We start from the raw sequence: 57,671 nt of genomic DNA on the forward strand, positions 1-57,671 counted from the left end.
CTCGCTCCTGCATGGCTGCGCTGCACCAGGCGGCCCCAGAGGTCGTACTGCATGCTGACAGCGGCTGCGGTGGTGCTGGGCACTACCGGCGTATTGCCATCGCCCGCCTGTCCGCCTCGCTCTTGAACGCGCCCCGCTTTGACCTCCACGACCTGGCCTTGGGCGTCGTATGCATAGTGCTCCGTGCTGCCATCGGGGTAGTGCACCGCCTGCAGCTGGTCTTGCGCGTTGTAGAGGTAGCGCACCCGCTCGGCCAAGGCGTTGCTAACGGCCAGGGTCTGGCCCCAGCGGTTGTATTCGTAGCGCGTGCTGTGGCCCGAGCAGTCGGTGTAGCTGGCCGTTTGTCCTGTGCGGGTGTAGGTAAGGTGTTTGTCGCCTCCCTTGGCATCGGTGATGCGATGGGGCTTGTCTGCGTTAAGGCGTGTGGCGAGGTCTGCCTGGGCGCCGCTCGCATCTGTGATGGCCGGGTAGTGGTAGTGCTCGGTGCTGCCATCGGCCATGGTCACCTGCGTCATGCGGCCGTAGTGGTCGTAGGCGTAGTGGGTGGTGCGGCCCGCCGCATCGGTGCTGCTTTGCAGCCGGCCAGTGGCGTCATCAAAGCGCTGGCTGCTGCGTGCCCCGCCCGGGCCTTGGGTGGACAGGAGCTGGCCCAGGGGGCTCACCTGCATGCTGACTCTGCGGCCCAGCGGGTCGGTCACACTGGTCAGGTGGCCAAACTGGTTGTAGCTGCGCTGCACCGTGCTGCCATCAGCCCTTTGGTGTTCTACGAGCCGCGCCAGGCCCGCCTCGCCTTGGAAGATGTAGCTGTCAACGCGGCCCAGGCTGTCGGTGACCACGCAGGCCCTGCGCGGCTGGCCGTTCGCTTCGGGCAGGGTTTGGTAGGCAAACTGGTAGTCCAGGCCCTCCTGGTTGCGCTGGGCAATGGCCTGGCCGCCCGGTTCATAGCGGTCGTAGGCGTAGTGGTGCTCGGGGCCGCTGCGCTCTTGGTGGAAGACCATCAAATGGTTGCGCCAGGCAAAGCGGCGCGTGACCTGGCCGTGGCGGTCTTGCACCTCAAGCAAGTCACCCTGGGCGCTGTAGCTGTAGTGCACCAGGGTGATGGGTTCCGTTTGATCGGTGACAGCGGGGTCGCGTGCGAGGCGGATGCGGGTCAGGCGCACGCCGCTGTCGGCTTGCCAGAAGAAGTGGCTGTCTTGTGCGCCCTCTTTGTGCCTGTAATGCTGGGCATCCTGCGCGGCAATCGCCTGCGTGTAGTGCAGTTCGTAGTGGCGGCCTACACCATCATCAATGCCGGTGATGCGTTCCTGGCCCAGCACCGTTGACCAGTGGTAGCGCTGTTTGCGGTCCAGGCGGTCTATCTTGCCCAGCAGGATCCAGTTCAGGTCTGGCTCGGGCTCGGAGGTGTGAGTGCTCAGGGGTGTGCCAGCAGTTTGCTGCGCCTGCCTAGCCGCACGTGCTGCCTCGATCTGCTGCCAGTTGGCCGGCGCAAATACCCAGACGGTGTCGCCATTGCCTGTCGATGCAAAGACCAGCAGATCGCTGCAAGCCATATCGCGCCCAATCCAAGCAAAGCGGCCTTGCCACCACAGCGGGGCTTGGCCTGGGAGCTGCTTTGCGTTTGCGTTTGCGCTGTGCGGTGCCTCTGCACTGAATCTTGCAGCCCCCGTCATCGCTGCCAACTCCTGCGAGAGCCCACCGGCGTGCATGCCTGAGCGCAGCAGCCAGATATCTTCGCTCGCGCTGTAGATCGACTCGCCCGGCGCCAGCGCATCAAAGGTGATGGTGCGGCCCTGGCTGTCGTGCAGCAAGGTGGCGCTTGCCTGCATGGAGAGGCGCAGCTCCATCGGCAGGCCCCAGCCGTAACCGAGCATGCCGCAGTAGCCGCCTTGCTCGGCATTGACGTAGCTGCTGTACTGGCGCTGCCAGACGAGAGCCATGGCGCCGGGCAGCGCAAAGTCGAGGTCAGAAACACCAGACAGGACCTTAGCGCCTAGCTGCGGGTTGACGGGGTTGCCCACTGCTGTGCCACTTGGGCATACCGAGCAAGCCACCCCGCCTTGGGTGCCGATCAGGACCGTGCGCGAGCCCGTGACGATGCGTGCGTATTTGACTTTATCGTCTATGCGGGCTGCGGGTTTTCCTGTCATGCAAGTTCCAATCGAAAAGTGATAGTAAATAGTTTAAATCTACCATAAGCACGTTTCGATAGCGGCAACAGTAGTTGCCTAAGTCAGGAAGTGGCTACGTCAATTTATTCAAGCTGCTGTTAAAACCCATGCCCGATTTCCCGCCAAGGCTGGGTCGGCAGGCCCGCCACACCGACGCGCATTGCAAACACGCAGCCCGACAGCGGCAGCTGGGCCAGCTCGTCGCGGCTGCGGCCGTGGCGGGCGGAGGTGACGTACAAGGTGCGGCCATCGCTGCCACCAAAGCAGGGCATCGTGGGGCAGAGCGCCGGCGTGTAGTGGCTGGCGAGGATGCGGCCCTGGGGGGAGATTTGCAGCACGCGGCCGCCTTCGTACATCGCGCACCAGTAGTTGCCTTCAACGTCCACAGCGGCGCCATCGGGCCGGCCGCCATAGCCGGGCTCGCCCGGGGTCCAGCCCTCGGGCTTGGCATCAAAGCGCATGAAGACTTCGCCCTCGCCTTGCGGATAGCCGCTCACGTCGCAGGCGAATTTCTTGATCGTGTGGCTGGGGGTATCGGCCCAGTACATGGTGCGCCGGTCGGGCGACCAGGCCAGGCCATTGGCGTTGGAGACGCCATCTTGCACCTTGCGCACCGTCGTGGTGCCCGTCAGCCCATCGATGCAGTAGAGCGCGGCCACCGGCTGGCGCGGGCCGCTGGCGGGCTCGTGGATGGTGCCCACCCAGAAGCGGCCCTGGGCATCGCAGCGGCCGTCGTTGCCGCGCTCGGTGGCGGGGTCGATCGGCAGGCGGGCGATCTCGTGCAGGGTACCGCCCCAGTGGGTGGCGCGGCAGATGCGGTCGCGCAGCACGACGATCCAGCCGTCCAACGCGCCGCCGCTGCGGGCCGGCGCAATACAGCCGGGCTCGGCGGGCATGTCCCAGCGGTCCATATAGCCCGATCCGGGCATCGTGCGCCACAGCTGTTTGCCAGCGACATCGACGCCATAGAGAACACCACCGCTGGCTTGCCAGAAAGGAGACTCCCCCAACGCAAAGGGCTGGCTGACCACGGTATGCCAGATCATGGCGTTCCTTTAGAAATAAATTGCATGGAAAACCCTAAGCATTATCTGTGCCACCTGGGTTGCAGCGAGGCGGGCTTATGGAATATAGGACAGCGGCAAGGCGGTGGTGAACTTCAGCTCTTCCATTGCAAAGCTGGACGACACATCGAGCAACTGGGTATCGGCGATCAGGCGTTTGTAGACCTTGTCGTAGGCGGCAATGTCGGGCACCACCACGCGCAGCAGGTAGTCCACCTCGCCGCTCATGCGGTAGAACTCCACCACCTCGGCAATGGCCGCCACTGCCGCGCGAAAGCGCTCAAACCACTCCTGGCTGTGCGTGCTGGTGCGCACCGCCACAAAAACCGTCACGCCCACATTGACCTTGTCGCGGTCCACCAGCGCCACCTGGCGCTTGATGACCCCGGCCTCCTTGAGCCGCTGGATACGGCGCCAACAGGGCGTGGCCGACAGCCCGACCTGGGCCGCCAGATCGGCCACCTGGGTCTCCGCATCGGCCTGCAGCAACTCCAGCAGTTTGCGGTCAATAGAATCCAATTTCATTTTTTTCCTATTTTTTGGAATGAAACTCCAATATTGTGCAGTAGCTGGCGAATTTTGCGACTGTATTCCCCGGCCCGGGCTGGACAATTTGGGCATGGAAATCTACCTCGACGCCAACGCCACCACCCCCGTCCTTCCCCAAGCCCGCGCCGCCGCCCTGGCGGTGATGGCCGATGCCTATGGCAACCCCAGCAGCATCCATGGCAGCGGCCTCAAGGCCCGCGCGCTGCTGGACGAAGCACGTGCTGCCGCGCGCCAGGTGCTGGGCGTGCCCAGCGGCCAGCTGCTGTTCACCAGCGGTGCGACCGAGGGCATCCAGACCGCCGTGCTGTCCGCGCTGAGCGCCCTGCGCCAGCGCCGCGAGGGCGGCGATAGCAGCCCCATGCAGCTGCTCTACGGCGCCACCGAACACAAGGCCGTGCCCGAAGCCCTCAAGCACTGGAACGCCGTGCTCGGCCTGCAGCTGCCGATCGCCGCCATCCCCGTGGGCCGCGATGGCCGACATGACCTGGCCTGGCTGCGCGCGCAGGCGCCAACGGCCGGCCTGGTCTGCACGATGGCCGCCAACAACGAGACCGGCGTCATCAGCGACCTGGACGGCATTGCCGATGCGCTGCGCGGCAGCCCGGCGCTGTGGCTGGTCGATGGCGTGCAGGCGCTGGGCAAGCTGGCGCTCAAGCCGGTAGAGCGCGGCATCGACTACGCGCCGTTCTCCGGCCACAAACTCTATGCGCCCAAGGGCGTGGGCATGCTCTATGTGCGCGAGGGCGCGCCCTTTACCCCGCTGCTGGCTGGCGGCGGGCAGGAAGGCGCACTGCGCGCCGGCACCGAAAACATGGCCGGCATTGCCGCGCTGGGCGCCGTGCTGCGCGCGCTGCAGGACGGCAGCAGCTTTGCCAGCGCCACCACGATGGCGGGCCACCGCAGCCAGCTCGAAGCCGCACTGCGCGAGGCCTTTGCCGGCCTGGTGTTCAATGCGCCCCCGGCGCTGTGCCTGCCCACCACGTTGAATTTTGCCGTGCCGGGCCTCAGCGCCAAGCTGCTGCTCGATCTGTTTGATGCTGCCGGCCTGCGGGTGAGCGGCGGCTCGGCCTGCAGCGCCAGCAAGGCCCAGCCCAGCTATGTGCTCGAGGCCATGGGCCTGCCCGCCTGGCAGACGGCTGCTGCGGTGCGCATGTCCTTTGGCGCGGCCGATTCGGCCGAGATGATTGCCGAGGCCTGCCAGCGCATCCGCGCCTGCGGCGCGGCACTGCGCGCGAACTGTCTGGTGGAAGCGCCCGAAGACACCGCCCATGGCACAGCCCCGCTGCTGACGCGCTTTGTCGTCGACGGCGCCTGCTGCTACCTGCTGGCCGATGCCGCCAGCCAGCGCTGCGTGGTGGTCGATCCGCTGCCCGAGCTGGTCGAGCGCCTGGCGCAATGGCTGCGCTGCCGGGGCTTTACCCTGGCCGCCGTGCTCGATACCCACAGCCATGGCGACCATGCCTCATCGGCGGCCGAGCTGCGCGCTGCCGTGCCCGCTGCGCTGCAGGCCACGGGCGCGGTCGATACGCTGGGCTGGCCCCAAGGCGCCACGCAGATCGCGCTGGGTGCCTACCGCTTGAGCCGCCTGGCGCTGCCCGGCCACACCGAAGATTCCACCGCCTACCTGCTGCACGAAGGTGCGCAGCTGCAGCTGGCCCTGGTGGGCGATACCGTGCTGCCCGGCGCGCTGGGCCGCAGCGATTTTGCGCAGAGCGCGCCGCTGGCCTATGCGGACAGCCTGCGCCTGTTGGCCCAGACCGTGGGCCCGCAGACCCTGCTGCTGCCCGGCCATGACTATGACAACCGCTTTGCCTGCACCTTGGCCGTTGAAGCTGCTGCCCAGCCGCTGCTGGCCGGCGTGCTGCAGGGCCAGCTCGATGCCGCGGCCTTTGCCGCTGCCAAGGCCGTGCTGGAGCAGAACCTGGCCCCCACCGCCTACCAGACCATGGCCTGCGGCGCCCGCGTCGATGCCGCCACGCCCGCCGTGTGTGTGGAGCTGCCGGTGGCCCGTGCCCAGGCGCTGCAGCAGGCCGGCAGCGCCGCGCTGCTGGTCGATGTGCGCGAGCCCTATGAGCAGCAGCTGGGCCAGGCACCTGGCATGGACGATGGCGCCAGCAGCCAGGCCGTGCCGCTGTCGGGCCTGCTCAATGCGCTGCCGCAGTGGCTGGCCTTGCCGGCCGATACCCCCGTGGTGTTTTACTGCCGCAGCGGCAACCGCAGCGCCCAGGCCGCCCATGCATTGCGCCGGCTGGGCCACCAGCAGGCCTTCAGCGTGGCCGGCGGCCTGGCGCTGTGGCCAGAGCGCGCCACGGCACCCGTCTAAGCTTTGTCTTCAGCGCCAGTTCGGCGCATAAAAAAAGGCCGGCCGGGTTGTGCACCCGTCCGGCCCCCCAAGGAGTATCCGCAAGAATCAACGTCCGTAGGCCGCTTCGCCGTGGGAGGTGATGTCCAGGCCTTCGCGTTCGGCTTCTTCCGTCACACGCAGACCACCGGTCAGCAAACCTGCCACCTTGTACGAGATCCAGGCCACCACACCCGACCACACGATGGTGATCAGCACGCCCTTGGTTTGCACCCAGATCTGGTGGGCCATGTTGTAGCCTTCTGGCTCGACACCGCCGAGGCTGGAGGCGCAGAACACACCGGTCAGGATGGCACCCAGGATACCGCCCACGCCGTGCACACCGAAGACGTCGCAGGTGTCATCGACCTTGAGCAGGCGCTTGAGACCGGACACACCCCACAGGCACAGAGCACCGGCGAGCAGACCCATGACGATGGCACCCATGGGGCCGACAAAACCAGCGGCTGGGGTGATGACCACCAGACCACCGACGGCACCCGAAGCGGCACCCAGCATCGAGGGCTTGCCCTTGTGCAGCGTCTCGCAAACCAACCAGCTCACGCAGGCTGCGCCGGTGGCCACGATGGTGTTAATGAAGGCCAGGCCCGCAATACCGTTGGCAGCACCTGCCGAGCCGGCGTTGAAGCCGAACCAGCCCACCCACAGCAGCGATGCGCCCACCATAGTCAGAGTCAGGTTGTGCGGAGCCAGCGCTTCGCGGCCAAAGCCCAGGCGCTTGCCCAGCACATAGGAGCCCACCAGACCGGCCACACCGGCGTTGATGTGCACAACGGTGCCACCGGCAAAGTCCAGCGCGCCATCCTTGCCCAGCAGACCACCGCCCCAGACCATGTGGGCAATCGGCAGGTAGCTGAAGGTGAACCACAGCACGGCGAAGATCATCACGGCCGCAAACTTGATGCGCTCGGCAAAGGCACCGACGATCAGCGCCACGGTGATGGCGGCGAACGTGGCCTGGAACGAGACGAACACATACTCCGGCACGGTGGCCATCGCACCCGACAAGGTATCGGGCGTGATGCCCATCAGGAACACCTTGCCGAAGTCGCCAAAGAAGTTGCCTTCACCGGAGAAGGTCAGCGAGTAGCCGTAGATGGTCCACAGCACGGTGATCAGCGAGAAGATCGTGAACACCTGGGCCAGCACCGACAGCATGTTCTTGCTGCGCACCAGACCGCCATAGAACAGCGCCAGACCCGGGATGACCATCAGGATCACTAGCATGGTCGAGGTCATGATCCAGGCGGTATCGCCTGCATTCAGAACGGGAGCTGCCGCATCGGCCGCAGCCGCGTTGCCCGCAGTGGCCAGTGCCACTGCCGCCAGCCCTGCCAAGGAAAGAAGTCGTCTCATGTTGTTCACACCTTCAAGATAAATTGGCTTGTTGCGCGCGCCTTGCCAGCGCGGAGCGCTGTTTTTTAGATCGCGTTCGGGCCGGTTTCGCCGGTACGGATACGCACCACCTGCTCCAGCGGCGAGACAAAGATCTTGCCGTCGCCGATCTTGCCGGTGCGCGCTGCGTTCTCGATGGCCTCGATCACCCGGTCCACCAGGTCCTCGGCCACCGCGATCTCCAGCTTCACCTTGGGCAGGAAGTCCACCACGTACTCGGCGCCGCGGTACAGCTCGGTATGGCCCTTCTGACGGCCAAAGCCCTTGACCTCGCTCACCGTGATGCCTTGCACCCCAATATCGGACAGCGCCTCACGCACTTCATCGAGCTTGAAGGGCTTGATCACCGCCACTACCAGTTTCATGTTCATAGTCTCTCCTGTCGTCACTTATTGCAGCGGCGCTGCATCAAAAAGCCTTGGTCAGCGACACGATCGCGCGACCCTTGTTCACAAAGCCAAAGGCACCGGTCTTGTTGGCGCCCACCCAGGCGGCGCTCAGCGAGAAGCCGTCACCCAGGTCGTAGGCACCACCCACGCTGTAGTCCACATAGTTGGGCACGCCCAGGTCCTTGATGTCGCTGGAAAAGCGCGTGTAGCCCACGGCCAGCTTCAAGGTCGTCTTGGGCGCCACTTCCTGGGCGAATGCCACATTCAGGTAACCGGTGTTGCGGCCCTTGTACGTGCTGTCGTACTTGGTGCCGGCCCAGCCAAAGTAATCCTTTGACACGGTGTGCGAGTACTTCACGGTCACGGGACCCAAGGTGCCCGAGCCATACAGTTCGGTGGTGTTGCCCAGCGTGTTGCCGGGGTAGACATAGGTCAGCAGACCCACATCCCAGTCCACATCGGCGGCCTTGAACTTGTAGCCACCGTAGAAATCCATCTCCAGCTTGTTGTTGTCGAGCCAGTCGACGGTGGAGTTCCAGTTCCCCACATAAAAGCCGCTGTCGCCAAAGGCGTAGTCGACCCCTCCCTGGAGTGCGGGCTTGACCCATTGGGCACTAGAGGACTTCTGGTCCTGACCGCGGAACTTGTAGTTCGTGGTCACGCTCACATTGGCGGTCAGCTGCGCGCTTGCCACCATCGGCAGCGCCAGGAACGCTGCACCCGCCACCACCATCCAGCCTCTGTTGCTCATTGCCATTGCCACACTCCTTGTTGATGAATTCGACCCATCCGTTTGTGGCAAGCACAATGCACAGAGCGTGCCAAACCCAGCGCCACCCGCTGCGTTGCGCGCACCAGACAAGCGCAGCGCGCTATATTTTTTTGCAAATGCTTACGTTCTGAGCCGCCACGGGGCGGCCGGGGGCGCGGAATGGCAGGCCGACGCCGCCGCCACGCCGGCCCCGGGCTGTCGCCACTTGTTGCTGCCAGCGACTTTTGCGATGCTGGTGGCAGCCGTGCCTCCAAGAGGTGCTTCGTAATGCACCAAAAAGGTGCAAAACCACAAGGAAGCCCGCCCATGAGTCTCGCCGTGGTGCACAGCCGGGCCCTGGTCGGGCTCACCGGCCATCCCGTCAGCGTCGAAGTCCATCTGGCCAATGGCCTGCCCAGCTTCACCCTGGTCGGCCTGGCCGATCTGGAAGTGAAGGAAGCGCGCGAGCGTGTGCGCTCGGCGCTGCAAAACAGCGGGCTGGAGTTTCCGCACAACAAGCGCATCACCGTCAACCTGGCACCGGCCGATCTGCCCAAGGAGTCGGGCCGCTACGACCTGGCCATTGCGGTCGGCATTCTGGCGGCCAGTGGCGCCATCGATGCAGACCGGCTCAAGGACTATGAATTTGCCGGTGAGCTGTCGCTGTCGGGTGCATTGCGCCCGGTGCGCGGCGCGCTGGCCGCCAGCATGGACCTGCACCAGCGCGGCCAGCAGGTGCGCCAGGTGCTGCCCCCGGGCAGTGCAGAGGATGCCGCCCTGGTGCCCGATGCCGAGGTCTACCGCGCCAGCCACCTGCTGGATGTGGTGCAGCACTTTGCGCCCCAGGCCGCCAGCGCCGAGCCCGATGCAGCGCCCAGCCAGTGGCAGCGCATGCCCGCCCAGCCCCGCCCGCCCGAGGCCCCCTGCGCCGACATGGCCGATGTCAAAGGCCAGGCGGCCAGCAAGCGGGTGCTGGAGATCGCTGCCGCAGGCGGCCACAACCTGCTGATGCTGGGCGCACCGGGCGCCGGCAAATCGATGCTGGCCCAGCGCTTTGCCGGCCTGCTGCCGCCCTTGAGCGTGGCCGAGGCGCTGGAGAACGCCGCCGTACACAGCCTGGTCGGCAGCTTTGATGCCCAGCGCTGGGGCCAGCGCAGCACCATGGCGCCGCACCACACCGCCAGCGCCGTGGCCCTGGTGGGCGGCGGCAGCCCGCCCCGGCCCGGCGCGATATCGCTGGCCCATTGCGGCGTGCTGTTTTTGGACGAACTGCCCGAGTTCCCGCGCAGCGCGCTCGAAGCACTGCGCGAGCCGCTGGAGACCGGCCAGATCAGCATCGCCCGCGCGGCGCAGCAGGCCACCTTTCCTGCCCGTTTTCAGCTCATTGCCGCGATGAACCCCTGCCCCTGCGGCTTTCGGGGCTCGCGCCAGCGCGCCTGCCGCTGCTCGCCCGACCAGGTCAGCCGCTACCAGGCCCGCATCAGCGGCCCCCTGCTCGATCGCATTGACCTGCACCTGGAAGTCAGCCCCCTGCCCGCCGATGAGCTGCTCACCTCCCCGGCCGGCGAATCGACTGCCACCATCCGCGAGCGGGTGACCGCCGCCCGTGCCCGGTCACTCCAGCGCCAGGGCATGCTCAACCAACAGCTGCAAGGCCAGGCGCTCGACGATTACTGCCAGGCCGAGCCCGCCGCGCTGCAACTGCTGCAAACCGCCGCCGCCCAGCTGGCCTGGTCGGCACGCGGCATCCACCGCAGCTTGCGCGTAGCCCGCTCGATTGCGGATCTCGCGCAGTCGGAGACCATCAGCCCGGCCCATGTGGCCGAGGCGGTGCAGTACCGGCGGGCGCTGCTGGGTACGAGCGGCATGTAGCCAGCGCTGCTGAACGCTCACCCTTATGCAGAAAACGCGTTTACTAAGTCAGAAAAATTAGTTCCTCCCGCAACGCTGACTTCGCACAATCCCCCTTTTGCGCCGCGCAGCCCTGCTGCGAACGGCGGTTTTTTGAAAGCGGATATGGGCGTGAGCAAATGGGGCCAGTGGCGAGTCTTGGGCGTGGCGGCGGCGTCGCTGTGTGTGGTGGCCGGTGCCAGTGCGGCAGGCGCAGCCAGCGCCCCTAGCGGCGCCCCCATCCGTATTGGCCTGCTGGCCCCGCTGACCGGATCGGGCGGCGCCTATGGCAAGGAAGAGGAAACAGCGGCCAAGGCCGCCGCTGCCCATATCAATGCCCATGGCGGTGTGCTGGGCCGGCCGCTGGAGATTGTGGTGGCCGATGACGAGACCACGCCCACAGCCGGCGTGTCGGCCGCGCGCAAGCTGATCGATGTGGATGGTGTGGTGGCGATCACCGGCGTCTGGAGCAGCGCGGTGGCACTGGCCGTGCGCCCGGTGGCACTCGAGAAGAATGTTGCGCTGCTGCCCGTGGGCTCGGCCGATGAGCTGACCGAGGGCGACAACAAGGGCCTGGTCTGGCGCTTCCAGACCAATGGCAAGAACTGGGGCCAGGCCTTTGCCAATGTGGCCTACAAGGATGGCGCGAAGACCGCCTCCATCCTGGTGCTGCAAACGCCCTTCACGCTCAGCACCGTCAAGCCCTTTGCCGAGCGCTTTGCGCAGCAGGGCGGCAAGGTGCTCGACACCCTCTACTTCAACCCCAACCAGCCCTCGTACCGGGCCGAAGTGGAGAAGATCTTCAGCAAAAAGCCCGATGCGGTCTTCCTGCCCAGCTATATCCCCGAGTTCAGCGCCATCGTGCGCGAGATCTACCGCAGCGGCTACGAAAGCAAGCTCTACACTTTCAGCCATGCGGCCGACAGCGGCGGCAAGTTTGTGCAGAACGTGGGCAAGGCCGCCGCCGAAGGCGTGAACCATGTGCAGGCCACGCCGGTGGGCAACAACGCCAGCTACCAGCTCTACCTGAAGCAAACGCAGCAGCCCGAAGGCACCATCGTCGCCTTTGGCGCCAATGTGTTTGACGAGATCAATGTGCTGGCGCTCGCGATCGAAAAGGCCAAGAGCGCCAAGGCGGCCGACTTCAGCAAGGAGATCGCCAACGTGGTCAACGCCAAGGGACCCGATGTACACGACCCCGTGCAGGGCCTGCAGCTGATTCGCGCGGGCAAGCCTTTCCGCTACTCCGGCGCGACAGCGGACTTCCGCTTTGCGCCCAATGGCGACCAGGTGGACCTGGACTACGGCCACTACCGCGTGCTCAACGGCGTGAGCAAGCTGGTGGGCACCACCAAATGAGCCTGCAGACAGACGATCTGCTCAGGGTTCAGGATGTTCATGTAGGTTTTGGCGAGTTCACCGCGCTGGACGGTGCCCACCTACGCATTGCGCGCGGCGGCATCACCGGCATGGTGGGGCCCAATGGTGCGGGCAAGTCCACCTTGTTCAATGTGCTGGGCGGCCAGCAGGCCCACCAGGGCGGCCGGGTGCTGTTCGACGGCCAGGACATCACGCACTGGTCCGTGCACCGCCGCGCCCAGGCCGGGCTCACCCGCACTTTTCAAATCTCGCGCGAGATGGGCGCGCTCACGGTGCTGGAGAACCTGCTGCTCGCCGCTCCCCAGCAGCCCGGCGAAAAGCTCTGGCATGCGCTGCTGAACACGGCGGCCGCGCGCCAGCATGAAGCCCAGGCGATGGCGCAGGCGCAGTCCCTGCTTGAGCGCGTGGGCCTGTGGCGCCTGGCGCATGACCGGGCCGACAGCCTCTCGGGCGGCCAGAAGAAACTGCTGGAGCTCTGCCGCGCGCTGATGCTCAAGCCCCGGCTGGTGCTGCTCGATGAGCCGGCGGCCGGCGTCAATCCGGTGCTGGTCGGCGAGATTGCCGACTTCATCCGCAGCCTGCAAGCTGAAGGCATGAGCTTTGCCATTGTGGAACACAACATGGACATGATTGCCGCGCTGTGCGACCCGGTGTATGTGCTGGCCCAGGGCAAGGTGCTGACCCAGGGCAGCTTTGCACAGGTGTCTGCCAACGCGCAGGTGGTCGAGGCCTACCTCGGAGGTGTGGCATGAGCGCCGAACTGCGTCTGGACAGCGTCGTGGCCGGCTACGGCGCGCGCGCCGTGCTGCACGGCGTGAGCCTGGATGTGGCACCCGGCTCCAGCCTGGTGGTCGTCGGCCCCAATGGCTCGGGCAAATCCACCTTGATGCGCGTCGTGACCGGGCTGATCCGCCCGCAGTCGGGCCGCGTCATCTGGAATGGCCGCGACATCACCGCCCTCGATGCACCGGGCCGCGCACGCCTGGGGCTGGGCTATGTGCCGCAAGAGGCCAATGTGTTCCGCAACCTCTCGGTGCTGGACAACCTCAAGCTCGGCCATGAGTTCATCGCCAGCGGTGGCGCCAGGGCCTTGCGCGAGCGGCTCGATGCGGTGCTGGCGCTGTTTCCCGAGATCGTTCCCAAGCTGAACGTAGCCGCTGGCTTGCTCAGCGGCGGCCAGCGGCAGATGGTGGCCATGGGCGCGGCGCTGATGCCCTCGCCCCGGCTGCTGGCGCTCGATGAGCCCTCGGCGGGTCTGTCGCCCTTGAATGCATCGCGCCTGTTTGAGGTGGTGCAGCGCGTGGCGCAAACCGGCGTCACCTTGTTCATGATCGAGCAGAACACCCGCCTGGGCCTGGCCGCTGCCGACCAGGGCCTGGTGCTGGTCGCCGGCCAGGTGCGGGCGCGCGCGCCCAGCCAGGAGCTACTGGCCAACGGCCAACTTCAAAGTCTTTATCTGGGGGCGCACTGATGCTGGCGCAGCTCATCTTCAACGGCCTGGTCTCGGGCCTGCTCATTGCGTTGCCGGCGCTGTCGCTGGCCTTGGTTTTCAGCGTGCTGCGCTTTGCCAACTACGCCATTGGTGCGATGGTGACCACCGGCGCGTATCTGGTCTATGCCTTCAACGGCCCGCTGGGCTGGCCCTTGCCGCTGGCAGTGGCCGCCGGCATGGCGCTCAGCGTTGCGTTGGCGCTGCTGCTGGACCGGCTGGTGTTTGCGCCGCTGCGTGGGCGCTCGGGCGTCACCTTGCTGGTGGCCTCGATCGGCCTGGGCCTGGTGCTGGAGAACCTGGTGCGCCTGGTCGCCGGCAATGCGCCGCGCGGCTATGGTGTCGAGATTGCCCGGCCCGCGCGCCTGCTCGGCCTGCGCGTCAACCAGGAGCAGCTCATCACCCTGGTCTGCGTGCTGGTGGCGCTGGCGCTCGTGTGGCTGGTGTTCCGCTTCACGCGCCTGGGCCGCGCCATGCAGGCTGTGGCCGACAACCCCGATCTGGCGGATGTGCGCGGCATATCGCGCAAAAAGGTGACGGCCACGGTCTGGGCGCTGGCCGCCGCAATGGCGACCTTGTCGGGCGTGCTGATCGGGCTCGACTCGAATGTGGATCCGCAAATGGGTTGGAACTACCTGCTGCCGGTATTTACCGCAGCCATCCTGGGCGGCATCGGCAGCCCGATGGCGGCGGTGGCGGGCGCGATGCTGCTGGGCGTGACCGAAGAGCTGGCCACCCTGTTGCTGCCGCCCCACTACCGCACGGTGGTGGCCTTTGGGGTCATGGCCTTGCTGCTGCTGCTGCGCCCGCACGGTCTGTTTGGTGCCAAGTGGGTGCGCAAATGACAAGCTATCTGATTGCAACCCTGGTGCTGGTGGTGATCGCCACCTTGTCGGGCCTGGCGCTGAACCTGCAATGGGGCCTGGGTGGCCTCGTTAATTTTGGCCTGTTCGGCTTTTACATGCTGGGCGCCTATGCCTGCAGCCTGCTGCAGATGCAGGGCCTGCCGCCGCTCGCTGCCATGCTGCTGGCGCTGCTGCTGACGGCAGCGGCCAGTGCGCTGGTCAGCTTGATATCGGTACGGCTGAGCGAAGACTACCTGGCCATCGTCACCTTGGGCTTTGCCGAATCGCTGCGGCTCTTTATCAGCTACGAGGAATGGCTGACCCGGGGCACCCTGGGCATCCCCAACATCGTGCGGCCCTTTGCCGAGCTGGTGCCCGGCGCCTGGCGCGATCTGTTCTTTCTGGGCTTTTGCCTAGTCTGGCTGGCGCTGGTGTTTGTGGTGCTGCAGCGCCTGGCGCGCTCGCCCTTTGGCCGCCTGCTGCGCGCCACGCGCGAGGACGCGGGCGTGGCCGAGGCGCTGGGCAAGAACGTGCTCTGGGTGCGGGCGCGCAGCTTTGCGCTGGGCGGCGCCATCCTGGGCATTGCCGGCAGCCTGCACGCCTTCTACTACACCTATATCGACCCGACCCAGTTCAGCACCATCCTGACGGCCTATGCCTTCATGGCCGTGATCCTGGGTGGGCGCGGCAGCCATGCCGGCGTGCTGGTCGCCGGCTTCACAGTGATTCTGCTGCTGGAGGGCAGCCGCATGCTGGCCGGCGTCGTGCCCTGGCTCGATGGCACGCAGCTGGCCGCCATCCGCCTGTCGCTGGTCGGCGTGCTGCTGCTGGCGATGCTGATCTTCAAACCCAACGGCCTGCTGCCGGAATACCGGCTGGGCCCCCGCTCTCAAGGAAAATAGCCATGACCCGAATCACCCGCAAATCCCGCGAAGACCTGCCCGCCGCAGAGCAGCCGCTGTGGGACCGCATGCTGGCCGCCGGCGACTTTGCCGACCAGGCCGGCGTCATGGCGCAGCGCCTGCCGATCTTCTCGCAGACCTGGGCGCTGCTGCTGCAGCTGGGCCAGGAAGCGGTGCTGCCCAAGCGCTACACCGAGCTGGCCATTGTCACCGTCTCGCTGCTCAATGAATGCGAGTACTGCATCGACCACCATGGGCCCAAGCTGCTGGTCGAAGGCCTGTCGGCCGAAGGCGTGCGGACCTTGCTGGACTACGCCAGCCACCCCGAGCTGAACGAGGTGGACCGCCTGGTGGTGGAGTACGCGATCGCCGTGACCCGCAACTGGAGCCAGACGCGCGACGAGATCTTTGGGCGCCTGCACCAGCACTTCAGCGAAGCGCAGATTGTGGAGCTGACCTGGCGCACCGCGCTGTGCGGCGCCTTCAACCGCTTCAACGACATCCTGCAGGTGCAGACCGCGCCACTGGCCACCCCGGCAGCCAGCGAGGCGGCGGCGCAGGTCTAAGGGCAGAGGCTCCGTGATGGATTTATGGGAATGAGCCGACAGCCCCCGCGTGAACTGCGCCTCAACACTTTTCAGATGGCTGCGCCCTCCCACAACTGGGCGGGCCTGTGGAAGCACCCGCGCGATAACCAGGCGCAGTACCACCAGTTGCGCTACTGGGCGGACATGGCCCGCACGGCAGAGCGCGGCCTGCTCGACGGCATCTTTATCGCCGATGTGTTTGGCATCTACGACGTCTACGCAGGCAATGCCGATGCGGCCTTGGCGGCAGGGGCCCAGTCCCCGCAGCTGGACCCGACGATGCTCATCTCGGCGATGGCCCTGGTGACCGAGCACATCGGCTTTGGCGTGACCGCCAGCCTGAGCAACGACCATCCCTTTTCCTTTGCGCGCCGCTTTGGCACCCTGGACCACCTGACCAACGGCCGCCTGGGCTGGAACATCGTCACCGGCTACCTGGAGAGCGGCGCGCGCGGCCTGGGCCGCGACAGCTTGCGCGACCATGACGAGCGCTATGACGTGGCCGAAGACTTCATGGCCGCGATCTACCAGCTCTGGGAAGGCAGCTGGGAGGCCGGCGCTGCCGTGCGCGACAAGGACAGCGGCGTGTTCACACACCCCGAACGCGTGCATGCCATCGCCCATGACGGCCCCTACTACCGCGTGCATGGCCGGGCACTGGCCGAACCCTCACCCCAGCGCACACCCCTGCTGTACCAGGCTGGCAGCTCCGCACGCGGCCAGCAGTTTGCCGGCCGCCATGCCGAGGCCTGCTTTATCAACGGCCCCACACCTGCGGCAGCCGCCAAATCGGTGAAGGCCTTGCGCGCATCGGCCCAGCACGCAGGCCGCGATCCCTACGATCTGCTCGCGCTGCTGGGCGCCACCGTGATCGTTGCGCCCACCACCGCCGAAGCCCAGGACCTGCGCGACGAATACCGGCACTACCTCGACAGCGCCGGCCAGCTGGCGCTGGTCTCGGGCTGGACCGGCATGGACCTGTCCCAGCTCGGCCTGGACGATGTGCTGCCCTTTGCCAAGACCAATGCCATCCAGTCCACCGTCGAGCACCTGACCCGCAACACGCCGCAGCCGCCCAAGGTCCGCGACCTGCTGGATTTCAGCCCCGTCGGTGCGCGGGCGCCGGTCTTCATCGGCTCGCCAACGGAAGTGGCCGACCAGATGGCCCACTGGGTCGCCGAGAGCGATATCGATGGCTTCAACCTTGTGCGCACCGTCATGCCCGAGAGCCTGAACGCCATCGTCGACCTGCTGATCCCCGAGCTGCAAAACCGGGGCATGTTCAAGACGCGCTATGCGGAAGGGACACTGCGCGAAAAGCTGTTCCCGGCTGGGGACAAGTTGCTGCCGGCCAGCCACCCGGGTGCGGCTTACCGGCGATGATCTAGAAGTCTGAATTCTAGACGGATGTACGCATCCACTCTAATTTGCGTACCAACTGACGTCCAGGAATGATGTACCTCAGTGACCTAACGACCAAATCCGCACTCCCGAACTCACGGCAACTGAAATTAGCCGCTCTCTGCGCCTACTGGATAGCGTCTGTAGCCGAGCAAAAGACAGTCCTTCCCTAACTTTAGCGGGATCTTGAACTGTGCGCTCTCCTAAAACCGCTTCCAATTCACGCAAACGCGCCTTACTATACTGACTTGATGCGATGTCCATTGGTCGGCAATGTAGTTTCCTTTTGATTAGCAATCATTCCAACCTAGGAAAGCAGTTATACATCTAGTCTGGGGCCCATCGTCGCATTCTGTAGGACGTGGTATTTAAATAGATATAAATCAAACACAAGAAAATTCTTCGCTAATCGACACTAAGGTACAGAAAATTTTTATTTTAATGCGTTTACCCGAAAATTCATTCAAAGGACTTACTTTAGATTTAGATATCGATGTATAAAATATCAAATTAGTTTGTATTTGAAATAGCAAAAATTAAATTCAATCATTAGTTAATTGCACATGGGATATTATAAAAGGACTCCAAGCATCTGGACAAAAGGAGGAATATGGATTATATTTAATGTTCTGATCTGCATAGTACCTCTAACTGTACCTATTTTCATCTCTGGAGTGTATACATTAGAGACTCTAGATGCATTACCCCAAAAAGTCAGTATCTTATTATTAGCTGTTGCACTAGGATCGGTCACTTTAGGGGAATGGATTATAGACCCTCCTGACTCTTTATGGGCCAAAATTGCAGTCGCAATGGTATTTTTTCTAGTTATATTTGCCTTCTTCACTTATATATACATAACAGAAAAGCCAGAAAAAAATGCAGATGTAAAAATAATTATATATTTTTATGGAATGATGACAATTACCAGTCTAATTAGCATGATTAATTGCTGGAGACATTCATCAAAGGAGAATATTTAAATGTCTGCTATTTTTGATATAAATATTATTATATTGATATTAAGCTCTTCAGCAAGCATAATATCGATCTCCGCAGCCATATTAGAAAATAAAAGACTAAAGAAAATAAAAAACAAACATCAGCAAAAAAACAAGAAACCAATTTATCTGCTGACTTACTCTTATGAGACTCCATTTAAAAACAAAATTCCTGCGTATTTCAATCACGTACAAGACGCAGCAATGGACTTCTATATTTCTAAATCATATATAAATATTCAACAAAATTTGGAAAAAGCCGCGCAGCTGAAGAAAAATCTCAGAGCTAGGTTGGCAGCCTTGAGAGAGAAATCTAACGAGGACAAAAGTTTCGTTCTTGAATCCAACGTATTGGAAGAAATAGCTAAATCCTTCGAGCAAAATACATCAACGCTTGAAACTCTTAGTCCTCAAGAAATTCTTGTTTATATGAGCACTTCAGAACTACGCAACCTCAACGAAACAACAGAAAATTTAAAAGAATGGATAGACGAAACAATAAATTCCCACAAGAAATTAAAAAATTACTCGGAATCGATATATAGTTATAAGAAGATTATCCAGTCGAAAAGTATAGAATTTTCAAAGTTTCAAACAAAAGACATGAAAACCTCTACGAGTGACAACAAACAACCAATTTCCTAGTTGGCATTTAATTTCACGCCGCCAGTCTAAATACTCCACAAAGAACTGCTTGCACTGATAATTAGACTACATCTATTTATGTGCATGTACAATCTCAAACATTTTTAATACTTGCTATTGGATAGATCTTGATATGCAGACAGGCAGAGACAATATCAAATACAGTTTTATCTACAAATATTCAGAACAAATAGATAACTCTAGTTGGAATGCATGCTGATGCACTTGCGTCGAGATTTCAATTTATCTCATCACAAGATGTTTAACTGAAATTCAGGTACGCAATTTATTCTCTGCTATCGGGATACACTCTTGACCCCATCGCCTGTTGCCTGGCTATGGGGTTTGCTTCTTCAGTGATAACAGCCGCTTCAGGCTTCCGGCATCAGCGGCTCGCCTAGGTTCAGCATCAGGCGGTTGGCCCAGGCAAAGATGGCGTCCGAGTGCAGAAGGTCCAGCACCTCGCCGTCGTTCAGGCCCTCGGCCTTGAGCGCGTCGATGTCGGCGGCGTTGATGGCGGCGGGCTGCTCGGTGATCTTGATCGAGAACTGCACGATGGCCTTTTCACGCGCGGTGGTGCCGGCAGTGGCGGGCTCTTCGAACACCTGGGCAATGGTGTCGCTGCGCTTGGCCAGCTGCTCAAAGCGCTGCGCATGGACCGACGCGCAGTAGACGCAGCCGTTGATGCGCGAGACCACCGTGGAGCCCAGCTCGCGCTCGGCCCGCGAGAGGCCGCCGGGCGCATACATGATGGCGTTGAAGGCGGTGGAGCGCTCGCGCAGGATCAGCGGCTGGTGCACCAGGAACAGGTAGTAGTCCGAGGTCTTGGCCTTGGGGTGGCTTTCTTCGAGCACAGCCATCTGGTCGGGCGTGGCCTGGCCCAGCTGAACGACATCGAGCCAGGCCTTCCACTCCAGCGATTCGTTGGTGAAGCCGTGGGCGCGGATAACCTGGGCGGGTTGGAATGCGGCGGGCGTGCTCATGCGGTGGCCTCCTCGGATGCTTTCATGGCTTGCAGGCCGGCCACAAGGCGGACCTGGTAGGAGAGAAATGCGATCAGCTGCGACAGCGCCACGACAGCCGGGGTGCTGATGCCAGCGGCTGGCAGGGTTTCCAGCGCCGCCTTGTCGCCCTCGATCGGGTTCTCGATCAGGGTGCGGGTAAAGGCCAAGATGGCGGCCAGGCGCGGGTCTTGCGCATCCTGGGGCTGGCCGGTGTCGGCCACGGCGATCAGTGCGGCATCGACTGCCAGCTGCTGCAGGCGTTCGCGGTAGTGGGCAACCAGCTCGGGCGCAGGGGTCAGGCGGCAGGCATAGAGCGCAACCAGCAGGCGCTCGGCCAGGCTGATGCCCGGCAGCGCCGGATCAAACAGCGCCTGGTAGCTGCCCTGGGTGGCGGCCACCACCTTTTCACGCTGGTGGCGCGCCGCATAGGTGCGGCTGCCCGGTGCCAGACCGACCAGCCGGTCGATCAGGTCATCGCTGGGGGATGTGGACATGCAAGACTCCTTGGGTTTATGGTTGTGCAGCGCCGGCCTTGGCCGCCACCGCGCGTTCTAGAAACTGCAGCACGCCCTGCCAGGACGCGGCATCGGCATGGGCGTTGTCGGCCGGGTTGCCGCCGCCGGTGCTGACCTTGCCCGAGACCGGGTGGGCATAGACCAGCTGCGTGGTCGGCACATAGGGGAAGAGGATCGCGTGGCCGGCGCGCTCAAAGTCCAGCCACTGCACATCGTGCGGGTGCTGCACTTCGGCGAGCTTGTCGCGCACCATCTTTGAGTACACGCTCGACGGCCAGGAGCCATCGTCAGTCGCCGACAGCAGCATCACCGGGCCCTGGATGCGCTCGACCGGGATGCGCGCACGCGCCACGGCCTCGGCATCGCGCAAGGCGGTGCGCATCGCCCGCTCATGGCGGTGGGGTGCAGGGCCTTCGTCAAACGGGGCCCAGCTGGCCGTGCGGTTGTTCTCCCAGATGTGGGTCAGGGGCTGGCCGCCCAGCAGCCAGGTCGGGCCTTCGCGGCCCACCTGCGGGTCGCAGGCGTTCTGGCCGCTGTGTACGAAGGCGCTGGGCACATAGCCCACCACGGCCGATACCTGCTGCGCAAAGGTCGCCCCCAGCAGCAGCACCAGTTCACCGCCGCGCGACTGGCCGCTGAGCGCGACAAAGTCATGCGCCGGTTGCACCGTGCGGCGCAGCCATTGCAGGCCTTTTTCAAAATACTCCAACGGGGTGTTGGAGATGTAGGGCGACAGGCCCGGCGCCTTGAAATACGCCAGCGCAAAGGCTGCATAGCCGCGCGATGCATAGAGCGCCGCGCGCGGCTCATTGATGCCGCCTCCCGAGCCGTTGACGATCATCACCGCCGGGTGCGGTCCCGGGCCAGCGGGCAGGTACAAGGTGCCGACCAGGCCGTCCTCGCGCACCTCGCGGCGGGTCACGCCGGGGGCTGCGAGCTGCTGGCTCAAGCGCGCCTGCGCCTGCGCAGTGCCCGCGCTGGCTTGCAAGCTCGTCACCAACACATCCGTCACCGGCTGGTTGAACAGCTCGCGGCTGGTGGATGCCACCGGGCTTTGCGACCAGACCAGGCCCATGCCATCGACACCGGCATAGCTGCCAGAGACGGGGGCATCGCGGTTCAGATCAACAGCACCCTGCGCATCGGCGATGAAGCGCGCCTGCGCGCGCCACAGCACGCCGCTGCGCGGGGTCTCGGCAGTCACCTCCACCGCCTCACCGGGCTGGGCGCCTTCGATACGGATGTGGCGTGCCACATCGATCAGTGCGTCCGCCTGGTCCATCGTGATGGACAGCTGGGCCATCAGGGTGCCACCTTGGTCACCATCGATGCGGTGGTGCGGTCGCTGCTGAACGGGGTGACCTTCAGGCCCTTCTTCGCGGCCCAGATATTGCGGTAGTGGAACAGCGGGATGATGCCCACATCATCGGACACCACCTTGGCCGACTGGCGCAGAATGCTCTCGCGCTTGGCCATGTCGAACTCTTCGGTGGATTCGGTCAGCGCCTTGTCCACGGCCGGGTTGCTGTAGTGGCCCCAGTTGGAGGCGCCCAGCCCCTTCTTGGCATCGACCGTGGCCAGCACGTTCACCAGCGCATAGCTGGCCTCGCCGGTGCCATTGCCCCAGGCCAGCATGCTCATCGCATATTCGTTCTTGTTGGCGCGGCCCGAGTACACGGCCCATGGCACCACCTCCACCTGGGTCTTCACGCCAATGCGGGTCCAGAACTGGGCCACCACCTGGGCCGTTTCCGGGCCTTGTGGGTAGCGGTCGTTGGGCACATGCATGGTCAGCTTGAAGCCTTCGGGGAAGCCAGCATCGGCCAGCAGCTTCTTGGCCTTGGCGGCATCAAAAGGAATGTTCTTGATGTCGGGGTTGTAGCCATAAGTGTTCTTGGGCATCCACTGGTTGGCCTCGGTGGCCGCGTCCTGCAGGATGCGGTCCACGATGGCGCCCCGGTTGATCGCCAGGTTCAGTGCCTCACGCACGCGCTGGTCCAGCAGCGGGTTCTTCGCCAGCGGCTTGCCGGCGTTGTCGGTGATAAAGGCATTGGGCGCCGGATTGAAGCTGGGCTGCAGCAGCATCACGCGCAGGCCGTCGTAGGGGTAGACGGTGACGTTCGGTGCGTTCTTCAGGCGAGCCAGGTCGGAGACCGAGACCTTGTCGATCACATCCACATCGCCGGCCAGCAGCGCAGCGGTGCGCGATGCGGCATTGTTGATGTAGCGGTAGTTGACCTTGTCCCAGATGGCCTTGTCACCCCAGTAACCCTCATTGCGCTGCATCACCACGCGGTCACCCGGCGTGTAGGAGACCCATTTGTAGGGGCCCGAGCCGACCATGGCCTTGCCCGAGTTGTAGTCTTCGGTGGCCGACTTCTCGCCCACATGCTTGCTGACGATGTGTACCGAGGCCAGGTTCAGCGGCAGATCGGGGTTGGGGATGTTGGTCTTGATGATCAGCGTGTGCGGGTCCTTGGCGGTCACCGATTCGACGGTGCGCAGGTAGCCGGCAAAGGTGGCCACGCTGCCGGGCACGGCGCGGGCGCGCTGGTAGGAGTAGATGACGTCCTCGGCGCTGAAGGCCTTGCCGTCTTGCCACTTCACATCGGTGCGCAGCTTGAACTCCCAGGTCTTGGGGTCCAGGTTCTTCCAGCTCGCAGCCAGGCCGGGCTGCAGCTTGTTGTGGTTGTTCTGCACCAGCAGATCCCAGAAGTGCAGGTCCACCGAGCGGTCGCCGGCGTGGTTGTTGAGCTGGGGGTCCATCGACGAGACCGGGTCGGCAAAGCCGATGTTCAAGGTCTGCGCATGGGCAGCCAGGCCAGCGCCCATCAGGGCAGCGGTGAGGGAAGAGACGATGATGCGTTTCATGGCGAACTCCTGGTGAAACTGTGAAAGCGGGGCAATCAAATACGTAGAAAAAGGCGGCACTCTGGTGAGCGTTCAGGCGTCGTTCAAATGGCAGGCGCTTTGGTGCTGGATAGCGATGCCCTTGAGCTGGGGTGCCTCCACCTTGCAGCGCGGCATGGCACGCGGACATCGGGGGTGAAAGTGGCAGCCGCTGGGAGGGTTGAGCGGGCTGGGGATTTCACCCTGGATGGCCGAGTAGGTCTTGTGGCGCGCGTTCATGTTGGGCACCTCGGCCAGCAAGGCCTGGGTGTAGGGGTGGTTAGGCCGGGCAAACAGCTCTTCGACTGGCGCAGTCTCGATCACGCGGCCCAGGTACATCACCACCACCCGGTCGCAGATGTGCTCGACGACGCCCAGGTCATGGCTGATGAACAGGTAGGTCAGGTGCAATTGCTCGCGCAGGTCCATGAACAGGTTCAGGATCTGCGCCTGGATCGACACATCGAGTGCGGCCACGGCCTCATCGCAGACCAGCATGCGGGGCTGCACGGCCAGCGCGCGGGCAATGCCGATGCGCTGGCGCTGGCCACCGCTGAACTGGTGCGGGTAGCGGCTGCGCAAGGCCGGGTCCAGCCCGGCGCGCTCCATCTGCGCACAGACGTAGTCGTCAAAACCAGCCTGGTCGACCAGGCCATGGATACGGGCCGCCTCGCCAACGATCTCGTCCACGCGCAGGCGCGGGTTCAGGCTGGCGTACGGGTCCTGGAAGATCATCTGGATACGCAGGCGCTCGGCATGGCGCTCGGCCGGCGTCAGGCTGGCCATGGCCTTGCCGGAGAACAGCACTTCGCCATCGGACGGTGGCAACAGCCCCGCCGCGATGCGGCCCAGGGTGGACTTGCCGCAACCGGATTCGCCCACCAGGCCCACCACCTCGCCGGGGCGCACCAGCAGATCGACCCGGTCGACCGCGCGGGTCACCGGGTGGGGCTTTTCCAGTCCCAGGCTTTGCAGCAGGCGGCCACCGATGCCCGGCTTTTGCTCGCCAAAGCGCTTGCTGACCTGGCGCAGCTCGACCACCGGGGTGTCTGCCGCGCTGTCGGCCGCTGTGGTATTCGTCATCTCGTTCATATGCGGGCCTCCAGGCCTTGCGGCGCGGTGGCACCAGAGGTGCTAACGGCGCTGGGGGCGCTGCCGGTCAGCGCCGGGTGAAAGCAGCGCACCAGGCGGCCGGGCAGCGGCTCGGTCTGCTCGGGCTGGGCCTGGCAGGCGGCAGTGGCGCGGGTGCAGCGCGCCGCAAAGGCGCAGCCGGGAGGAAGCTGCAGCATATTGGGCGTCATGCCGGGAATCTGCTGCAGGCGGCTGCCGCGCCGGTTGTTGGCCGGCAGGCTGCCGATGAGGCCGGCGGTATAGGGGTGCAGCGGGCTGTCCAGCACGGCATCCACGCCGCCTTGCTCAACAATGCGGCCGGCATACATGACCGCCACTTCGTCGGCCAGACCGGCCACCACCGACAGATCGTGCGTGATCCAGATCAGCGCCGTGCCCTGCTGGCGCGCGAGCTTTTGCACCTCGGACAGGATCTGCGCCTGGATGGTCACATCCAGCGCCGTCGTGGGCTCGTCGGCAATGATCAGATCGGGCCGGTGCAGCATCGCAGTTGCTATGGCCACGCGCTGGCGCATGCCGCCCGACAGCTGGTGCGGGTAGGCCTGCAGGCGCTCGTCGGGGCTGGCAATGCCCATCATCGCCAGGGTCTCGCGGGCCCGCTCACGTGCCTGGGCCTTGCTGGCGGAGGTGTGGGCGCGCACCGCTTCGATCATCTGCGTGTCCACGCGCAACACGGGGTTGAGCGTCATCATCGGGTCCTGGAAGATCATCGCGATGCGGTTGCCCTGCAGCTGGCGCAGCTCGCGCGGCTTGATCTTGGTGATGTCACGGCCCTGGAACAGCACCTCACCGCCGGTCACGCGGCCCGGTGCATCGACCAGGCCCATGATGGAAAAACCGGTGACGGACTTGCCCGAGCCGGACTCGCCGACCAGGCCCAGGATGCGGCCGCGCTCCAGGGTGAAGGACACATCGTTGACCGCGCGCAGGGTGCCGGCGCGGGTCGCAAACTCGGTGCGCAGATTGCGCACCTGCAAGGTGGGCACGCTGCTCATCGGGTGTTCCTCGGGTTCAGGACATCGCGCAGGCGGTCGCCCACCAGGTTGATCGCCACGATGGTGACCAGGAGCGCAATGCCGGGGTAGAAGCTGATCCAGTACTGGCCCGAGAGCATGAACTGGTAGCCGTTGGAGATCAGCAGACCCAGCGATGGCTCGGTCACCGGCACGCCCAGGCCCAGAAAGCTCAAGGTGGCCTCCAGGGTAATGGCTCGGGCAATCTGCAGGGTGCCGATCACGATCAGCGGCGGCAGGCAGTTGGGCAGGATGTGGCGCACCATGATGCGCCAGTTGGGGATGTCCAGGCAGCGCGCCGCCTCGACATACTCGCGCCGGCGCTCGACCAGGGCCTGGCCGCGTGCGGTGCGGGCGTAGTAGGCCCATTCCAGGATCACCAGGGTCAGCACCACATTGCCCACGCCCTTGCCCAGGTAGGCGAGGATCATCATCGCCACCAGGATCGAGGGGAAGGACAGGATCAGGTCCACCACGCGCATGATGATCGTGTCGGTCTTGCCACCGGCATAGGCGGCCAGCAGGCCCAGCAAGGTGCCCACCACGCCGGCAATCAGCGCCGAGCCCACGCCCACCAGCAGGCTGATGCGCAGGCCGTAGAGAATCGCCGAGTACAGGTCGCGCCCCTGGCCATCGGTGCCCAGCAGGTAGTGAAAGCTGTCCAGCCCATTGGCCGAACCTGGCGGCAGGCGCGCATCGAGCACATCGAGCTGCTGCAGGTCATAGGGGTTCTGCGGCGTGATCCAGGGCGCGACCAGTGCCGCCAGAATCAGCACCACCGCGACGACGAGGCCAAACAGCGCCAGGCGCGAGGCCAGAAAATCGGCCACATGCGCGCGCCAGGGCGAAGGCTGGCGCAGCGCCGCTGCCGGGGCTGTGACCACGGGGGCATTGGCAGGGGTGTTAGCAGGGGTGTTGGTGCCGCTCATGCTGCGCCCTCCAGGCGCACGCGGGGGTCGAGCACCTTGTACAAGATATCCACGATCAGATTGAGCGTGACAAACAGGCAGACCACCACCACCAGGTAGGAGACGATGACGGGGCGGTCCAGCGCATTGATGCTGTCCAGAATCAGCTTGCCGGCGCCCGGCCAGGAGAAGATGCTCTCGGTCACCACCGCAAAGGCGATGGTCGAGCCCAGCTCCAGGCCCAGCACGGTGACCAGCGGAATCATCGTATTGCGCAGCACATGCAGGCCCACCACGCGCAGTGGCGACAGGCCCTTGGCGCGGGCAAATTTCACATAGTCGAGCGGCAGCACCTCGCGCACACCGGCGCGCGTCAAACGGATCACCAGCGAGATCTTGAACAGCGACAGGTTGATGGCCGGCAGCAGCATGTGCCTGAGGCCATCGGTGGTCAGAAACGACCACTGCGCGCCCAGGAACTCCACCGTCTGGCCGCGCCCGCTCGACGGCAGCATGCCCAGAGAGACGCTGAAGGTCATGATCAGCATCAGGCCGACCCAGAAGGTGGGCAGCGAAAAGCCCACGATGCTGCCGGCCATGATGGATTTGGAAAACCAGCTCTCGGGGTAGAGGCCGGCGAGCAGACCCAGCGGCACGCCCAGCACCACGGCGATGACCAAGGCGGCAACCGCCAGCTCCAGGGTCGCCGGCAGGCGCTGCAGAATCAGTTCGATCGCCGGCACGTTGTAGACAAAGCTCACGCCCAGGTTGCCCTGCAGCGCGCCGCCGACAAAGCCCAGGTACTGGCGCCACAGCGGCTGGTCAAAGCCCAGCTGGGCGATGATGCGCGCGCGCTCGACCTGGTCCACGTCCTGGCCGATCAAAATATCGACCGGGTTGCCGATGGCATGCAGGCCGACGAAGACGATCACCGTCATCAGCAGCACCACCACCACGGCCTGCGCAAGGCGGCGCAGCAGCCAGCCGATCATGGTGTGCCCGCCTTGTCCAGCAGTGCGGCGGCTTCGCCAGGGGGCGCCGCCGGTGTCCACTCATCGCCAAACACCTCGGGGTCGCTGAAGGCCTGCAGCTTCTCGAAATGCCACTGCACATCTTCGGCATACAGACGGCTGCTGATGCCCTGGGCCAGGCGCTCGGCGCCCACGCTGATCGCAGGAATATCGCCGGACACCGTGCCATGCGTCAGCGCAGCGGGGTAGGAGAACGCATGGATGCGCTCCAGCCCCGGGCAGGCGCCGGGAATCTTTTGCTGCAGCTCGAAGGCCGGGCCCAGGTCGGGCGAATCGGAGAGCTCCTGGTCGTCCTCGCCCTCGGGGTGGCGGTAGCGGTCGCCCCAGTTGCGCACATGGGCGGCAAAGGGCGCAAACTCGCTGCGCGCATTCCAGTCGATGCGAAAGCCGGTGGAGAACACGACAAAGTCCAGGTGGAACACGCCCTTGGAGGTGTGCACGCGGATCTCGTCGCCGGTCCATTCCATGCGCTCGATCGCGCAGCCCAGGTTGAAGCGGGCATTGGCATGGCGCGAGACGCGCAAGGTGCTGCCCCGGGGTGGCGGCACCTGCTGCACATTGATGTAGTGGCGGATCTTCCACTTCCAGTCATCGGGCAGCTGCAGATGGCCATAGGTCAGGCCCGGGCTGCCGGCGCCCTTGCCCTTGTTGACGCGGGGAATGTCCTTGCGGCGGATCAGCAGGTCGACGCTGGCCGCGCCGCTCTCCAGCGCGGTCGCTGCGCTGTCCATGGCCGAGGCACCGGCCCCCACCACGCCGATGCGCTGGCCAGCCAGCTGGGCGTAATCGGTGCTGTCTGACGAATGCGCCCAGCGGTCGCGCGGCAGGCTGCGCGCCATCTCGGGCACATAGGCGCCGCCCAGGCCATCGCGGCCGGTGGCCAGCACCACATGGCGCGCCAGCACCTTGCGTGCGCCGCCGGGCGTCGCCAGATCGAGCTGCACCACGCCATCGGCGCCGCGCGGGCGCACGGCCAGCACCTTGTGGCCGTTGTGCACCGGCAGCGCCAGCACCTGGCGGTACCAGCGCAGGTAGTCCATCCACTGCAGGCGCGGGATCTTGTCGAGCGCCTCCCAGGCCTCCAGGCCAAATTGCGACTCGAACCAGGCGCGGAAAGTGAGCGCCGGTTTGCCCAGCGCCGGGCCGGTGAGCTGCTTGGGCGAGCGCAGCGTTTCCATGCGCGCCGTCGTTGCCCAGGGGCCTTCAAAGCCCGCCGGCGACTGGTCAAAGATCTCGGCCGGCACGCCCATGAAGCGCAGCGCCGCGCATGCGGCCAGGCCCGACATGCCGCCGCCGATGATGGCCACGGGCAGCACCGGCTCTCCCTCCAGCGCGGTTTCGGGCAGCCAGTCCTTGGCGGGCAGGTCCAGCCAGGCCAGGTCCTGGCGCACCCGGGCTTCGAGTGCGGCCAGCCCCTGGGGCGGCAGTAAGCGTTCGTCGTTCATGCGTGGCTCTCTCAAAATTCTGGTGTGCCCGCAGCGGGCCGCTGGCCCTCGGGCAGCATTTCTTCCAGCAGCGCGGCGTGGGCGCGTGCGTCATGCAGTACAAAGCCAGGCAGCAGCGCCTGCGCCACCTCGGTCAAGGCCTGGCACAGCGCATCCATCGCTGGCGTGCAAGGCGTGGCCTGCTGGCTGACCACGCCAAACAAAAAGGGGATCTCGGTATCGAGCGGGCGCACCACCACACCTTGCAAGGGCAGGCCCAGCGCCGTCACCGGCTCCAGCACCGACACGCCCAGGCCGGCGCGCACGGCGGCCATCGCATTGACCGAGGCATTGGTTTCCATGAACTGGGTCTCGCCCGGCTGCGCACCCGGGCGGGCGGCGGCAAAGGCCTCATCGAGGCGGCCGCGCAAGCGGTAGGGGTTGGCCATGGTGATGATGCGGCGCTCGGCGAGTGCCAGCAGCGGCACCACCTCGAGCGCAGCCAGCGGGTCCGCTTCGGGCAGCACTGCGACGCAGGGCGCGCGGCCAATCCAGTGCACCTGCAGGCCTCGGTGCTCCAGCGGCAGGCTGCTCACGCCCAGTTGGGCGGCACCCGTCAGCACGCCTTGCGCCACCTGCTCGGGCGAGGCGCTGCGCAGCTGGATGTGCGAGATGCTCTGCGCCATCGCGCCTTCGAGCCGCGCCAGCGCCGCAGGCACCAGGCCCGCGGCCAGCGCCGGCGTGGCCAGCAGGTTCAGCGGGCGCTGGCTGCCGCCTGCAATCTCGCGGGCGCGCTGGCGGATCTGCTGCAGGCTGTGCAGCGCATGGGCCACATCCTCGTACAGCAGAAAGCCTTGCTCATTGGGCGTAATGCGCGGGCCATTGCGGCTGAACAGCGCGTAACCAATCTCCTGCTCCAGCTCCTGCACCAGGCGGCTGATCGCGGGCTGCGAGCGGCCCAGCATGCGGCCGGCGGCCGTCACGCTGCCGGTGGAGATGACAGCCGCAAAGGCCTCAAGCTGGCGAAGTTCCATGGTATTTGATGCGAAAAACGCATTCTGAACTATTGAGTATGCGATCTACAAATACTAAATACACATATCCAAATAGCAGAAGCGTATTTACCCGAGTACGCGGGGGCGCGCCAGCCGCCCTGCAGACGCAAAAAAGGGAGCATGTGCTCCCTGTGTGGCGGCCGTTTCCGGCTGCTTTTAGCTTAAAACTCGCTCAGAGCCCCAGCTTCTTGGCCACATAATCGGCGTCCTTGTCACCCCGGCCCGAGAGGTTGACGAGGATGTTCACCCCCTTGTCCAGCTGCGGCGCGATACCCATGGCCCAGGCGACGGCATGGGCGCTTTCCAGCGCCGGGATGATGCCCTCGACCCGCGACAGGGTCATGAAGGCGTTGAGGCAGGCCTGGTCATCCACGGCCTGGTAGTCGACCCGGCCCAGGTCCTTCAAGTAGCTGTGCTGCGGGCCGACACCAGGGTAGTCCAGACCCGAGGCGATGGAATGCACGGCCGCGGGGCTGCCATCGGCGTTCTCCAGCACATAGCATTTCATGCCATGGATGGCACCGGGCTTGCCCACCGACAAGGTGGCGGCATGCTTGCCCGGCTGGTCCACGCCCTCGCCCGCTGGCTCCACGCCCACCAGCTTCACACCGGCATCGGACAGAAAGGCCGTGAAGATGCCCATCGCATTGGAGCCCCCGCCCACGCAGGCCGCCACATAGTCGGGCAGCTTGCCGTGGCGGGTCTGGAACTGCTCGCGCGCCTCGCGCCCGACGATGGACTGGAAGTCGCGCACCATCTTCGGAAACGGGTGCGGCCCCACCACCGAGCCAATCGCATAGAGGTAGTTCGTCGGGTCCTTGAGGTATTCCTCAAACGCGCTGTCGACCGCCTCCTTCAGAGTCGCCTGGCCAAAGCTCACCGGCACCAGCTTGCAGCCCAGGATGCGCATCTTGGTGACGTTGGGGTGCTCTTTTTCGATATCGACCTGGCCCATGTGGATCTCGCAGGGGATGCCCACCAGCGCGCAGGCCGTCGCCAAGGCCACGCCATGCTGGCCGGCGCCCGTCTCGGCAATCACCTTGGTCTTGCCCATGAACTTGGCCAGCAGTGCCTCGCCCAGGCAGTGGTTGATCTTGTGGGCCCCCGTGTGGTTGAGGTCCTCGCGCTTCAAATGGATCTGGGCGCCGCCCAGCTGCTCTGACAAACGGCGGGCGTGGAAGATCGGGCTGGGGCGGCCCACATAGTCCTGGAACAGCTGCTGGAGCTCGTCCTGGAAATCCTCGCGCTGCACGATCTGCTCGTAGGCCTCGGCGATGTCGTCCATGGCCTTTTTCAGATGCGGGGGCACCAGCTGGCCGCCATAGTCACCAAAGAAACCGTTGGCATCGGGCATCTCAGCAAAGTTCATCATTGTTGTCATAGGCTGCTTTAACTCTGTGATGGCAAAGCCTTGTTGATACCACAGCAGTCCGGGCAAAACCTTGCAGGTTTTCCCGATGCCACAATAGCTGCCATGAAAGCTGACGCCGTTCGTGATATCGCCCTGGCCCATGCCATCGAAACCTCACCGCCCCACGAGGCCCTGCCCAGCGCTGCGCGCTGCGAGGCCATCACGCAGGAGGTGCTGCACACCCTGGGCAAGCCCGCGCTGGGTGGCAAGGCCGGCCAGGCCGCCTTTGCCCAGTTTCTGCAGCTGCGCGCCAAGCGCATCATCCAGGCCAGCCAGCTGCCCGCTGATGTGCGCCAGCTGTGGCAGCATGCCCCGGGCCTGGCGCGCTGGGCACCGCTGGCCATCGGCCTGCTGGCGCTGTGCCTTGGCTTTGCCAGCCACCGCATTACCGATCCGCACCGGGTCGATCTGCTGTCGCTGTCGCTGATGGGCATCGTGCTGTGGAACCTGCTGATGTATGCGGTGCTGCTGGTGCGCAGCCTGCTGCGCCTGGCACGGCGCCAGCCAGCGCGCGTGGCGCCCTGGGAGCCTGCGCAGCTGGCCGCTGGTGGCGCAGCCCCCAGCGCTCCCGTTGCCGATGAACACCCGGGCTGGATGGCCCGGCTGCGTGGCAAGGCCATGCCCGCACTGCGCGGCAGCGGCCTGCGCAAGATGGCGCTGCGCTTTGAGCGCAATTGGTGGCAGGCCAGCGAAGGGGTGCGCAATGCGCAATGGCTGCTGTGGCTGCACCTGGGTGCGGCGCTGGTGGCAGTCGGCGCACTGGCCTCGCTGTGGCTCACGGGCCTCACCAAGGAATACCAGGTCGGCTGGGAGAGCACCTTCCTGTCGGCCCCGCAGGTGCAGCACTGGCTCAACCTCCTGTTCGCCCCCACCCAATGGCTGCAGTGGACGACGCCCTGGAGCCTGGCCGACATCCAGGCGCTGCAAGGCTGGGTGACCAGCAGCATGCCGGCGCAGTACCCATCGGCAGCAGCCCAGGCGCCGCAGCCGGGTGTGCTGAGCGCGCCCGTGTCCTATGTGGGTGAGCGCTGGGTCTGGGCCTATACCGCCTTGCTGGGCGCCACCGTGGTGGTACCGCGTCTGCTGCTGGCCCTGTGGCAGGGGCTGCGCGTGCGCTGGCGCCGCCAGCACCTGCAGTTGCCGCTGAACCAGGCCTACTTTGCCCGCCTGCAGCGCGACTTTGGCGGCCTGGCCACGCGCCTGGTGCTGCTGCCTTTCAGCATCGATGTGACGCCCGAGCGCCGCGCGGCGATCGACCACCACGCCATCGGCCTCTATGGCGCCGGTGCCCATGTCGACTGGCTGCCGACCCTCGCCTATGGCGCAGCGCTGCCGGCCGTCGATATCGCGCCCGCTGCGCAGGCCATTGCGCTCATCAACCTGTCAGCCACGCCCGAGGCCGAGGTGCATGGCGAGCTGCTGGCCCAGCTGCGCAGCCGCTTTGGCGCCAACGGCCAGCTCTGGCTCTGGGCCAGCGACTTTGCCGCGCGCAATGCCGGCGCCCCGCGCCGCCTGCAGGAGCGCGAAGCGCTGTGGCAGGAATTTGCCCAGCAGCACGGCTTCAACGCCCAGCTGATCACTACCGGCACCTGACGAGACCCGCACGATGACCGAGATGACGAACGCCCCCCCACTCCCCGCCGCTGTGCCGCAGGCAGCGGATGCGGCCAACGACCAGACCATCGCCTGGTGCCTGCTGTCGCACACCAATATCGGCAAGACCACGCTGGCCCGCACCCTGGTGGCCGAGGATATCGGCGAAGTGCAGGACGCCGCCCATGTCACCAGCCAATCGCAGCGCTACCTGCTGCAGCGCACTGAACAGGGCGATGAGCTCTGGCTCTGGGACACGCCGGGTTTTGGCGATTCGGTGCGTCTCTACAACCGCTTGAAGCAGCAGGGCAACCCGCTGGGCTGGTTTCTGTCCAATGTCTGGGACCGCTGGCGCGACAAACCCTTCTACATGAGTCAGCGCGCCTTGCAGGCCGCGCGTGACCATGCCGATGTGATGCTCTACCTGGTCAATGCCGCCGAAGACCCGGCCGACGCCGGTTACTGGGCCAGCGAGATGCGCATCCTGCAGTGGATGGACAAGCCCGTGCTGGTGCTGCTCAACCAGATCGGCAGCGACACCACAGCCGCGCAAACCGCTGCCGACCTGCAGCGCTGGCGCGCGGCGACGGCCGAGTTTGCCGGCACCGTGCGCTCGGTGCAGGTGCTCGATGCCTTCACACGCAGCTGGTGGCATGAAAAGCAAGTGATGCAGTCCATCGCGCCGCTGCTGCCCGATGCCAAGCAGCCGGCCTACCAGCGCCTCTTGCAAACCCGCGCGCAGCGCCAGCAAGCGCGCGAAGCGGCCAGCCTGCAGGCCCTGGCCGAGCAGCTGCTGCTGGCGGCCACCGCGCAGGAGACCGTGCAGGCCAGCGACAACAAGCTCTGGCAGCGCGCCTGGAACAAGGTCAGCGGCTCGGTCGCGCAAGCGATCCGGGGCAGCGGCGCTGAGGGCGCTGAGCTCAGCCCCGAGCAGACCGCCGCGATGCAGCGCCTGACCCAATCCCTGCAGCAGGCCGACCTGGCCAGCACCCAGGCCCTGCTGGCGCTGCACCAGCTCGATGGCCAGGCGGCCAGCCAGATCCAGCAGCAGCTCAAGGACCACCTGAAAACCAGCACACCGCTGGACCCGCAAACGGCCAGCCTTTGGGGCGCGCTCACGGCCGGCGCTGCGACCGGCCTGGGCGCCGATATGGTGGCCGGCGGCATGACCCTGGGCGCAGGCGCGCTGGTGGGCGCCCTGGTGGGCGCCGTCACCTTTGCCGGTGCTGCCTGGAGCGCCAACAAGATGTTTGACCAGCAGGCCCAGCGCTTTCACCTCTCGCCCGAGTACCTGAGCGCCTTGACCGGCCAGCTGCTGCTCAAGTACTTGGTGATCTCGCACTTTGGCCGGGGCCGCGGGCGCTACACCAGCCCCAGCGCACCGGCGCAGTGGAGCGAGGCGGTGCAGACCGCCGTGCAGCACCGCGCCACGCAGTGGCAGCAGCAGTGGAAGGCGCTGGGCAGCCTGGCCGCCGATGGCGGTTTGAGCGACGAGGCGCGCGCCGCCCATCTGCAGGCGCTGCAGCTGCAGCTGGGCGAATGCCTGCACCAGGCGCTTGGCCGCCTGTACCCCGACATGGATCGACCGACGGTCAATGCTGATGCGAATAATCAATAAAAACAAGCAATTACAAAATTATTAGCGATAAAAAACACCGATCCGCATTGACCCGCTTGTTTTTTGCAAAGGCCCGTCGCAGCATGGAGATGCCATGGCCCAGCAAGCCAGGCATCCCAGCAACTCAAGGACAGGAGAGTTTTATGCGCAACACCTGGAAAGCCTGGATCAGCGGTATCGCCCTGTGCAGCACAGCGGCCGTTTTTGCCCAAACACCGGCAGCGGGCACGGCACCGGCGGCCAAACCAGCCCCTGCGGCCAAGGCCGCGCCGGTGGCCCCCGCAGCCGCAGCGCCAGCGGCCGCTGCCGACAAAGCCAAGGCCAAGGCCCCGGCCCCTGGCGGCGGTGCCGGCAAGGTCTGGGCCAATACCAGCTCCAAGATCTACCACTGCCAAGGTGACCGCTACTACGGCACCACCAAGCAAGGCGAGTACATGACGGTGGCCGATGCGAAAGCCAAGGGCATTCAACCGGCCAAGGGCAGCAAGGCCTGCAACAGCTGATCGGCGCCGTCCCGCACCACCCCGACCCTGCGCAAACCCGCAGGGTTTTTTACGCTGCCCGGCGCTGCGCGAGCCACTGCCACCAGCGCTTGCCATAACCGGCAATGCCCTGCGGGAACAGCAGCACCAGCAGCAGAATCACCGCGCCCAAGGTGGCACGCCAGTAATCGGTGTTGCGCGCCACGGCATCATGCAGCCAGGTAAAGCTGAAGGCGCCCAGAATCGGGCCGACCAAGGTCTGCACACCACCCAGCAGCACCATGACCAGGCCATCGACCGACTTGGCCACCGACATGGTCTCGGGCGAAATACTGCCCTTGGAGAACGCAAACAAGGCGCCCGCCAGCCCGGCCACCGAGGCGGCCAGCACAAAGCCCATCCACTGCACCCGTGCCACCGCAATGCCGATGGCCTCGGCGCGCAGCGGTGCGTCGCGGCTGGCACGCAGCGCATAGCCCAGCGGCGCATACAGCACCTGCCACAGCGCCAGCACGCCGGCGGTGGCCAGCAGCAGGGTCAGCAGGTAGAACCAGCGCTTGTCCTCCAGCCAGGCCGCAGGCCAGACACCGGTGAGGCCATTGCTGCCGCCGGTGACCGAATCCCACTGGAAGGTGGTGGCCCAGATGATCTGCGCAAAGGCCAGGGTCAGCATTGAGAAATACACGCCCGTCAGCCGCACCGCAAACCAGCCGGTCAGCAGGCCGCCCAAGGCTGCCAGCAGCGGCGCCAGCAGTAGCGCCCACAGCATCGGCAGGCCGGCCGCGTTCAGCAGCAGCGCCGCGCCGTAAGCCCCCAGGCCAAAGAAGGCCGCATGGCCAAAGGAATGCAGGCCCGCCGGCCCCATCAAAAAATGCAGGCTGGTGGCAAACAGCGCGGCAATGACCAGGTCCACCATCAGCACCAGGGTGTAGGACTGCGCATCCACCGCCCAGGGCAGCGCCAGCAGGGCCAGCAGCACGGCGGCGCCCACGGCTTTCAACGCAGGCGGGGGCGCGCGCAGCGGCTGCTCGCGCAGGCCATGGCTGCGGCTCGCGGCCTGCGGCTTGCCCAGCAGGCCCCAGGGGCGCAACACCAGCACCACGGCCATCACCAAAAAGTCCGCCACCAAGGTGAGCTGCGGAAACGCAATATCGATGCCGGCGATCTGCACCACGCCCAGCCAGATGCACAAGGCTTTCACCGTCGACACCAGCAGCGCCGCGACAAAGGCCCCGGTGAGCGAGCCCATGCCGCCGACCACCACGACGACAAAGGCCGAGCCAATGGTCTGCAGATCGAGCTCCAGGGTCGCCGGTTCGCGCGGCAGCTGCAGCGCGCCGCCCAACCCAGCCAACGCGGCGCCCAGCGTAAACACCGCCGTGAACAGCCAGGCCTGGCGCACGCCCAAAGCGCCCACCATTTCGCGGTCCTGCGTGGCCGCGCGCACCAGCATGCCAAAGCGGCTGCGGTGCAGCAGCAGCCAGGTGGCACCCAGCACCAGGGGGCCCACCGCGATCAAGAACAGGTCATAGCTCGGAAAGGCGCGGCCCAGGATATCGACCGCGCCGCCCAGCCCTGGTGCGCGCGGGCCCAGCAGCTCATCGGGCCCGCACAGCCACAGCACCGCATCCTTGATCACCAGCACCAGCGCAAAGGTGGCGAGCAGCTGAAACAGCTCGGGCGCCTTGTAGACGCGGCGCAGCAGCAGCACCTCGACCACGCCGCCCAGCAGGCCGACGGCGATGGCCGACAGCGGCAGCGACAGCCAAAAACCCCAGCCGCCCCCAAGGGGCGCCATGGCCTCGGCCAGCGCATAGGCCGCATACAGCCCCACCATGTAGAAGGACCCATGCGCAAAGTTGACGATGCGGCAGACGCCAAAAATCAGCGACAGCCCGGCGGCCACCAGGAACAGCGACGAGGCGCCCGCCAGGCCGTTGAGCAGTTGCACCAGCAGACCGGAAAAACTCATGCGCCTCCCTGCGCTTGTTGCCATGCCTGGCCGCTTCGGCGCCCCAGCCAGCGGGGCATGCGCGCCCGCCGACCTGCGGCGCTTGCTGGGGCCAGGCAGCGTTCCATCAACTTACTGCGGGCGCATCTTGCGCACTTCTTCATCGCTGGGCAGGTAGTCCTTGCCATCACGGTAGACATAGTCCACCAGCTCGCCCTTGCCGCCCACGTTCTTGAGCTTGCCCACATAGGCGCCCATGGTCGATTGGTGGTCCTGCGCGCGCCAGGTAATCGGGCCAAACGGCGACACCACCTGCAGGCCTTCAAAGGCCTTGATCAGCGCCTCGGTGTCGGTGCTGCCGGCCTTTTTGATACCCTCGGCCAGCGACTTGATGCCGGCATAGCCAACGACCGAGCCCTGGCGCGGGTAGTCCTTGTACTTAGCCTGGTAGGCGTCAAAGAAGGCCTTGTGCTCGGGCGTCTTCAGGCTGTGCACCGGGTAGCCGGTGACGATCCAGCCGTTGGGCGTTTCGGCCTTCAAGGTGTCGAGGTACTCGGGCTCACCGCTCAGCACACTGACGACCGCGCGGTCCTTGAACAGGCCGCGCGTATTGCCTTCGCGCACAAACTTGGTCAGGTCGGTGGCAAACAGCACGTTGAAGATCGCATCGGGCTTGGCATCGGCCAGCGCCTGCACGACGCTGCCGGCATCGACCTTGCCCAGCACGGTGGCCTGCTCGGTGACAAACTCCACATCGGGCTGCGCCGCCTTCATCTGCGCCTTGAAGGTGGCCACCGACGACTGGCCATATTCGTAGTTGGGGTAGACCAGGGCCCAGCGCTTTTTCTTGAGCTTCAGCGCCTCTTCGACCAGCATCGACACCTGCATGTAGGTGGAAGGGCGCAGGCGGAAGGTGTAGGCATTGCCATTGCTCCAGACCATCTTGTCCGTCAGCGGCTCGGTAGCGAGGAAGAAGAACTTGCGCTGCTTGGCAAAGTCGGTCAGCGCCATGCCGGTGTTCGACAGGAAACCGCCGGCCAGCACATCGACCTTCTCGCGCGCGATCAGCTCCTCGGCCACGCGCACGGTATCGCCCGGGTTGGCATTGTCGTCGCGCGTGATCAGCTCGAGCTTCTTGCCGTTCACGCCGCCTGCGCGATTGACCTCGTCCACCGCAAGCTCCATGCCGCGCTTGTAGGGCTCCAAAAACGCGGGCTGGTTCTTGTAGCTGTTGATCTCACCGATCTTGATGACACCGGCCGCCTGGGCAGCCGAGGCCCCCAGGCCAGCGAGCAGCAGCGCACTGGCCGTGCGGGACAACAGAGGGGTGCGGGCAGAAATACGCATGCAAAAGTCTCCAGGTGAGACCGGCCCCACAGCGGAGGCAGGCGCTGACAGTCAGGCCGCTATTGTGACGGCTTCCGCGCGCTGTGAACGCCCGGGACTGCAAAGGGCTGCCCGCATGCAGATCTGGACGCGGCTGCCGGTGCGGATGCCGATCAGGTTTTGACCGCTTGGTGCGATGGGTTTTGCTGCCTGCGGCGCCCTAGCCAGATCTTTTGACTAATTGCCATTCGATCACATGTATTCGTATTTCATCTAATACTAATCTTATTAAGAATTAGCCATCATCGGTTCCTCTCTCCCAGACTTTGGACCCGTGGGCATATGGCATTGATTCAGACCTTCATCGCGTTGCTTGGTGATAGCGCAGTTCTCCGCAGCCAGCAGGACCTGGCCGGCCATGTGACCGACTGGCGCGGGCGCTACCAGGGCCAGGCCCAGTGCGTTGTGTTTCCGTCGACGACAGCGCAGGTGGCGGAGGTGGTCCGGCTCTGCCATGCAGCGCAGGTGCCGGTGGTGGCCCAGGGCGGCAATACCAGCCTCTGCGAAGGCGCGATTCCGCGTGCCGATCTGCCCGAGACGGTGGTCATCAACCTGGGCCGCATGCGCCAGGTGCGCGCGGTCGATCCGGCCAACAACTCGATGGTGGTCGATGCCGGCTGCGTGCTGCAGACCGTGCAGGAGACCGCCCGCAGCCATGGGCGGCTCTACCCGGTGAGCCTGGGCGCCGAAGGCTCCTGCCAGATCGGCGGCAATATCGCGACCAATGCCGGCGGCACGGGGGTGCTGCGCTATGGCAATACCCGCGAGAACGTGCTGGGCCTCGAAGTGGTGTTGCCCGATGGCCGCATCTGGGAAGGGCTCTACGGCCTGCGCAAGAACAACACCGGCTTTGATCTCAAGCATTTGTTCATTGGCTCCGAAGGCACGCTGGGCATCATCACCGGCGCCACGCTCAAGCTCCACCCGCTGCCCACGGCGCGGGCGATGGCCTGGCTGGCGGTGGAGTCGCCCCAGGCGGCGATCGCCATGCTGGCCCGTTTCCAGAGCCGCTGCAGCGCCTCGCTGTCGGCCTTTGAGATGCTCAACGATGTGCAGCTGAACATTGTGCTGAACCATGTGGCCGACCGGCGCGCGCCGCTCAGCCCCAGCTACCCCTGGCATGTGCTGGTGGAGCTGACCGACACCTGCGACGAGGCGCTGCTGTCCGCTGCGCTCGAAGAGACGCTGTCGGCTGCTGCCGAAGAGGGCCTGCTGCTGGATGCGGCCATCGCCACCAACGGCAAGCAACAGGCCGACTGGTGGGAGGTGCGCCACAGCGTCTCCGAAGGCAACAAGAAGGCCGGCATCGGCATCAACACCGACCCGGCCGTGCCGCTGTCGGCCATCCCGGCCTTCATCAGCCAGGCAACGGCTGCGGCGCACGGCATTGTGCCGGGCGCGCCCATCATCATCGTGGCCCACCTGGGCGACGGCAATGTGCACTTCATCCCGCAGCTGCAGTTTGCGCAGTGGCAGGCGCTCTCGCCCGCTGAGCAGGACCAGCTCTCGCACCGCGTCAAGCAGGCCGTCAACGAAGTGGCCTGCGCGCTGGCAGGCACCTTCAGCGCCGAGCATGGCATCGGCCAGGTGCTGACCGACGAGATGGCGCTGTTCAAGCCCGCCGTCGAGCTCGATCTGATGCAGGCCATCAAGCGCGCCATCGATCCGCAGCAGCGCTTCAACCCCGGGCGCCTGCTGCCGCCCGCCCCCTGATCCCACCCCTCCCTTGACTTCCCCTGCCTCTTCCTTCGAAAGGACACTTTATGACTGAGATCACTACCTCCCGTCGCACCGCACTGAAGGCGGCCGTGGCTGGCGCAGGCCTGATTGCTGCACCTGCCGTACTGCGTTATGCCCGTGCCACGTCCAAGCGTATCGTGGTGCGTGATGACGGCGGCATCTACACCAAGGCCTATGGCGCGGTGTACTACAAGCCTTTCACGCAGAAGACCGGCATCGAAGTGGTGGGGGTACAGGCAACGGCCGAGCCTGTGGCGCAGATCCGCAGCATGGTCGAGACCAAGAACTACACCTGGGACATGGCCAAGATCAGCCAGCCCGCCATTCTGCTGCTGACCGAAGGCGGCAAGGTGCTGCTGGAAAAGCACGGCCTGGAAAACGACCCCTTCGTCAAGACCATCCCGGCGCAGTACATGTCGCCCTACGGCGTGGGCACCAATGTCTACAGCACCGTGCTGGCCTACCGCGAAGAGGCCTTCAAGGGCCGCGCCGCGCCCAAGTCCTGGGCCGATTTCTGGAACGTCAAGGACTTCCCCGGCCGCCGTGGCATCCGCAAGCACCCGTTTGACACGCTGGAGCAGGCCGCGATGGCCTCGGGCGTCTCTGCTGCGCAGCTGTACCCGCTGGATCTGGACCGCGCCTTCAAGGCCCTCGATGAGATCAAGCCCAAGATCGATGTCTGGTGGAACTCCGGCGCCCAGGTCGAGCAGATGCTCAAGTCCGGCGAAGTCGACATGATCGCCACCTGGGTGTCGCGCCCGCAATCGGCCAATGCCGATGGCGCCAAGATCGGCATCGTCTGGAACCAGAACATCTGGGGCGTGGACAGCTGGTCCATCCTGGCGGGCACGCCCAATGCCGACGCCTGCCGCGAGTTCATCAAGTTCGCGTCCGAGCCCCAGCGCATGGCCTCGCTGACCCAGTACTTTGCCGCCGGCGTCACCCAGCCAGAAGCCTTCAAGTTCATCAAGCCCGAGCTGGCCAAGGAATCGCCCACCTATCCCGACAACATCAAGAACGGCGTGCAGATCGATGCCAAGTACTGGGTGGCCAACCAGGCTGCGGTGATCGAGAAGTTCAACGGCTGGGTGCTCAAGTAAGCGCTACCCGCCAGCGATGACGAAGCCTGCAGCGGCACGCCGCTGCAGGCATGTGGGAGTCTCTGCAAAGCTCCCTGCCCCGGGCGAGGGTTTTGCAGAGCCTCCGTTGGTTCATTCATTGCACCCCGGTGCAATGGAGAAGATTGAAATGAAGAATATAAAACTGTCGATTGCGGGCCTGACCAAGCGCTACGGCTCCTTTGTCGCGCTGCACCCCACCAACCTGGAAGTGCCCGAAGGCGAGTTCCTGACCTTGCTGGGCCCTTCGGGCTCGGGCAAGACCACCTTGCTGAGCATGATCGCCGGCCTGTCCGTGCCCGATGGCGGCCAGCTGCTGATCAATGGCAAGGATGTGACCTATGGCGCGCCCTATGAGCGCGACATCGGCATGGTGTTCCAGAACTATGCGCTGTTCCCGCACATGACGATTGCCGAGAACATCGCCTTTCCGCTGAAGATGCGCAAGCTGGACCGCGCCACCGCGATGAAGCGCGCCATGGAGGCGCTGGAGCTGGTGCACCTGCCCCATGTGGCGCAGCGCTTTCCCAAAGAATTGTCGGGTGGCCAGCAGCAGCGCATTGCGCTGGCGCGCTGCCTGGTCTACAAGCCCTCGATCGTGCTGATGGATGAGCCCCTGGGCGCGCTGGACAAGAAGCTGCGCGAACACATGCAGCTGGAGATCAAGCGCATCCACCGCGAAGCCGGCACCACCATCGTCTATGTGACCCACGACCAGGAAGAGGCGATGACCATGTCGGACCGCATCTGCCTGATGAACGGCGGCCGCATCGAGCAGCTGGGCTCGCCCGCAGACCTGTACTTCCGCCCGCGCACGCCGTTTGTGGCCGATTTTCTGGGTGAGAGCAATCTGTTCAAGGGCACGGTGGTGTCCAGCCAGGGCGGCCAGGCCCGCGTGGCCTTGAACGGCACCAACACCGAGTTGCTGGCCTCGGCCGACCAGCCGCTCTCCACCGGCGCCAAGGTCTGCGTGATGGTGCGCCCGCAGAACATGGCCGCCGCCGCTGCGGCCCAGGGCGCCAGCGAGCGCTTCAGCGGCCAGCTGCTCGATACGATGATCACCGGCAGCCTCACCAAGCTCTACCTGAAGGCGCCAGCGCTTAGCAGCGAGCCGGTGGTGCTGTCCTTCCCGACCTCCATCGCCAAGCATGACCACGCGCTGGGCAGCACCTTGGACTTTGGCTGGTCCAGCAGCGACGCCGTGGCCGTCCCGGAGCCCGCATGAACAGCGCCGCCACCCCCCGTGCCGCCTGGGTGAGGCCGCTGATGATGGCCGCACCGCTGGTCATGCTGTTTCTGGTGCTGCTGGTCTACCCGGTGGGCCAGTTGCTGCTGCTGAGCATCTACAGCGATGGCAGCTTCAAGTGGAACAACTACAGCCAGCTGTTCAGTTCCTCGGTGTATCTGGACACCATGTGGATCACCTTGAAGATCTCGCTGGTCACGGCGCTCTTGTCCATCGTCGGCGGCTACCCGATTGCCTACCTGGTCTCGTCGCTGCAAAAGGACAAGAAAAGCCGCTGGGTGTTCTGGATTCTGCTGTCGTTTTGGACCAGCTTTCTGGTGCGCGCCTTTGCCTGGATCGTCGTGCTGGGCCGCAATGGCCTGGCCAACCAGCTGCTGCTGGCGCTGGGCCTGCAGGATGCGCCCTCGAACATGCTCTACAGCTTTGGCGCCGTGCTCGTGGGCATGGTCCATGCGCTGATGCCGCTGGCCGTGCTGACCATGCTCTCGGTGATGGAGAACATCGACCGCAACCTGCCGCGCGCCGCGCTCACCTTGGGTGCGCGCCCGGGCACGGCGTTCTGGCGCGTCTACTTTCCGCTGTCCATGCCCGGCGTGGCTGCGGGCGCCATCATGGTCTTTGTCACCGCCGTGGGCTTTTTCATCGTGCCCCAGCTGCTGGGCGGCCGCAAGGAGACCATGATCACCCAGCTGATCATCGAGCAGGTGATGCAGGTGATGAACTGGGGCTTTGCCGGCGCCATCTCGGTGCTGCTGCTGGTCGTCGTGCTGATCGTGTTTGCGATCTATGACAAGGTGCTGGGTCTGTCGACGATGACGGGCGCACAGTCGGACAAGAGCAACCACAGCAGCGGTTTCATGCGCCAGCTGTCCGAGATGGTGCTGGGCTTGCTCGGCAGCATCAGCGACCGGCTGATTGCGCTGGTGCCGCGCTCGCGCAAACGCGATCTGCAGCAAGGGGATTCCTTCGTGCTGCGCGCCAGTGTGGTGGCCCTCTTGGTGTTCCTGAGCGTGCCTGCACTGCTGATGATCCCGATCTCGTTTGCCGACAAGTCGGGCCTGAACTGGCCGCCCCAGGGCTTTACCCTGCAGCACTACCAGGACATGCTGGCCTCGCCGCTGTGGATCAACGCCACGGTGCGCAGCTTTGTCGTGGGCTTCTTTGCCGCGCTGGCGGCCATGGCCGTGGGCACGCCGGTGGCCTTCTTGCTGGTGCGCGGCCAGATGCGCGGCAAGGCCTTGCTGCTGGCCTTTGTGCTGTCGCCGCTGATCATCCCGCGCATGATCATTGCCGTGGGCATGTTCTATTTCTTCTCCAAGGTGGGCCTGGTGGGCACCTCGCTGGGCCTGGTGCTGGGGCATACCGTCATCGCCATCCCCTATGTGGTGATGACCATGATGGCCGTGCTGCGCAACTACGACACGCGCCTGGACATGGCCGCCCAGAGCCTGGGCGCGCGCCCCTGGCAGACCTTGCGCTACGTGACCTTCCCGATCATTGCCGCCGGCCTGACCTCGTCCTTCCTGTTTGCCTTTGCCACCTCGTTTGACGAGCTGACCATCTCGCTGTTTGCCTCCGGGGGCCTGAGCTCCACCCTGCCCAAGCAGTTCTGGGATGAAGTGACCCTGCAGATCTCGCCGGTGATTGCCGCCGTCTCGACCTGCCTGTTCGCCTTCATTGGCATTTTGATCACCTGTGCGGACTGGCTGCGTCGCCGCTCCGCCGCTTCTTTGAATTGATGAACCATGACTACACGTATCACCTCTGAGCAACTCCGCGGCATCTTTCCGGCACTGGCCACGCCCGTGACCGCTGACGGCCAGATCGACACCCAGGCCGTGCGCGCGCTGCTCGACCACCTGCAAGGCAGCGGCATCAGCGGCACCGTGCCACTGGGCGGCACGGGCGAATACGGCGCGCTGTCGCGTACCGAGCGAGCCCGCATGGTGGCCACGGTGCGCGAGCACCAGGCCGCCGACCTGCCGGTGCTGGCCGGCGTGCTCGACCCCGGCTACCACGACGCCATTGCCTCCGGCCAGGCGCTGGCCGATGCCGGCGCGGATGCGCTGATGCTGCTGACGCCCTACTACACCACGCCATCGCAGCAAGGCATCCGCGACTACTTCATGCGCTATGCCGATGCGTCGCCGCTGCCGGTGGTGATCTACGAGATCCCTTACCGCACCCGCATCTCGATTGCGCCCGAAGTGCTGCATGAACTGTCGCGCCACGAAAACATCATCGGCATGAAGGCCTGCAACACCGACATGTACCACTTCCTCAAGGTGGTCCAGGGCGTGGATGCCAGCTTTGCGGTGCTGAGCGGCGAGGACACCATCTTCCCCGCGCAGATGCTCTGCGGCGCCCAGGGCGGCATCATCGTGACGGCCAATCTGCTGCCCAAGACCTGGACCCGCATGTACGAACTGCTGACCAGCGGCAAGACCGAAGAAGCACTGGCCCTGCACCAGGAGCTGATTGGCCTCTTGGACCTGGCCTTTGCCGAGACCAACCCCGGCCCGATGAAGTCGGTCTGGGACCTGGTGGGCGTGCAGGCCCCGCACCTGCTGGCCCCGCTGGTCGACTGCAACCCCGAGCTGTCCGCCCGCCTGCGCCAGGCGCTGGCGACCCGCCTGCAGGCCGAGCGCCAGCTGGCCTGAGCGAGCATCCGCCATGCTGCCCGCCATCAAAGACTACCGCGCGCTGGCCCGCCGGCGCCTGTCCCGCTTTGCCTTTGACTACCTCGAAGGCGGCGCCGAAGACGGCCGCAGCATGGCCCGCAACCTCGCCTCCTGGGGCGATGTCACCTTCTTGCCGCGCACGATGGTCGATGTCAGCCAGGTGGATACCAGCATCACCTTGTTTGGCCGCAAGCAGGCGATGCCCGCTTTTGTGGGCCCGACCGGGCTCAACGGCCTGTACTGGCCGCAGGCCGAGCAGGTGCTGGCCCGCGCAGCGCATGCCGCCGGCCTGCCCTTTGTGATGTCGACCGCCTCCACGTCGCTGTTGGAAGATGTGCGCGCCGCCAGCCCGGGCGATCTGTGGCTGCAGCTCTATGTGCAAAAGGACCGGCGCATTGCGCAAAGCATGATGGCGCGCGCGCAGGCCGCGGGCTTCAGCGCGCTGATGCTGACGGTGGACACCATGGTGCATGGCAAGCGCGACCACGATGTGCGCAACGGCTTTCGCATGCCCGTGCCCTGGACGCCCCGGCTGCTCGCCGACCTGCTCAGCCACCCGCGCTGGTGCCTGCGCATGCTGCGCCAGGGCGGCTCGCCGCAGCTGGTCAACCTGGCGCGCAGCGCCGGGGTGGAGAGCAATATCCAGAAGCAGGCCGCCGCGATGAGCCGTGAGATGGACATGGCCCTGCGCTGGGAAGACCTGGCCTGGGTGCGCCGCCACTGGCAGGGCCCGGTCATCGTCAAGGGCCTGCTGAGCGCGGGCGATGCCCAGCGCGCGCTGCAGGCCGGCGCCGATGGCATCGTGGTCAGCAACCACGGCGGGCGCCAGCTGGAGTGCGCACCCGCACCGATGGCGCAATTGCCGCAGATTGCCGACGCCGTTCATGGCAAGATGCATATCTTTGTCGATGGCGGGGTGCGCCGAGGCAGTGACATCGCCAAAGCCCGGGCGCTGGGGGCCGATGCCGTTCTGCTGGGGCGCGCGCCTCTGTACGGGCTGGCCTCGCGCGGGCCCCAGGGCGTGGCCGAGGTTCTGGAGATACTGCGCGCCGAGCTGGAGACCACCCTCCGATTGCTGGGCGCCCCACAGGCCACCAGCCTGGACGCGACCTTTCTGCAAAAATACTAGACAGTGACCCGAGACAGCCGCTTTTTACGATGCCTAAAACCACACACAGCATTGCCGAGCCCGTAGCAAGCGTTGAACCCACCGCCCGTGAATCCTCATTGTTTGTCGGCTCGCTGGCCAAGGCCTTCCAGGTGCTGGAGGCCTTTCGCGACACCCACCGCGAGATGTCGCTCGCCGAGATTGCCCGCGCCGCCCAGCTCGACCGCAGTGCCACCCAGCGCATCATCTTCACCCTGGAGAAGCTGCGCTATATCCGGCGCCTGCCCGGCTCCAACCTCTACACGCTCGCGCCCGAGGTGCTGCGCCTGTCCTACAACTACCTGCGCTCGCAACGCATCGTCGAGCGTGCCTACCCCTACCTGATCGAGATGACCCACACCCTGGGCGAGACCTCGAACCTGCAGGAGATGGATGGCAACGAGGTGGTCTTTATCGCCAAGGTGCCGGGCCGCTATATCTACAACTCGGACTTTGCCGTGGGCTCGCGCCTGCCTGCGGCCTATACCGCCTCGGGCCGCGCCATGATGGCCAAGCTGCCGATGGACGAGCGCCTGCGCCTGATCGAATCGACCCCACTGGTCAAGATCACCGCGCAAACCATGACCGACCCCGAGGAGCTGCTGCGCTGCATCGAAGACGCCGAGCGTGACGGCTATGCGATTGTGCAGAACCAGACCGTGGTGGGCGATATCTCGGTGGCCGCAGCCATCACCGGCCGGGGCGGTGTGCCCATTGGCGCGATCACCATCTCGGCCCCCTCCACCCGCTGGGGCACGGCCAAGGCCGAGGCCGAGCTGCTGCCCCATGTGCTGCTGGCGGCGACCTCGATCTCCAACATCCTGGATAACTTCTAGACGATCAACGTTATTCGGCCAGGTCGAAAATAGGCATGGATTCAGCGAAAAACCCCGCTCACAACGCGCCGATATGTCCATATGACGTTTAAGTTGTATGAATAGTGAACAATAGCGTTTATAGATATACACAAGACCAACTGACTACTGCACTGCTATGAGCGCCTTTCTCGAAGAACGTGTCCTGTCTGTTCACCACTGGACCGATCGTTTGTTCTCCTTCACGACCACCCGTGATCCCGCGCTGCGTTTTTCCAGCGGCCACTTCACGATGATTGGCCTGAAGGTCGATGGCAAGAACCTGCTGCGCGCCTATTCCATCGCCAGCCCCAACTACGAGGAGCACCTGGAGTTCCTGTCGATCAAGGTCGATGACGGCCCGCTGACCAGCAAGCTCCAGCACATCCAGGTGGGTGACACCATCATCGTCGGTAAAAAGCCCACGGGCACCTTGCTGGTCGATTACCTGCTGCCGGGCAAGAACCTGTACCTGATCGGCACCGGCACGGGCCTGGCGCCCTGGCTGTCGGTAGCGCGCGACCCCGAGACCTATGACCACTTCGAAAAGGTCGTTGTGGTGCACGGCGTGCGCCAAGTCCAGGAACTGGCCTACCAGCAGCTGCTCGAAGAAGAGCTGCCCAACCACGAATTCCTCGGCGAAATCGTCAAGGACAAGCTGGTGTACTACCCGACGGTGACGCGCGAGCCTTTCCGCAACCAGGGCCGTATCTCCAACCAGATCACTGCCGGCACCTTCCCGCAGAACATTGGCCTGCCCGAACTGAACCCGGACACCGACCGCGTGATGCTCTGCGGCAGCCCCGCGATGCTCGCTGAGCTGAAGGAACTGCTGGAAGCCAAGGGCTTCAAGGAAGGCAATACCTCGACACCCGGCGACTTTGTCGTCGAGCGCGCCTTCGTCGAGAAGTAAGCAGCGCCCCCGCCCAGCAAAAAACGACCCGAGGGTCGTTTTTTGTTGCCTGCAGCGCAGATTAGATCAGCTGCTCGGTGTAGAAATTGCCACCGTGGTAGAGCAGCGGTGGCACGCCCACCACATGCTGGCAGTGCGCCACCTCGCCAACCAGGATCACATGGTCGCCCGCATCATGGTGCGGGCCGTTGCGGCACTCAAAGCTGGCAATGGCGCCGGCGAGCAGCGGCACGCCGGTCACGCCCACTTCATACTCCACGCCCGCCCAGCGGTCGATGCCCTTGCGGCTGAACTGCAAGGCCAGCTCCTTTTGGTGCGCGCCCATCACATTGACCGCGTAGTGGCTGACGGTCTCAAACAACGGCATCGAGCTGGCCGTTTTCATCAGGCTCCACAGCACCAGCGGCGGGGTGAGCGATGCGGAATTGAAGGAGCTGATGGTCAAGCCGACCTTGTTGCCATCGGGCGCCAGCGCCGTCACCACCGCCACCCCGGTGGCGAACTGGCCCAAGGCATTGCGAAACTCACGTTCGGAAAACGAGGCAGAAACAGGCGATTGCAGGTGTTCAGGGGGGAGGGAGCGGTTCACGGGGCAGGCAGACGGCAGGGGCAGACGCCATGCCGTCAAAAGCATGGATAGCGGTCATTATCGGCCAGGGGGCGAGGCCCCTGCGCGCGTAGGTGCTTGAAAACAAGGCAGGCGGGCCGCATCTGCGGGGGAAACACACGGCGAGAAGCAAACCTATGTCCTTGATTCCCAACTTCGCGATGCTCGGCAGTGGCCCGACGGTGCTGATGCTCCACGATGCCGACACCGACCACCTGGGCTTTGCCCCGCAGGTGGAGCTGCTCGCCAGCCAGGGCTACCGCGCGATCGCCTGGGACATGCCCGGCTACCATGCCAACCCGCCGCCCTATGGCGGCTACAGCCTGAAGGCGCTGGCCGCCACGGCGGACGGCCTGCTCGAAGCGCTGAAGATTGGCCGCGCCCATATCGTTGGCCATGGCATGGGCGCGATGGTGGCCGCCGAACTGGCCCTGCGCCACCCCACCCGCGTGCGCAGCCTGAGCCTGGTGGCCGGCGGCCCGGCGCTGGAGGCGGACAGCCAGCAGCACTGGGTGCAGACGCGCCAGCAACTGCTGGCCCAGTGCCAGCAGCAGGCCAGCACCGAGCCGGTGCAGATGCAGCGCTTTGCCGAGCTGCTGGTGCAGCTGCAATCGGGCCAGCAGGCCTTGCCCGAAGGCTTGCAGCTGGCGCGCCACGCGATCACCCAGATCCAGCCGCTGGCCTATGGCCGCATGCTGGAGATGCTGGCCGGCCCCAGCACCCTCGCCGAGCGCCTGCCCCACCTCAGCCAGCGCTGCCTGCTGGTGAGCGGCGGCCAGGATGTCTGCATGCCGCCCCAGCGCATGCAGGCGCTGGCAGACCAGCTGCCCGATGCTCGGCATGCCTGCCTGGAGGGCGTTGGCCACTGGCCCCAGCTGGAGAGCCCCGATGCCTTCGAAGGCCTGCTGCTCGACTTTTTGGCGACCCAGCGCGCCACGGTGCACTAGGAAAAACCCGCAAGTCCGGCGCCTGCGGCGGCGGTTTGCCTCTGCAGGTGGTTGACTTGCCATCCTGGCAATGCAGCCCGCTTGGCGCCACCGGGGCAAAAAACTGGCATGCTATGGGGTTTGGCGTGCAGCCCGTCACTTTCCTGGAGCCTCTCCAGGCTGGCGGACGGCCACCATGATCGGCAGCGGCTCCCCACAGGACGCTGCTGTCCCTGTTGCCAACTGAAGGATTAGTCCCGTGTCCCCCTCTTCCCTGACCTTTGCCGTCACCCCATCGAGCCAGCCACGCAGCGCCCAAGAGCGCGCCAAGATTCTGGACAACCCGGGTTTTGGTCTGCACTTCACCGACCACATGGTCTCGGTGCACTGGGACAAAGAGGGCGGCTGGCGCGATGCGGCCGTGACCCCGTACGGCCCGATTGCGCTGGACCCCGCCGCTGCCGTGCTGCACTACGGCCAGGAAATCTTTGAAGGCATCAAGGCCTACCGCCATGCCGATGGCTCGGTCTGGACCTTCCGCCCGCAGGCCAATGCCGAGCGCCTGCAGCGCTCCGCCCGCCGCCTGGCGCTGCCTGAGCTGCCGGTCGATATTTTTGTCGAATCGCTCAAGCAGATCATCGCCGTGGACAAGGACTGGGTGCCCAGCGGCAACGAAGCGAGCCTCTACCTGCGCCCCTTCATGATCGGTGACGAAGTCTTCCTGGGCGTGCGCAGCGCCCACAAGGCCACCTACTACGTGATCGCCTGCCCAGCAGGCCCTTACTTTGCCAAGGGCGTGGCGCCTGTGGCGATCTGGCTGTCCACCGACTTTGCCCGCGCAGCCAAGGGTGGCACGGGCGCTGCCAAGTGCGGCGGCAACTATGCCGCTTCGCTGCTGCCCCAGCAGCAAGCGCAGGACAACGGCTGCTCGCAGGTGCTGTTCCTCGACCCTGCCGAAGGCAAGTACCTCGAAGAGCTGGGCGGCATGAACGTGTTCCTGGTATACGGCAAGGAAAACAAGCTGGTCACCCCTGCGCTGTCGGGCAGCATTCTGGAAGGCATCACGCGCGACTCGCTGCTGCAACTGGCACGCGACCGTGGCATGGTGGTCGAAGAGCGCAAGATCGCTGTGGACGAGTGGAAGCAAGGCGTGGCCTCCGGTGACATCACCGAAGTGTTTGCCTGCGGTACCGCTGCCGTCATCACCCCCATCGGCCAGCTCAAGGGCGAAGGCTTCTCGGTGGGCGACCTGTCGGCCCCCGCTGGCGAAGTCACGATGGCCCTGCGCAAGGAACTGACCGACATCCAGTACGGCCGCGCCCCTGACCGCCACGGCTGGCTGGTGCGTCTGGACGCCTGATCCGTCCGCAATAAACGCTAAAAGGGCTGCACACTGTGCGGCCCTTTTTCATGGCGTTGTCCGTTGCCGTTCAGGCGGCGACTGCGGCCCGGCGCTTGGCTTCGCTTTCATAGCCGTAGAAGCCAAACTGCATCTCTGGCATGCGGCCGCTCACCAGCTCGGCCATGGCCTTGCCGCTGCCGGCGCCATGGGTCCAGCCCAAGGTGCCGTGGCCGGCATTGATCCAGAGCTTGCTGATCTTGGTGCGGCCGATGAACGGGATATTGGTCGGCGTGGCGGGTCGCAGGCCGGTCCAGAACTGCGGGTTGCCGCCTTGCTCGGGCAGGCGGGTGTCGCAGACGCCGGGCATCAGCTCCTCGATGCGGCGCGCCAACATATGGCAGCGGGCCTTGGCCAGCGGGCTGTCCAGCGAGCTGTCAAAACCGTTGAGCTCGATGGTACCGGCCACGCGCAGCTCATTGCCCAGGCGGCTCATCGCCAGCTTGTTGCCATCGTCAATGCAGCTGACAAAGGGCGCGGCCTCGGGCTTCAAGATCGGCAAGGTGGCGCTGTAGCCCTTGCCCGGGTAGATGGCGACATTCAGTCCCACGGTGCGCAGCAGCGGCGCGGTGTAGCTGCCGCAGGCCACGATGACGGCATCGCCCTGCAAGGTGCGTGGGCTGCTGTCGGCGCCCGCTGCGGTGGCACGCACGGTGACCGAATCGATCGCGCCGCCGGCCACATTCAACCGCTCGACCCGGTGGTTGTAGAGAAACTGCACACCGCCCTGTGCGCAGAGCTGGGCGAGCTTTTGCGTGAACACGCGCGCATCGCCGCTCTCGTCGCTCTCGGTAAAGGTGCCACCCTTGATATGCGCGGCATAGGGCTTGAAGGCGGGCTCGATCTTCAAAAACTCTTCGGTGCTGACCATGCGGCGGTTCACCCCGTACTGGCGCATCAGGTCGACGGCCATCTGCGCATCCTGCACCGCTTCGTCGCTGGTGAAGAAGTGGGCGATGCCGCGCTCGAGCCGGTTGAACTGGATGCCGGTCTGCGCCACCACGGCCTTCAAGGCGTTGTGGCTGTAGGCACCCAGCGCGACGATCTGCTGCACATTGCGGGCAAAGGAGCGGTCATTGCACTCGGCCAGAAACTGCGTGAGCCAGCGCCATTGCTGCGGATCGGCATGGGGGCGCAGCAACAGCGGTGCCTCCTTGTCGAACATCCACTTGAGCGCCTTGAGCGGGGCATGCTTGTTGGCCCAGGGCTCGCAGTAGCTCACCGAGATCTGCGCGGCATTGGCATAGCTGGTCTCCAGCGCCGCGTCCGGTTGGCGATCCACGACGGTGACGTCATGGCCGAGTTGCAGCAGATGCCAGGCAGTGCTGGTGCCGATGATGCCGGCGCCGAGGATGATGACTTTCATGGCTCTCAGTGTCTGGCATCTTGGCTGTAACATAAAGTGCAATTAAACTTCTTCAAGATTCATCAGTTCTGCTAATACTGGAGCCCCATGAGCAACCTGGACCCGGTCGCGCTGGAATGCCTGGCCGCCGTGATTGAAGAAGGCGGTTTCGAGAAGGCCGCGCTGCGCCTGAATGTGACGCAATCGGCCGTCTCGCAGCGGCTGCGCGCGCTGGAGGCGCAGATCGGCTCGGTGCTGGTGGTGCGCAGCCGCCCGCTGCGGCCCACCGCTGCCGGCCAGCTGCTGCTCAAGCACACCCAGCAGCTGCGGCTGCTGCGCACCGACCTGGAGCAGGAGCTGCACAGCCTGCTGCCCCACGCCATGGGCCGCAGCGCGCATGACGAGGCCATCTCGATTGCCATCAATGCCGACAGCATTGCCACCTGGGCGCTCGATGCGCTGCAGGACATCGCACTGCAGCAGCTGCCGCTGGAGATCATCACCGACGACCAGGACCACACCTTGGAGCTGCTGCGCACCGGTGAGGTGCTGGGCTGCGTCACCACCATGCCGCAGGCGCTGCGCGGCTGCCGCGTGACCGCGCTGGGCGCGATGCACTACATTGCTGTGGCAGCGCCCGCCTTTGCCCAGCAGCATGTGCCGCAGGGCATCAACCGCAGCAACTTCAAGCACCTGCCGTTTCTCAGCTACAACCGCAAGGACGACATGCAGCGCGTGTTTGTCGCCCGCGCGATGGGGCTCAAGACCGTTGGCCTGCACCAGCTCTTTGTGCCCAATTCCGAAGCCCAGGTGCGCGCCGTGGCCGCTGGCTGGGGCGTGGGCGTGGTGCCCGAGCTGCTGGCCCGCCCTTATCTCGCCGATGGCCGCCTGGTCAATGTGGCCGAGGCCCAGGTGCTGCGCGTCGACCTTTACTGGCACTGCTGGAACCTGCAGTCGGCCTTGCTGGGCGCCCTGAGCGACGCGATGGTGCACAGCGCCAAGAGCAGCCTGGCGCCGCCCACGGCCGCAGCCCGCGCCACCGTCAAGGCATAAAAAAACTGCCTGCACCCCCAGGGGGATGCAAGCAGTTTCCGGATGTCCACAGGCATTCATCGCACCGGTGGTTCCATCCCTCCCTCATCAGTGAAATCCATTGCTTGTGCAGTATCCACGCCAAGTATTGCTATATGGTGAATAGCAAATGACAGACGCATGATCTGATCCATTTACCGAATCAGCAATACCGGCAGCTTGCTCTCGGCCAGCACCTGGGTCGCCACCGAGCCCAGCACCAGCTTGGCCAGTGCGCCATGGCCCCGGGTGCCCATGATCAGCAGGTCATAGCCACCCTTATCGGCCGTCTCGGCAATGGTCTGCGAGATCGGGCCGACAGCGGTCTCGGCCACAGCCTTCACCTGGTGGGCGGCCAGAAACTCCTGCACCGGCACCAGCACCTTCTGCGCCTCTTCGCTGTGGTAGTCATCCACCAGCGCCTTGCCCAAGGCCTTGGCGGCCCGGGGCGGCAGCAAGGGCTGCACCGTGAGCACCGTGTAATGGTGGTTGGGCGTCAGCCACTCTGCGTGCGCTGCCAGGTAATCGAGCATCTTCTGGGTGTAGGGGCTGCCATCAACGGCCAACAAAATACGCATGCCTTGACTCCTTCAAAAAGGGGTGAGGGACCCAACACCGGTGGCGCCACCAACGCTGGACTGTGGCCTGGCAAACCCGCGCTCCATCAGCGAGAACGCGCTTTTCAGGCTAAATCATGTGTATCAGCTTATAGATTTACCGTCAAACGGGCATTGATGTGCATCAGGCGCGGCGATAAATTTAGGTAAAAACCCTTGGATTTGATCGAAGATGCTAAGCACGCCTCAGAGAAGAACTGTCGACCGTAAACATTTTGCTGCTGAAATGCGCCTCAATAACTGTTTTAGGGACACGGTATGCAAAATGGAGATGAATACGCGGGATATAAGCAGCCGTTCAAGACATGGCGGCGCCGCAGAGGCTAGTCAGCGCCAAGCACACAACCTTACCGTACCCATGTTGTGGAGCCGCGCGAGAAGTGGTGGCGCGCTAAGCAGTCCCTGAGAACCTGTCGCTTTACACCGCCACCAAGCAATGCGGGTTGAAGGTTTCCTGCTCGCCCTTGCGCGCATAGCCCAGCGGGTTGGCCACAACTCGGCATTGCCAGGGGCGGCCATCGCTGTGCTGGCCTTTGGCCACATAGTCGCTGGGCGCATGCAGATGGCCGTGGATCCAGAGGTCGGCATAGGGCAGCAGGTCATCGAGCACATTGCAAAAGCCGGCGGTGCCCGGGGTCAGCCCATAGCGCGGATCGGCGCTGCGCAGGCTGGGCGCAAAGTGGGTGATGACGACGGTCTTGCCGTCAAAGGGCTCGGCCAGTGCGGCGCGCAGCCATTCCTGGCAACGCAGCGCTTCGTCGCGCATCTCGGCGGCCAGAAAGGGCTGGCCATTGCGCTCGCTCTGGGCCTTGGTCAGGTAGAAGTTGGCGGCCTTGAAAGCCTTCTCGCGCTGCTTCATCAGCGCACCCAATTCGGTCACGCCGTTGTGCAGCGCAATGGCGTCGTAGTCGGACCAGAGGGTGGTGCCAATAAAGCGCACGCCGTCGATGACCAGGGTGTCGCAGTCGAGCATGGTGATGCCCAGCTTTTCGCAGCTGGCACGCAGGCGCAGCCGGGCGGTATCGAAATCCTGGTTGTCGAACTCATGGTTGCCGGGCACCAGGATCACCGGTTCGGGCCAATGGCCGCCGGCCTGTTGCGGGCTGAACTGGGTGAGGCCAAAATCGGCATCGTCCAGCATCGAGCCATTCTGGTAGGAGCCAATGTCGCCGGCCAGCACCAGCAACTGTGCGCCGGGCGCAGGCTGGGCACGGAAATGGGGGTGGGTCTCCAGATGCAGGTCGGACAGAATTTGCAGGTGCATGGTCGCCAAGCCTACCATGGGCTTTGGCGCCTTGCAGCCCCGCTACATCGGTAATTCCAGGTCAGGAAAAGCCGCCCGGGCCGAGCGCTCCAGCGCGTGCAGCATCCATTCCAGCGCCGAGGGCGGAATATGCCCGCTGCGGCTGCGCCAGAGCGCATCCACATGCACGGCCTCCACGCGCAGCGGCAGCGGCTGGAAGGCCAGCAGATCGGCGATGCCGGTGGCAGGCACAAAGTGGCGCGGCAGGACGGTCAGCAGATCGGTGCGCGCCACCACGCGGGCGGCGGTGAAGTACTGGTTCACCGTCAGCACCACCCGGCGTTTGCGGCCGATCGATGCCAGCGCCTCGTCCAGAAAGCCAAAGGGCTGGCCGGAAAAGCTCACCAGCATATGGCGCGCATCGCAGTAGCGCTCCAAAGTCAGCAAGCCCTCACTCAAAGGGTGATCCTTGCGCATCACGCAGAGGTATTCGCCGTCATAGAGGCGCCGGCTCTCGAAATCCACCAGGTCCCCCGACTGGGCGCGGGCCGTCATCTCCGCGAGCACAAAGGGGAAATAGCCCACGGCCAGGTCGGCGGTCTCGGCTTCCAGCTCCTCGCGCGGATCCCGGGTAGTGAGTGGTTGCACATGCACAGAGACGCCTGGTGCCTCAGTCTCCAGAATATGCATCAGGCTGGGCAGCAAGGTGGCGGCGGTCGCATCGGCCATCGCCACGACAAAGGCCTGGGTCGCATGGGCGGGGTCAAAGCGCTCCGGTGCAAAGCTGGCCTGCAGGCGCGCCAGCGATTCGCGCACCACCGGCCACAGCGCATTGGCCAGCGGCGTGGGCTCCACACCCTGGCCGCTGCGCACCAACAGCTCGTCATGCAGCGCCTCGCGCAGGCGCCGCATCGCATTGCTGACTGCCGGCTGGGTGATGGCCAGCTTGTCGGCCGCCCGGGTCAGGCTGCGCTCATTCATCACCTCGTCGAATACACGCAAGAGGTTCAGGTCCAGGTGCCGAAATTGGTGGGGCAGCATTTTCAATCCTTTGCAACGCTGGGCGAACCGCAATACATCACTGGCATGAATGATACAGATTCAAAAGATAAATTTGAGAACGTCTAGGGTAAACCCTATACTTCGTTCATCGCTTCAAAGAAGCATTAATACCAAAGACATCCATCATGACCAACAGTTTTGTACACACTGACATGGCTACCGAACACACGGGCGTTCTGCGTGTGGAACGTGCTGCTGAACATCTCAAGACCACCTTCGGCACCAAGGGCGTTGGCGCATCGCTGATGCTGGCCGCGCTGGTCGCTGCCGTGCTGGTGGTTGCTACCCGCCTGGTGGACTCCGTCGCTGGCGGTAGCCACTGGATCGCTGGCTGGGCCCTGCTGTGGGCTGTCGCCTTTGTCGCCATCGCCCTGCTGGCCGCCCCTGCCCGCAACCTGAGCAGCAGCCTGCGCGCCGCCCGCCGCAGCTGGGACGAAGGCCACCGCCGCGCCCTGGAAGACGACAAGACCTGGCAAGTGGCCCTGCAAGACAGCCGCGTGATGGCTGACCTGAACCGCGCCATGAGCGACGCAGCGGTTTCGTTCTACCACAAGAACTACTGATCAACGCCGGGGTTCCTCCAGAGCCCCAGCGCCGGCAGCCACGATCTGCCTTTTCAAGAGCCACGGCATGCCGTGGCTTTTTTGTTGCTGGTGGCTGCATCTCATCCAAAGTGGATCAGCGGTTTGGGATTGCGGAACACCTCCGCCTGCGCAAGCCGCAGGTGCTAGGAAAACGCTTGGCAAGCACTTTCCTGCCCCGCAACATGCTGGCTGTATGCAACAAACCACAGTTCCATCGATGCGCTGACGCTGAGTCCAAGCGCGCTCACAACAAACCAAGCACCCAAAACAAAACCCCGCATGCCTAAAACATGCGGGGTTTTGCTGTGTTGCGCTATCCCAGCCACTGGCAGCGGGGCTACCAGCGAGCTCGCCAGCTACCGATCAAGCAGCGACCAGGCGCTTTTCCAGATCGGCCTTGATGTCCAGCAGCGCCTGGGGCAGGCGCTGGGCCAGGTGGTCGAAATGGGCCTGGTGCGATGCCAGCTCTTCGGTCCAGACGGCGGTGTCGATGTTGGTGACGGTCTTGAACTGCTCGGCATTGAAGTCCAGGCCGGTCCAGTTGATCTCGGCGTACTGCGGCGCGACACCAAAGGCGGTCTGCGTGCCCTGCACCTGGCCTTCGAGGCGGTCGAGCATCCACTTGAGCACGCGCATGTTCTCACCGTAGCCAGGCCAGACGAACTTGCCAGCGGCATCCTTGCGGAACCAGTTGGTGGTGTAGATCTTGGGCAGCTGCGCGCCAGCGGCTTCGAGCTTGTCGCCCAGGTTCAGCCAGTGGGCAAAGTAGTCGCTCATGTTGTAGCCCATGAAAGGCAGCATCGCGAACGGATCGCGGCGCACCACACCTTGCGCGCCAAAGGCGGCAGCGGTGGTTTCGGAGCCCATGGTCGCAGCCATGTAGACGCCT

General features: G+C 64.7%; 50 protein-coding genes (1 of these 50 running past the window's edge). 25 read left to right on the forward strand and 25 right to left on the reverse strand.

What is annotated here, in order from left to right; translation table 11 throughout:
* From WH367_RS14155 to WH367_RS14165, 3 genes are all read right to left on the reverse strand, one after another.
* On the reverse strand, positions 1-2,147 hold a 2,147-nt coding region (locus WH367_RS14155; protein WP_339536602.1), incomplete at its 3' end, for a DUF6531 domain-containing protein.
* A 119-nt stretch (positions 2,148-2,266) separates the two neighbouring features.
* Positions 2,267-3,214: an SMP-30/gluconolactonase/LRE family protein gene (locus WH367_RS14160; protein ID WP_339536603.1), complete on the reverse strand. Its 948-nt coding sequence runs from the start codon at positions 3,212-3,214 to the stop codon at positions 2,267-2,269.
* A 75-nt stretch (positions 3,215-3,289) separates the two neighbouring features.
* Entirely contained in the window at positions 3,290-3,751 is a 462-nt protein-coding gene (locus WH367_RS14165) for an Lrp/AsnC family transcriptional regulator (protein WP_027011371.1), read from the reverse strand.
* Between the two features lie 100 nt (positions 3,752-3,851).
* On the opposite strand from WH367_RS14165, the gene WH367_RS14170 reads away from it, so the two are divergent.
* Positions 3,852-6,104 (forward strand): aminotransferase class V-fold PLP-dependent enzyme, encoded by a 2,253-nt coding sequence (locus WH367_RS14170; RefSeq protein ID WP_339536604.1) that lies wholly within the window; start codon positions 3,852-3,854, stop codon positions 6,102-6,104.
* 87 nt (positions 6,105-6,191) lie between these two features.
* Here the strand turns inward: WH367_RS14170 and WH367_RS14175 are convergent, their stop codons facing one another.
* The 3 genes from WH367_RS14175 to WH367_RS14185 form a co-directional block, all read right to left on the reverse strand.
* Entirely contained in the window at positions 6,192-7,499 is a 1,308-nt protein-coding gene (locus WH367_RS14175) for an ammonium transporter (protein ID WP_043338911.1), read from the reverse strand.
* A 65-nt stretch (positions 7,500-7,564) separates the two neighbouring features.
* Positions 7,565-7,903, reverse strand: a complete 339-nt coding sequence (glnK, locus tag WH367_RS14180) for a P-II family nitrogen regulator (RefSeq protein ID WP_027010591.1) — start codon at positions 7,901-7,903, stop codon at positions 7,565-7,567.
* 43 nt (positions 7,904-7,946) lie between these two features.
* On the reverse strand, positions 7,947-8,678 hold the full coding sequence (locus WH367_RS14185) for a TorF family putative porin (RefSeq protein WP_312988489.1): 732 nt from the start codon (positions 8,676-8,678) through the stop codon (positions 7,947-7,949).
* Positions 8,679-9,005: 327 nt separating this feature from the next.
* Between WH367_RS14185 and WH367_RS14190 the strand changes: the two genes are divergently transcribed.
* The 9 genes from WH367_RS14190 to WH367_RS14230 all read left to right on the forward strand — a co-directional run bounded on the left by WH367_RS14190 (position 9,006) and on the right by WH367_RS14230 (position 18,818).
* Positions 9,006-10,550 carry a YifB family Mg chelatase-like AAA ATPase gene (locus tag WH367_RS14190; RefSeq protein ID WP_339536605.1) on the forward strand — a complete coding sequence of 515 codons (1,545 nt, stop codon included), beginning with the start codon at positions 9,006-9,008 and terminating at the stop codon, positions 10,548-10,550.
* Between the two features lie 132 nt (positions 10,551-10,682).
* Positions 10,683-11,927: an ABC transporter substrate-binding protein gene (locus WH367_RS14195; protein ID WP_339516676.1), complete on the forward strand. Its 1,245-nt coding sequence runs from the start codon at positions 10,683-10,685 to the stop codon at positions 11,925-11,927.
* Positions 11,924-12,700: an ABC transporter ATP-binding protein gene (locus tag WH367_RS14200; RefSeq protein WP_312988460.1), complete on the forward strand. Its 777-nt coding sequence runs from the start codon at positions 11,924-11,926 to the stop codon at positions 12,698-12,700. Before WH367_RS14195 ends, WH367_RS14200 begins: the two co-directional genes overlap by 4 nt.
* On the forward strand, positions 12,697-13,419 hold the full coding sequence (locus WH367_RS14205; protein ID WP_339536606.1) for an ABC transporter ATP-binding protein: 723 nt from the start codon (positions 12,697-12,699) through the stop codon (positions 13,417-13,419). Before WH367_RS14200 ends, WH367_RS14205 begins: the two co-directional genes overlap by 4 nt.
* Positions 13,419-14,282 carry a branched-chain amino acid ABC transporter permease gene (locus WH367_RS14210; RefSeq protein ID WP_339536607.1) on the forward strand — a complete coding sequence of 288 codons (864 nt, stop codon included), beginning with the start codon at positions 13,419-13,421 and terminating at the stop codon, positions 14,280-14,282. Before WH367_RS14205 ends, WH367_RS14210 begins: the two co-directional genes overlap by 1 nt.
* The gene (locus tag WH367_RS14215) at positions 14,279-15,184 is read left to right on the forward strand and encodes a branched-chain amino acid ABC transporter permease (protein WP_339536608.1); all 906 of its coding nucleotides are present in this window, start codon (positions 14,279-14,281) and stop codon (positions 15,182-15,184) included. The genes WH367_RS14210 and WH367_RS14215 overlap by 4 nt, the downstream gene beginning before the upstream one ends.
* A gap of 2 nt (positions 15,185-15,186) precedes the next feature.
* Complete coding sequence (locus WH367_RS14220) at positions 15,187-15,750, forward strand: carboxymuconolactone decarboxylase family protein (RefSeq protein WP_339536609.1); 564 nt, start codon at positions 15,187-15,189, stop codon at positions 15,748-15,750.
* A gap of 30 nt (positions 15,751-15,780) precedes the next feature.
* Complete coding sequence (locus tag WH367_RS14225) at positions 15,781-17,154, forward strand: LLM class flavin-dependent oxidoreductase (protein ID WP_339536610.1); 1,374 nt, start codon at positions 15,781-15,783, stop codon at positions 17,152-17,154.
* A gap of 1,001 nt (positions 17,155-18,155) precedes the next feature.
* Positions 18,156-18,818, forward strand: a complete 663-nt coding sequence (locus WH367_RS14230; RefSeq protein ID WP_339536611.1) for a hypothetical protein — start codon at positions 18,156-18,158, stop codon at positions 18,816-18,818.
* A gap of 371 nt (positions 18,819-19,189) precedes the next feature.
* Here the strand turns inward: WH367_RS14230 and WH367_RS14235 are convergent, their stop codons facing one another.
* From WH367_RS14235 to trpB, 11 genes are all read right to left on the reverse strand, one after another.
* A complete protein-coding gene (locus WH367_RS14235) occupies positions 19,190-19,801 on the reverse strand; it encodes a peroxidase-related enzyme (RefSeq protein ID WP_021024826.1) in 612 nt (203 codons plus the stop codon).
* Positions 19,798-20,316, reverse strand: a complete 519-nt coding sequence (locus WH367_RS14240) for a CMD domain protein (protein WP_339536612.1) — start codon at positions 20,314-20,316, stop codon at positions 19,798-19,800. Before WH367_RS14240 ends, WH367_RS14235 begins: the two co-directional genes overlap by 4 nt.
* 16 nt (positions 20,317-20,332) lie before the next feature.
* On the reverse strand, positions 20,333-21,640 hold the full coding sequence (locus WH367_RS14245; RefSeq protein ID WP_339536613.1) for an acyl-CoA thioesterase/bile acid-CoA:amino acid N-acyltransferase family protein: 1,308 nt from the start codon (positions 21,638-21,640) through the stop codon (positions 20,333-20,335).
* Entirely contained in the window at positions 21,640-23,208 is a 1,569-nt protein-coding gene (locus WH367_RS14250; RefSeq protein WP_021024825.1) for an ABC transporter substrate-binding protein, read from the reverse strand. Before WH367_RS14250 ends, WH367_RS14245 begins: the two co-directional genes overlap by 1 nt.
* Before the next feature lie 72 nt (positions 23,209-23,280).
* On the reverse strand, positions 23,281-24,309 hold the full coding sequence (locus WH367_RS14255) for an ABC transporter ATP-binding protein (protein WP_339536756.1): 1,029 nt from the start codon (positions 24,307-24,309) through the stop codon (positions 23,281-23,283).
* Between the two features lie 5 nt (positions 24,310-24,314).
* The gene (locus WH367_RS14260; RefSeq protein WP_339536614.1) at positions 24,315-25,352 is read right to left on the reverse strand and encodes an ABC transporter ATP-binding protein; all 1,038 of its coding nucleotides are present in this window, start codon (positions 25,350-25,352) and stop codon (positions 24,315-24,317) included.
* The gene (locus tag WH367_RS14265; protein WP_021024822.1) at positions 25,349-26,299 is read right to left on the reverse strand and encodes an ABC transporter permease; all 951 of its coding nucleotides are present in this window, start codon (positions 26,297-26,299) and stop codon (positions 25,349-25,351) included. Before WH367_RS14265 ends, WH367_RS14260 begins: the two co-directional genes overlap by 4 nt.
* Positions 26,296-27,270: an ABC transporter permease gene (locus tag WH367_RS14270; protein WP_021024821.1), complete on the reverse strand. Its 975-nt coding sequence runs from the start codon at positions 27,268-27,270 to the stop codon at positions 26,296-26,298. The genes WH367_RS14265 and WH367_RS14270 overlap by 4 nt, the downstream gene beginning before the upstream one ends.
* Complete coding sequence (locus tag WH367_RS14275; RefSeq protein WP_339536615.1) at positions 27,267-28,754, reverse strand: NAD(P)/FAD-dependent oxidoreductase; 1,488 nt, start codon at positions 28,752-28,754, stop codon at positions 27,267-27,269. The genes WH367_RS14270 and WH367_RS14275 overlap by 4 nt, the downstream gene beginning before the upstream one ends.
* A gap of 11 nt (positions 28,755-28,765) precedes the next feature.
* On the reverse strand, positions 28,766-29,767 hold the full coding sequence (locus WH367_RS14280; RefSeq protein ID WP_339536616.1) for a LysR family transcriptional regulator: 1,002 nt from the start codon (positions 29,765-29,767) through the stop codon (positions 28,766-28,768).
* A 193-nt stretch (positions 29,768-29,960) separates the two neighbouring features.
* Positions 29,961-31,160 (reverse strand): tryptophan synthase subunit beta, encoded by a 1,200-nt coding sequence (gene trpB, locus WH367_RS14285; protein ID WP_445228116.1) that lies wholly within the window; start codon positions 31,158-31,160, stop codon positions 29,961-29,963.
* 102 nt (positions 31,161-31,262) lie between these two features.
* Here trpB and WH367_RS14290 point away from each other — a divergent pair, with 102 nt between their 5' ends.
* The 3 genes from WH367_RS14290 to WH367_RS14300 all read left to right on the forward strand — a co-directional run bounded on the left by WH367_RS14290 (position 31,263) and on the right by WH367_RS14300 (position 34,913).
* Positions 31,263-32,792 (forward strand): DUF2868 domain-containing protein, encoded by a 1,530-nt coding sequence (locus tag WH367_RS14290; protein ID WP_339536618.1) that lies wholly within the window; start codon positions 31,263-31,265, stop codon positions 32,790-32,792.
* A 22-nt stretch (positions 32,793-32,814) separates the two neighbouring features.
* Positions 32,815-34,410 carry a DUF3482 domain-containing protein gene (locus tag WH367_RS14295; protein ID WP_339536619.1) on the forward strand — a complete coding sequence of 532 codons (1,596 nt, stop codon included), beginning with the start codon at positions 32,815-32,817 and terminating at the stop codon, positions 34,408-34,410.
* A 143-nt stretch (positions 34,411-34,553) separates the two neighbouring features.
* Entirely contained in the window at positions 34,554-34,913 is a 360-nt protein-coding gene (locus tag WH367_RS14300; RefSeq protein ID WP_445228117.1) for a signal protein, read from the forward strand.
* Between the two features lie 49 nt (positions 34,914-34,962).
* Here the strand turns inward: WH367_RS14300 and WH367_RS14305 are convergent, their stop codons facing one another.
* Together WH367_RS14305 and WH367_RS14310 are read right to left on the reverse strand one after the other, a co-directional pair.
* Entirely contained in the window at positions 34,963-36,864 is a 1,902-nt protein-coding gene (locus WH367_RS14305) for an ABC transporter permease (protein ID WP_339536620.1), read from the reverse strand.
* A 111-nt stretch (positions 36,865-36,975) separates the two neighbouring features.
* Complete coding sequence (locus WH367_RS14310; protein WP_339536621.1) at positions 36,976-38,190, reverse strand: ABC transporter substrate-binding protein; 1,215 nt, start codon at positions 38,188-38,190, stop codon at positions 36,976-36,978.
* 321 nt (positions 38,191-38,511) lie between these two features.
* Here WH367_RS14310 and WH367_RS14315 point away from each other — a divergent pair, with 321 nt between their 5' ends.
* The 8 genes from WH367_RS14315 to WH367_RS14350 all read left to right on the forward strand — a co-directional run bounded on the left by WH367_RS14315 (position 38,512) and on the right by WH367_RS14350 (position 47,928).
* Positions 38,512-39,942 carry an FAD-binding oxidoreductase gene (locus tag WH367_RS14315; RefSeq protein ID WP_339536622.1) on the forward strand — a complete coding sequence of 477 codons (1,431 nt, stop codon included), beginning with the start codon at positions 38,512-38,514 and terminating at the stop codon, positions 39,940-39,942.
* A gap of 50 nt (positions 39,943-39,992) precedes the next feature.
* On the forward strand, positions 39,993-41,069 hold the full coding sequence (locus WH367_RS14320) for an ABC transporter substrate-binding protein (protein ID WP_021029043.1): 1,077 nt from the start codon (positions 39,993-39,995) through the stop codon (positions 41,067-41,069).
* 148 nt (positions 41,070-41,217) lie between these two features.
* Positions 41,218-42,312: an ABC transporter ATP-binding protein gene (locus tag WH367_RS14325; RefSeq protein WP_027011416.1), complete on the forward strand. Its 1,095-nt coding sequence runs from the start codon at positions 41,218-41,220 to the stop codon at positions 42,310-42,312.
* Complete coding sequence (locus tag WH367_RS14330; protein ID WP_021029041.1) at positions 42,309-44,072, forward strand: ABC transporter permease subunit; 1,764 nt, start codon at positions 42,309-42,311, stop codon at positions 44,070-44,072. Before WH367_RS14325 ends, WH367_RS14330 begins: the two co-directional genes overlap by 4 nt.
* Positions 44,073-44,078: 6 nt before the next feature.
* Positions 44,079-44,993, forward strand: a complete 915-nt coding sequence (dapA, locus tag WH367_RS14335; protein ID WP_339536623.1) for a 4-hydroxy-tetrahydrodipicolinate synthase — start codon at positions 44,079-44,081, stop codon at positions 44,991-44,993.
* Positions 44,994-45,006: 13 nt separating this feature from the next.
* On the forward strand, positions 45,007-46,143 hold the full coding sequence (locus WH367_RS14340; protein ID WP_021029040.1) for an alpha-hydroxy acid oxidase: 1,137 nt from the start codon (positions 45,007-45,009) through the stop codon (positions 46,141-46,143).
* A 29-nt stretch (positions 46,144-46,172) separates the two neighbouring features.
* Positions 46,173-46,997, forward strand: a complete 825-nt coding sequence (locus tag WH367_RS14345; RefSeq protein WP_027011415.1) for an IclR family transcriptional regulator — start codon at positions 46,173-46,175, stop codon at positions 46,995-46,997.
* A gap of 157 nt (positions 46,998-47,154) precedes the next feature.
* Entirely contained in the window at positions 47,155-47,928 is a 774-nt protein-coding gene (locus WH367_RS14350; protein WP_116927613.1) for a ferredoxin--NADP reductase, read from the forward strand.
* Between the two features lie 61 nt (positions 47,929-47,989).
* Here WH367_RS14350 and WH367_RS14355 read toward each other — a convergent pair whose 3' ends face one another.
* The gene (locus WH367_RS14355; protein ID WP_339536624.1) at positions 47,990-48,517 is read right to left on the reverse strand and encodes a flavin reductase family protein; all 528 of its coding nucleotides are present in this window, start codon (positions 48,515-48,517) and stop codon (positions 47,990-47,992) included.
* Between the two features lie 155 nt (positions 48,518-48,672).
* Here WH367_RS14355 and WH367_RS14360 point away from each other — a divergent pair, with 155 nt between their 5' ends.
* Positions 48,673-49,482 (forward strand): alpha/beta fold hydrolase, encoded by an 810-nt coding sequence (locus WH367_RS14360; protein WP_339536625.1) that lies wholly within the window; start codon positions 48,673-48,675, stop codon positions 49,480-49,482.
* A 238-nt stretch (positions 49,483-49,720) separates the two neighbouring features.
* Positions 49,721-50,821: a branched-chain amino acid aminotransferase gene (locus WH367_RS14365; RefSeq protein WP_339536626.1), complete on the forward strand. Its 1,101-nt coding sequence runs from the start codon at positions 49,721-49,723 to the stop codon at positions 50,819-50,821.
* A gap of 70 nt (positions 50,822-50,891) precedes the next feature.
* Here the strand turns inward: WH367_RS14365 and WH367_RS14370 are convergent, their stop codons facing one another.
* Entirely contained in the window at positions 50,892-52,259 is a 1,368-nt protein-coding gene (locus WH367_RS14370) for a D-amino acid dehydrogenase (RefSeq protein WP_339536627.1), read from the reverse strand.
* 54 nt (positions 52,260-52,313) lie between these two features.
* On the opposite strand from WH367_RS14370, the gene WH367_RS14375 reads away from it, so the two are divergent.
* Entirely contained in the window at positions 52,314-53,258 is a 945-nt protein-coding gene (locus WH367_RS14375) for a LysR family transcriptional regulator ArgP (protein WP_339536628.1), read from the forward strand.
* Between the two features lie 173 nt (positions 53,259-53,431).
* Here WH367_RS14375 and WH367_RS14380 read toward each other — a convergent pair whose 3' ends face one another.
* The 3 genes from WH367_RS14380 to WH367_RS14390 form a co-directional block, all read right to left on the reverse strand.
* Entirely contained in the window at positions 53,432-53,854 is a 423-nt protein-coding gene (locus WH367_RS14380; RefSeq protein ID WP_021029032.1) for a universal stress protein, read from the reverse strand.
* A 457-nt stretch (positions 53,855-54,311) separates the two neighbouring features.
* The gene (locus tag WH367_RS14385; RefSeq protein WP_339536629.1) at positions 54,312-55,157 is read right to left on the reverse strand and encodes a metallophosphoesterase; all 846 of its coding nucleotides are present in this window, start codon (positions 55,155-55,157) and stop codon (positions 54,312-54,314) included.
* A 42-nt stretch (positions 55,158-55,199) separates the two neighbouring features.
* Positions 55,200-56,177, reverse strand: coding sequence for a LysR family transcriptional regulator (locus WH367_RS14390; protein ID WP_021029030.1), 978 nt, complete (start codon positions 56,175-56,177; stop codon positions 55,200-55,202).
* A gap of 146 nt (positions 56,178-56,323) precedes the next feature.
* On the opposite strand from WH367_RS14390, the gene WH367_RS14395 reads away from it, so the two are divergent.
* A complete protein-coding gene (locus WH367_RS14395; protein WP_021029029.1) occupies positions 56,324-56,761 on the forward strand; it encodes a hypothetical protein in 438 nt (145 codons plus the stop codon).
* Positions 56,762-57,145: 384 nt separating this feature from the next.
* On the opposite strand, the gene WH367_RS14400 is transcribed toward WH367_RS14395, so the two are convergent.
* Positions 57,146-57,671: the final stretch of a phosphoenolpyruvate carboxykinase (GTP) gene (locus tag WH367_RS14400; RefSeq protein ID WP_021029028.1), read on the reverse strand. The gene runs 1,343 nt beyond the window's last position; 526 of the gene's 1,869 nt are visible here — the last part of the coding sequence; its start codon lies off the right edge, out of view; the stop codon is at positions 57,146-57,148.

Origin of the sequence: Comamonas sp. MYb21, assembly GCF_037479395.1 — a bacterium.
Lineage (GTDB): Bacteria > Pseudomonadota > Gammaproteobacteria > Burkholderiales > Burkholderiaceae_C > Comamonas.

Coding starts and splice junctions, on each gene's coding strand:
- WH367_RS14160 (WP_339536603.1), bottom strand. CDS start 3,214: ATGATCTGGCATACCGTGGTCAGCCAGCCCTTTGCGTTGGGGGAGTCT.
- WH367_RS14170 (WP_339536604.1), top strand. CDS start 3,852: ATGGAAATCTACCTCGACGCCAACGCCACCACCCCCGTCCTTCCCCAA.
- WH367_RS14175 (WP_043338911.1), bottom strand. CDS start 7,499: ATGAGACGACTTCTTTCCTTGGCAGGGCTGGCGGCAGTGGCACTGGCC.
- glnK (WP_027010591.1), bottom strand. CDS start 7,903: ATGAAACTGGTAGTGGCGGTGATCAAGCCCTTCAAGCTCGATGAAGTG.
- WH367_RS14185 (WP_312988489.1), bottom strand. CDS start 8,678: ATGAGCAACAGAGGCTGGATGGTGGTGGCGGGTGCAGCGTTCCTGGCG.
- WH367_RS14190 (WP_339536605.1), top strand. CDS start 9,006: ATGAGTCTCGCCGTGGTGCACAGCCGGGCCCTGGTCGGGCTCACCGGC.
- WH367_RS14200 (WP_312988460.1), top strand. CDS start 11,924: ATGAGCCTGCAGACAGACGATCTGCTCAGGGTTCAGGATGTTCATGTA.
- WH367_RS14205 (WP_339536606.1), top strand. CDS start 12,697: ATGAGCGCCGAACTGCGTCTGGACAGCGTCGTGGCCGGCTACGGCGCG.
- WH367_RS14210 (WP_339536607.1), top strand. CDS start 13,419: ATGCTGGCGCAGCTCATCTTCAACGGCCTGGTCTCGGGCCTGCTCATT.
- WH367_RS14215 (WP_339536608.1), top strand. CDS start 14,279: ATGACAAGCTATCTGATTGCAACCCTGGTGCTGGTGGTGATCGCCACC.
- WH367_RS14220 (WP_339536609.1), top strand. CDS start 15,187: ATGACCCGAATCACCCGCAAATCCCGCGAAGACCTGCCCGCCGCAGAG.
- WH367_RS14225 (WP_339536610.1), top strand. CDS start 15,781: ATGAGCCGACAGCCCCCGCGTGAACTGCGCCTCAACACTTTTCAGATG.
- WH367_RS14230 (WP_339536611.1), top strand. CDS start 18,156: ATGTCTGCTATTTTTGATATAAATATTATTATATTGATATTAAGCTCT.
- WH367_RS14235 (WP_021024826.1), bottom strand. CDS start 19,801: ATGAGCACGCCCGCCGCATTCCAACCCGCCCAGGTTATCCGCGCCCAC.
- WH367_RS14240 (WP_339536612.1), bottom strand. CDS start 20,316: ATGTCCACATCCCCCAGCGATGACCTGATCGACCGGCTGGTCGGTCTG.
- WH367_RS14245 (WP_339536613.1), bottom strand. CDS start 21,640: ATGGCCCAGCTGTCCATCACGATGGACCAGGCGGACGCACTGATCGAT.
- WH367_RS14250 (WP_021024825.1), bottom strand. CDS start 23,208: ATGAAACGCATCATCGTCTCTTCCCTCACCGCTGCCCTGATGGGCGCT.
- WH367_RS14255 (WP_339536756.1), bottom strand. CDS start 24,309: ATGACGAATACCACAGCGGCCGACAGCGCGGCAGACACCCCGGTGGTC.
- WH367_RS14260 (WP_339536614.1), bottom strand. CDS start 25,352: ATGAGCAGCGTGCCCACCTTGCAGGTGCGCAATCTGCGCACCGAGTTT.
- WH367_RS14265 (WP_021024822.1), bottom strand. CDS start 26,299: ATGAGCGGCACCAACACCCCTGCTAACACCCCTGCCAATGCCCCCGTG.
- WH367_RS14270 (WP_021024821.1), bottom strand. CDS start 27,270: ATGATCGGCTGGCTGCTGCGCCGCCTTGCGCAGGCCGTGGTGGTGGTG.
- WH367_RS14275 (WP_339536615.1), bottom strand. CDS start 28,754: ATGAACGACGAACGCTTACTGCCGCCCCAGGGGCTGGCCGCACTCGAA.
- WH367_RS14280 (WP_339536616.1), bottom strand. CDS start 29,767: ATGGAACTTCGCCAGCTTGAGGCCTTTGCGGCTGTCATCTCCACCGGC.
- trpB (WP_445228116.1), bottom strand. CDS start 31,160: ATGATGAACTTTGCTGAGATGCCCGATGCCAACGGTTTCTTTGGTGAC.
- WH367_RS14290 (WP_339536618.1), top strand. CDS start 31,263: ATGAAAGCTGACGCCGTTCGTGATATCGCCCTGGCCCATGCCATCGAA.
- WH367_RS14295 (WP_339536619.1), top strand. CDS start 32,815: ATGACGAACGCCCCCCCACTCCCCGCCGCTGTGCCGCAGGCAGCGGAT.
- WH367_RS14300 (WP_445228117.1), top strand. CDS start 34,554: ATGCGCAACACCTGGAAAGCCTGGATCAGCGGTATCGCCCTGTGCAGC.
- WH367_RS14305 (WP_339536620.1), bottom strand. CDS start 36,864: ATGAGTTTTTCCGGTCTGCTGGTGCAACTGCTCAACGGCCTGGCGGGC.
- WH367_RS14310 (WP_339536621.1), bottom strand. CDS start 38,190: ATGCGTATTTCTGCCCGCACCCCTCTGTTGTCCCGCACGGCCAGTGCG.
- WH367_RS14315 (WP_339536622.1), top strand. CDS start 38,512: ATGGCATTGATTCAGACCTTCATCGCGTTGCTTGGTGATAGCGCAGTT.
- WH367_RS14320 (WP_021029043.1), top strand. CDS start 39,993: ATGACTGAGATCACTACCTCCCGTCGCACCGCACTGAAGGCGGCCGTG.
- WH367_RS14325 (WP_027011416.1), top strand. CDS start 41,218: ATGAAGAATATAAAACTGTCGATTGCGGGCCTGACCAAGCGCTACGGC.
- WH367_RS14330 (WP_021029041.1), top strand. CDS start 42,309: ATGAACAGCGCCGCCACCCCCCGTGCCGCCTGGGTGAGGCCGCTGATG.
- dapA (WP_339536623.1), top strand. CDS start 44,079: ATGACTACACGTATCACCTCTGAGCAACTCCGCGGCATCTTTCCGGCA.
- WH367_RS14340 (WP_021029040.1), top strand. CDS start 45,007: ATGCTGCCCGCCATCAAAGACTACCGCGCGCTGGCCCGCCGGCGCCTG.
- WH367_RS14345 (WP_027011415.1), top strand. CDS start 46,173: ATGCCTAAAACCACACACAGCATTGCCGAGCCCGTAGCAAGCGTTGAA.
- WH367_RS14350 (WP_116927613.1), top strand. CDS start 47,155: ATGAGCGCCTTTCTCGAAGAACGTGTCCTGTCTGTTCACCACTGGACC.
- WH367_RS14360 (WP_339536625.1), top strand. CDS start 48,673: ATGTCCTTGATTCCCAACTTCGCGATGCTCGGCAGTGGCCCGACGGTG.
- WH367_RS14370 (WP_339536627.1), bottom strand. CDS start 52,259: ATGTTACAGCCAAGATGCCAGACACTGAGAGCCATGAAAGTCATCATC.
- WH367_RS14375 (WP_339536628.1), top strand. CDS start 52,314: ATGAGCAACCTGGACCCGGTCGCGCTGGAATGCCTGGCCGCCGTGATT.
- WH367_RS14380 (WP_021029032.1), bottom strand. CDS start 53,854: ATGCGTATTTTGTTGGCCGTTGATGGCAGCCCCTACACCCAGAAGATG.
- WH367_RS14385 (WP_339536629.1), bottom strand. CDS start 55,157: ATGCACCTGCAAATTCTGTCCGACCTGCATCTGGAGACCCACCCCCAT.
- WH367_RS14390 (WP_021029030.1), bottom strand. CDS start 56,177: ATGCTGCCCCACCAATTTCGGCACCTGGACCTGAACCTCTTGCGTGTA.
- WH367_RS14395 (WP_021029029.1), top strand. CDS start 56,324: ATGACCAACAGTTTTGTACACACTGACATGGCTACCGAACACACGGGC.